The 49757-nt window shown below is 60.1% G+C and carries 36 protein-coding genes, 1 tRNA gene and 1 pseudogene; 14 read left to right on the top strand and 24 right to left on the bottom strand.

What is annotated here, in order from left to right; genetic code table 11:
* Positions 1-207 precede the first annotated feature (207 nt).
* Positions 208-1245 (bottom strand): AraC family transcriptional regulator, encoded by a 1038-nt coding sequence (locus tag B7L09_RS01525; RefSeq protein ID WP_094467463.1) that lies wholly within the window; start codon positions 1243-1245, stop codon positions 208-210.
* Between the two features lie 281 nt (positions 1246-1526).
* Here B7L09_RS01525 and phbB point away from each other — a divergent pair, with 281 nt between their 5' ends.
* The 5 genes from phbB to B7L09_RS01500 all read left to right on the top strand — a co-directional run bounded on the left by phbB (position 1527) and on the right by B7L09_RS01500 (position 7490).
* Entirely contained in the window at positions 1527-2273 is a 747-nt protein-coding gene (gene phbB, locus B7L09_RS01520; protein WP_094467462.1) for an acetoacetyl-CoA reductase, read from the top strand.
* Positions 2274-2330: 57 nt separating this feature from the next.
* Positions 2331-3509: an acetyl-CoA C-acetyltransferase gene (locus B7L09_RS01515; RefSeq protein WP_094467461.1), complete on the top strand. Its 1179-nt coding sequence runs from the start codon at positions 2331-2333 to the stop codon at positions 3507-3509.
* Between the two features lie 101 nt (positions 3510-3610).
* A complete protein-coding gene (gene phaC, locus B7L09_RS01510) occupies positions 3611-5314 on the top strand; it encodes a class I poly(R)-hydroxyalkanoic acid synthase (RefSeq protein WP_094467460.1) in 1704 nt (567 codons plus the stop codon).
* A 144-nt stretch (positions 5315-5458) separates the two neighbouring features.
* Positions 5459-6112: a hydrolase gene (locus tag B7L09_RS01505; protein WP_094467459.1), complete on the top strand. Its 654-nt coding sequence runs from the start codon at positions 5459-5461 to the stop codon at positions 6110-6112.
* Between the two features lie 67 nt (positions 6113-6179).
* On the top strand, positions 6180-7490 hold the full coding sequence (locus tag B7L09_RS01500) for an OprD family porin (RefSeq protein ID WP_094467458.1): 1311 nt from the start codon (positions 6180-6182) through the stop codon (positions 7488-7490).
* Positions 7491-7498: 8 nt separating this feature from the next.
* Here B7L09_RS01500 and B7L09_RS01495 read toward each other — a convergent pair.
* The 7 genes from B7L09_RS01495 to fdnG form a co-directional block, all read right to left on the bottom strand.
* A tRNA-Sec gene (locus tag B7L09_RS01495) sits at positions 7499-7594 on the bottom strand.
* Between the two features lie 6 nt (positions 7595-7600).
* On the bottom strand, positions 7601-9508 hold the full coding sequence (selB, locus tag B7L09_RS01490; protein ID WP_094467457.1) for a selenocysteine-specific translation elongation factor: 1908 nt from the start codon (positions 9506-9508) through the stop codon (positions 7601-7603).
* Positions 9505-10926 carry an L-seryl-tRNA(Sec) selenium transferase gene (gene selA, locus B7L09_RS01485; protein ID WP_094467456.1) on the bottom strand — a complete coding sequence of 474 codons (1422 nt, stop codon included), beginning with the start codon at positions 10924-10926 and terminating at the stop codon, positions 9505-9507. Before selA ends, selB begins: the two co-directional genes overlap by 4 nt.
* 50 nt (positions 10927-10976) lie before the next feature.
* Complete coding sequence (gene fdhE / locus B7L09_RS01480; RefSeq protein ID WP_094467455.1) at positions 10977-11903, bottom strand: formate dehydrogenase accessory protein FdhE; 927 nt, start codon at positions 11901-11903, stop codon at positions 10977-10979.
* 4 nt (positions 11904-11907) lie between these two features.
* Entirely contained in the window at positions 11908-12561 is a 654-nt protein-coding gene (locus tag B7L09_RS01475; protein WP_094467454.1) for a formate dehydrogenase subunit gamma, read from the bottom strand.
* A complete protein-coding gene (gene fdxH, locus B7L09_RS01470) occupies positions 12558-13493 on the bottom strand; it encodes a formate dehydrogenase subunit beta (RefSeq protein ID WP_094467453.1) in 936 nt (311 codons plus the stop codon). Before fdxH ends, B7L09_RS01475 begins: the two co-directional genes overlap by 4 nt.
* Positions 13494-16559: a formate dehydrogenase-N subunit alpha gene (gene fdnG / locus B7L09_RS01465; protein WP_141213415.1), complete on the bottom strand. Its 3066-nt coding sequence runs from the start codon at positions 16557-16559 to the stop codon at positions 13494-13496. It abuts the gene before it with no gap.
* 353 nt (positions 16560-16912) lie between these two features.
* Here fdnG and B7L09_RS01455 point away from each other — a divergent pair, with 353 nt between their 5' ends.
* The 6 genes and pseudogenes from B7L09_RS01455 (at position 16913) to B7L09_RS01430 (ending at position 22660) form a co-directional block, all read left to right on the top strand.
* Positions 16913-18067, top strand: a complete 1155-nt coding sequence (locus B7L09_RS01455) for a MalY/PatB family protein (protein ID WP_094467450.1) — start codon at positions 16913-16915, stop codon at positions 18065-18067.
* Between the two features lie 223 nt (positions 18068-18290).
* Positions 18291-19148 carry an SDR family oxidoreductase gene (locus tag B7L09_RS01450; RefSeq protein ID WP_094467449.1) on the top strand — a complete coding sequence of 286 codons (858 nt, stop codon included), beginning with the start codon at positions 18291-18293 and terminating at the stop codon, positions 19146-19148.
* Positions 19149-19318: 170 nt separating this feature from the next.
* A pseudogene (locus tag B7L09_RS01445) lies at positions 19319-19929 on the top strand (Yip1 family protein).
* A 46-nt stretch (positions 19930-19975) separates the two neighbouring features.
* Positions 19976-21319 carry a cation:proton antiporter gene (locus B7L09_RS01440; protein WP_094467448.1) on the top strand — a complete coding sequence of 448 codons (1344 nt, stop codon included), beginning with the start codon at positions 19976-19978 and terminating at the stop codon, positions 21317-21319.
* Between the two features lie 189 nt (positions 21320-21508).
* Positions 21509-21811: a hypothetical protein gene (locus tag B7L09_RS01435; RefSeq protein ID WP_094467465.1), complete on the top strand. Its 303-nt coding sequence runs from the start codon at positions 21509-21511 to the stop codon at positions 21809-21811.
* Between the two features lie 372 nt (positions 21812-22183).
* Positions 22184-22660, top strand: coding sequence for a PA2171 family ribosome-binding persister protein (locus tag B7L09_RS01430; RefSeq protein ID WP_094467447.1), 477 nt, complete (start codon positions 22184-22186; stop codon positions 22658-22660).
* Positions 22661-22714: 54 nt separating this feature from the next.
* Here the strand turns inward: B7L09_RS01430 and B7L09_RS01425 are convergent, their stop codons facing one another.
* The gene (locus B7L09_RS01425; protein ID WP_094467446.1) at positions 22715-23251 is read right to left on the bottom strand and encodes a hypothetical protein; all 537 of its coding nucleotides are present in this window, start codon (positions 23249-23251) and stop codon (positions 22715-22717) included.
* Positions 23252-23389: 138 nt separating this feature from the next.
* Here B7L09_RS01425 and B7L09_RS01420 point away from each other — a divergent pair, with 138 nt between their 5' ends.
* On the top strand, positions 23390-23623 hold the full coding sequence (locus B7L09_RS01420) for a hypothetical protein (protein ID WP_094467445.1): 234 nt from the start codon (positions 23390-23392) through the stop codon (positions 23621-23623).
* Between the two features lie 12 nt (positions 23624-23635).
* Here B7L09_RS01420 and B7L09_RS01415 read toward each other — a convergent pair whose 3' ends face one another.
* A complete protein-coding gene (locus B7L09_RS01415) occupies positions 23636-25558 on the bottom strand; it encodes a hybrid sensor histidine kinase/response regulator (RefSeq protein ID WP_094467444.1) in 1923 nt (640 codons plus the stop codon).
* A 147-nt stretch (positions 25559-25705) separates the two neighbouring features.
* Here B7L09_RS01415 and B7L09_RS01410 point away from each other — a divergent pair, with 147 nt between their 5' ends.
* The gene (locus B7L09_RS01410; RefSeq protein ID WP_094467443.1) at positions 25706-26461 is read left to right on the top strand and encodes a DJ-1/PfpI family protein; all 756 of its coding nucleotides are present in this window, start codon (positions 25706-25708) and stop codon (positions 26459-26461) included.
* Here the strand turns inward: B7L09_RS01410 and B7L09_RS01405 are convergent.
* From B7L09_RS01405 to B7L09_RS01395, 3 genes are all read right to left on the bottom strand, one after another.
* The gene (locus tag B7L09_RS01405) at positions 26442-27338 is read right to left on the bottom strand and encodes a zeta toxin family protein (protein WP_094467442.1); all 897 of its coding nucleotides are present in this window, start codon (positions 27336-27338) and stop codon (positions 26442-26444) included. The genes B7L09_RS01410 and B7L09_RS01405 overlap by 20 nt on opposite strands.
* A gap of 126 nt (positions 27339-27464) precedes the next feature.
* The gene (locus tag B7L09_RS01400) at positions 27465-29744 is read right to left on the bottom strand and encodes an ATP-dependent DNA helicase (protein WP_094467464.1); all 2280 of its coding nucleotides are present in this window, start codon (positions 29742-29744) and stop codon (positions 27465-27467) included.
* The gene (locus tag B7L09_RS01395; RefSeq protein WP_094467441.1) at positions 29741-31393 is read right to left on the bottom strand and encodes a VRR-NUC domain-containing protein; all 1653 of its coding nucleotides are present in this window, start codon (positions 31391-31393) and stop codon (positions 29741-29743) included. Before B7L09_RS01395 ends, B7L09_RS01400 begins: the two co-directional genes overlap by 4 nt.
* Before the next feature lie 187 nt (positions 31394-31580).
* Between B7L09_RS01395 and B7L09_RS01390 the strand changes: the two genes are divergently transcribed.
* Positions 31581-31805, top strand: a complete 225-nt coding sequence (locus B7L09_RS01390) for a YgdI/YgdR family lipoprotein (RefSeq protein ID WP_010460381.1) — start codon at positions 31581-31583, stop codon at positions 31803-31805.
* A gap of 83 nt (positions 31806-31888) precedes the next feature.
* Here B7L09_RS01390 and B7L09_RS01385 read toward each other — a convergent pair whose 3' ends face one another.
* The 11 genes from B7L09_RS01385 to B7L09_RS01335 form a co-directional block, all read right to left on the bottom strand.
* Positions 31889-32251, bottom strand: a complete 363-nt coding sequence (locus B7L09_RS01385; protein ID WP_094467440.1) for a hypothetical protein — start codon at positions 32249-32251, stop codon at positions 31889-31891.
* 199 nt (positions 32252-32450) lie between these two features.
* Complete coding sequence (locus B7L09_RS01380; RefSeq protein WP_094467439.1) at positions 32451-34304, bottom strand: polyurethane esterase; 1854 nt, start codon at positions 34302-34304, stop codon at positions 32451-32453.
* A 96-nt stretch (positions 34305-34400) separates the two neighbouring features.
* Positions 34401-36089 carry a polyurethane esterase gene (locus tag B7L09_RS01375; protein ID WP_094467438.1) on the bottom strand — a complete coding sequence of 563 codons (1689 nt, stop codon included), beginning with the start codon at positions 36087-36089 and terminating at the stop codon, positions 34401-34403.
* A gap of 24 nt (positions 36090-36113) precedes the next feature.
* Entirely contained in the window at positions 36114-39185 is a 3072-nt protein-coding gene (locus B7L09_RS01370; RefSeq protein WP_094467437.1) for an autotransporter outer membrane beta-barrel domain-containing protein, read from the bottom strand.
* A gap of 199 nt (positions 39186-39384) precedes the next feature.
* On the bottom strand, positions 39385-42342 hold the full coding sequence (gene eprS, locus B7L09_RS01365; protein WP_094467436.1) for an autotransporter serine peptidase EprS: 2958 nt from the start codon (positions 42340-42342) through the stop codon (positions 39385-39387).
* Positions 42343-42414: 72 nt separating this feature from the next.
* On the bottom strand, positions 42415-43782 hold the full coding sequence (locus B7L09_RS01360; RefSeq protein WP_094467435.1) for a TolC family outer membrane protein: 1368 nt from the start codon (positions 43780-43782) through the stop codon (positions 42415-42417).
* Positions 43783-43784: 2 nt separating this feature from the next.
* Positions 43785-45134 carry an HlyD family type I secretion periplasmic adaptor subunit gene (locus B7L09_RS01355; RefSeq protein WP_094467434.1) on the bottom strand — a complete coding sequence of 450 codons (1350 nt, stop codon included), beginning with the start codon at positions 45132-45134 and terminating at the stop codon, positions 43785-43787.
* Entirely contained in the window at positions 45131-46906 is a 1776-nt protein-coding gene (locus tag B7L09_RS01350; protein WP_094467433.1) for a type I secretion system permease/ATPase, read from the bottom strand. Before B7L09_RS01350 ends, B7L09_RS01355 begins: the two co-directional genes overlap by 4 nt.
* A gap of 171 nt (positions 46907-47077) precedes the next feature.
* The gene (locus tag B7L09_RS01345) at positions 47078-47506 is read right to left on the bottom strand and encodes an AprI/Inh family metalloprotease inhibitor (protein WP_094467432.1); all 429 of its coding nucleotides are present in this window, start codon (positions 47504-47506) and stop codon (positions 47078-47080) included.
* 74 nt (positions 47507-47580) lie between these two features.
* A complete protein-coding gene (locus tag B7L09_RS01340) occupies positions 47581-49038 on the bottom strand; it encodes a serralysin family metalloprotease (protein ID WP_094467431.1) in 1458 nt (485 codons plus the stop codon).
* 450 nt (positions 49039-49488) lie between these two features.
* On the bottom strand, positions 49489-49757 hold a 269-nt coding region (locus tag B7L09_RS01335; protein ID WP_255141496.1), incomplete at its 5' end, for a hypothetical protein.

Genomic DNA, 49757 nt, shown 5'->3' with positions numbered 1-49757 from the left:
CACACANCAGNCCGTCCTGGAAGTCGTTAACTAACCACGCGCAAATGTCGGAGCTTTTGTGGCGAGGGCGCTTGCTCCCGCTCGGCTGTGAAGCAGTCGCAATGCTTTTGGGGCCGCTGCGCGACCCAGCGGGAGCAAGCGCCCTCGCCACAAAGCCCGCTCCTACAGGGGATCTCAGTCTGGCTGAGACCGCTGACGAGCACCGCGTCACACCGGCGCGGCTTCCTCGATCTCAAAAGATTCATCGGACCGGTACTGCCCCGGTGTCATGCCAAACCAGCGGCTACAGGCTTTGTTGAAGCTGCTGTGGTCATGAAAACCAAGGAGATAGGCGACATGCTTCATGTTGAAGTGAGAATGGCGCAGGTAGAAATCGGCCAGTTGTCGGCGTACCGCATTCAGCACGTCCTTGAATTGCGTCCCTTCTTTTTCCAGCGCCCGTTGCAGCGTGCGCTTGCTGATGTTCAACGCTGCTGCGATCGACTCCATGTCGCATTGCCCCTGGCCCTGACTCAGGCGCTCGGTAATCAGCGCGCGAATCCGCCCGACAATGCAAAAACCAAACAGCAGGTCCAGTTGCGCTTCGGCAAAACTGTCATGCAGCACCGCCAGCTTTTCGTTGGCCATGCTCAACGGCCGCAACAGCTCCTGTCCGTCGAACAAAATACTGTCGTAAGGCGCGTCGAATTGCAGATTGGGGCCAAACAGGCGCCGATGCTCGGAGATGTCTTCGGGCTCGGGATAGGTGAATTCAACGCTCAAGGGATGCGGTGCGTCGCCACCCAACAACTTGCGGGAGAAACTCAGCAATGACGCCAGAGCGGAATCGGTGTACTGGCGCGGTTTGACCGAACCATGCTGTTGATGGTCGAGGCTGGACAAGCGGTAATGTTGCTGTTCGGCGGTAAAGAAAAGGCTGAACCCGGTGCCAATCAACGGACTGAAACGGACCAGGCGCTCAAGGGCCTTTTTCAGATTCAGGCTGGACATCATGGTGTAGCCGATGATCTGAAAGCTGCCGGGGTGGAAACTGCCATAGGCCCTCAAGCCAATGTCAGGATCGCCCGAGGCCTCGGCGGCCAGCTCCCATAGTCGATAGATGTTCTTTCGCTCGCAAAACGCACCTGGTTGGTCCGCGAGATCAATGTCTAGTCCAGCCTCCCGGCACAGACTGGCAACATCCAGTCCTTGAGCCGAAAGCGTATTTACCAGCACGCTGGCATAGCCTGAACTCATTCTATACATGGCGTCCTCAATGACCTGTGGAACCGGACATCCTGTCCGGAGCCATGACTGATCTGCGATGAATCAAAATACTAACGGGTGGTTCAGTCGCCAATATTGATCCCAGTATAGGTAATCCTCATTTTTCGCCACTGGTCCCGGCCATTCGTCGCCCCGATGCAACTAAACCGGACATGGCACCTTTGGACACCAGCCCGTCACCTCCCAACACTTCCGCATCCCCCGCCAATACCGAACAATCGCCCATCTTGCAGCGCAAAATACAAAAAGGAACGAAGCTTATGAAGTCGCTTGGTCGTATTGCGTTGGTCACGGGTGGTATGGGTGGGATTGGCACGGCGATCAGCCAGCGCCTGTACAAGGAAGGATTCAAAGTCATCGTCGGTTGCAGCGCTGATTCCGCCCGCAAGAACGACTGGATTGCCGGTCAACTGGCGGCGGGTTATCAGTTCGAATGCATCTACGGCGACATCACCGATTGGGAGTCGACGCGCAAGGCTTTCGAAATGGCGCACGAACAATTCGGCCCGGTCGATGTGCTGGTCAACAACGCAGGCATCACTCGTGATGCCTCCTTTCGCAAGCTGACGCCCGAAGACTGGAACGCGGTGATCGGCACCAACCTGACAGGCCTGTTCAACACCACCAAGCAAGTGATTGAAGGCATGTTGGCCAAGGGTTGGGGACGGGTGATCAATATCTCCTCGATCAACGGTCAGCGCGGCCAGTTCGGCCAGACCAACTACAGCGCGGCCAAGGCCGGCATCCATGGCTTCACCATGGCCCTCGCGCGGGAAGTGTCCGGCAAGGGCGTGACCGTCAACACCGTCTCCCCGGGTTATATCCAGACCAGCATGACCGCGGCCATTCGCCCGGACATCCTCGACACCATGATCGCGGCCACCCCCGTCGGGCGCCTCGGCCAACCCGAAGAAATCGCCTCGATCGTCGCCTGGCTGGCCTCCGATGAGTCGGGCTACAGCACCGGCGCCGACTTCTCGGTGAACGGCGGCATGAACATGCAGTAGACCGATCAGGGCAAGGACGCCCTGCTCCCGCTTGCCAGAATCTTAATGAGGTCACGCATGAACGAAGTCGTAATCGTTGCCGCTACTCGTACCGCCATCGGCAGTTTTCAAGGTGCCTTGTCCGCGATTCCAGCCACTGAGCTGGGTGCCACGTTGATCCGCCGTCTGCTGGAAGAAACCGGCCTGGACGGCGCGCAGATTGATGAAGTGATTCTCGGCCAGGTGCTCACCGCAGGCTCGGGGCAAAACCCGGCACGCCAGACGGCAATCAAGGCCGGCCTGCCCTTCACCACCCCTGCCCTGACCCTGAACAAGGTCTGCGGCTCGGGCCTCAAGGCCGTGCAACTGGCGGTCCAGGCGATCCGCTGCGGCGACGCCGAGCTGGTGATTGCCGGCGGTCAGGAAAACATGAGCCTGGCGCCTTATGTGCTGCCCAAGGCGCGCACCGGTTTGCGTCTGGGTCATGCGCAGTTGCAAGACAGCGTGATTCAGGACGGTTTGTGGGACGCCTTCAACGATTACCACATGGGCATCACCGCTGAGAATCTGGCCAAGCAGTACAGCCTCAGCCGCGAAGATCAGGACGTCTTCGCCGCCGCCTCGCAACAGAAAGCCGCCGCCGCCATCGAAGCGGGCTACTTCAAGGGTCAAATCACCCCGATTCTGATCCCTCAGCGCAAGGGCGATCCGCTGGTGTTCGATACGGATGAGCAACCGCGCCCGGGCAGCACGCTGCAAGCGTTGAGCAACCTTAAACCGGCGTTCCAGAAAGACGGCAGCGTGACCGCCGGCAACTCCTCGACCCTCAACGATGGCGCCGCCGTGTTGCTGCTGGCCAGCGCCTCCACTGCCGAAGCCCTCGGCTTGCCGGTGCTGGCGCGCATCAAGGCCTATGCCAGCGCAGGTGTGGACCCATCGATCATGGGCATCGGCCCGGTCCCGGCCACCCGTCTGGTGCTGGAGAAAGCCGGCTGGAGCCTTAACGATCTCGACCTGATCGAAGCCAACGAAGCGTTCGCCGCGCAATCACTGGCGGTCGGCAAGGAACTGGGTTGGGACACCGCCAAGGTCAACGTCAACGGGGGCGCAATTGCGCTGGGGCATCCGATCGGGGCGTCGGGCGCGCGGATTCTGGTGTCGCTGGTGCACGAACTGATTCGCCGTGACGGCAAAAAAGGCCTGGCCACGTTGTGCATCGGTGGCGGCCAAGGCGTCAGCCTGGTCATCGAACGATAAAAATAAGAAACACAGGACTGCTTGCTTGACTGCTGACGCGGTGCCGAATGGCGGCACCGCGGTTTTTTCTGCCCGGTTTACCGATGTGGGCAAGGAGTTCCATGGACAATAACGCGCACACCTTCAACACTTTCTGGTCAGGCCAGGTCCCGTTCATTGCCTCCTTTGCAGTGCAACAATTACGCCTTTGGGTCAGCACCAATCCATGGTTCACCGGCCAGGAATACGAGGAGTGGTTCGACCTGCCGCGCCCCACCCTGGAAAGCCTGCAAGCCGAGTATCAAACCCAATGGGGTGATCTGGGCCAGCGCCTGCTGACCGGCCAACCGTTTTCCTTTGAAGATCGACGTTTTTCCAGTGGCAACTGGAGCACCCCGCTGTTCGGTTCCCTCGCGGCGTTCTACTTGCTCAACGCCGGTTTTCTGCTGAAGCTGCTCGATAAACTGCCGATCAAAGACAAGAAACCCCGCCAGCGTCTGCTGTACCTGGTGGAGCAAGCGATTGCCGCTGGGGCGCCCAGCAACTTTCTGGCGAGCAACCCCGATGCCTTGCAACGCGTCGTCGACACTCAGGGCGGCAGCCTGTTCACCGGCCTGCTGCACCTGGCCAGCGACCTGCAAGAAGGCAAGATGCGCCAGTGCGACAGCGGCGCTTTCAAGGTCGGCGTCGATCTGGCCAACACCCCCGGCGAAGTGGTGTTCGAGAACGAACTGTTCCAGTTGATTCAGTACTACCCGCAAAGCGAAACCCAGTACCGGCGCCCGGTGTTCATCGTCCCGCCGTCGATCAACAAGTACTACATCCTCGACCTGCGACCGGACAACTCGATGGTTCGCCATCTGCTGCAACAAGGCCACCCGGTGTTCCTGATGTCGTGGCGCAACTTTGATCAGGCGCACGCCGGCACCACCTGGGATGATCTGATCGACACCGGCATCATCAAAGGCCTGCAAGTGACTCGCGAGATCAGCGGCGAGCAACGCCCCAATTGCGTGGGTTTCTGCATCGGCGGCACGCTGTTGAGTTCGGCGCTGGCCGTACTGGCAGCGCGCGGCGACAAGGACATCGCCAGCGTGAGCCTGTTGACTACCTTTCTCGATTACCTCGACACCGGCCCCATCGACATCTTCGTCGACGAACAACTGGTGGCCTACCGCGAGCGCACCATCGGCGGCCAGGAGGGCCCCATCGGCCTGTTCAAGGGCGAGGACATGGGCAACACCTTCTCGCTGCTGCGCCCCAATGATTTGTGGTGGAACTACAACGTCGACAAATACCTCAAGGGCCAGAAGCCGATTCCCCTCGACCTGCTGTTCTGGAACAACGACAGCACCAACCTTCCGGGGCCGATGTACTGCTGGTATCTGCGCCACACCTACCTGCAAAACGACCTGAAATCCGGGGATCTGGACTGTTGCGGAGTCAAACTCGACCTGCGCGCCATCGATGCGCCGGCGTACATCCTCGCCACCCATGACGATCACATCGTGCCGTGGCGCAGCGCTTACGCCAGCACCCAATTGCTCTCCGGGACCAAGCGCTTTGTGCTGGGTGCCTCCGGGCACATCGCCGGGGTGATCAACCCGCCAGCCAGGGAAAAACGCCATTACTGGACCAACAATCGGGTTTCGAAGGAGCCTGACACCTGGTTCATGAATGCCCAGGAGCATGCCGGTAGCTGGTGGAATGACTGGTTCGTCTGGTTGGCAGACCAGTCCGGCGAGCGCCAGCCTTCCGTGCTGCACACCGGCAACGCGCAATACCCGGCGTTGGAGTCGGCGCCTGGGCGGTATGTGATGCAATGAACAACGGCCCCGCGCACTGACCGATAGTGCGCGGGGCCGTTCTTCGCGCGGCCCCGCAAAAACCCAAACACAGCACATCGCTTCAATATTCCCGCCTGAAACTGCGCAACCATGGCCTCCTCACTCACCCGTAAGGATCTCGCCATGGCCATCGCCAAAGCTGTTCCCGGCAAAACCCTGCTGACCCCGACCGACCACACCCTGATCATGATCGATCACCAGTCGCAGATGTCCTTTGCAACCAAGTCGATCGACGCCGTCACCCTGCGCAACAACGCCGCCCTCGTGGCCAAGGCCGCGCGCGGCTTCAAGGTCTCGACCATCCTGACCACTGTTGCCGAGAAGAGCTTTTCCGGGCCGATCTTCGACGAAATCAAGTCGGTGTTCCCGGAACACAACGTCATCGACCGCACCAGCATGAACACCTGGGAAGACGAGCGCATCGCGGTTGAAGTCAACGCCTTCGGCAAACAGAAAATCGTCCTCGCCGGCCTGTGGACCTCGGTGTGCATCGTCGGCCCGGCGCTGTCGGCCATCGACCAGGGTTTCGAGGTCTACGTGATTGCCGACGCCTGTGGCGACGTCAGCACCGAAGCCCATGAAATGGCCATGCAGCGCATGATCCAGATCGGCGCCCGTCCAATGACCTCGCTGCAATACCTGCTCGAACTGCAGCGCGACTGGGCACGTACCGAAACCTATGAAGAAACCGTGAAAACCTCGATTGCCAACGGTGGCTCCTACGGTCTCGGCCTGATCTACGCCAAAACCATGTTCGGTGCCTCGGAAGGCCACTAAGCGCTTTTCCTATAAAAAGCGGGCGACTGCGGACCTTCCGCAGTCGCTGCTGCGTGGTGATTGACCAATGAAGTTTCGCAAGCAAGTTCTCCCCTTTTGGTTGTCGATGCTATTCGCCGGAACAGCCCTGGCTGATGAAGCCGCACCAGGGTTTCTGGACGGCGCAAACCTTGAAGTGCTCAGCCGAAACTTCTACCTCAACAGCGACTACCGGTCCCCTTCGCCGACAGGCAAAAGCTATAAAGCCGAGTGGGCTCAAGGCTTTATCAGCGCTTTTGAATCTGGATTCACACCCGGCACGCTCGGCTTTGGCCTCGACGCCCACGCCTTTCTGGGACTGAAGCTGGATGGCGGCAAGGGACATTCCGGGACCGGATTGTTGCCCGTGAATGATGACAGCCGTAGCGAAGGCAACTATTCCAGTGGCGGTGGCGCGCTGAAAATCAGAGCCTCCCGAACCACCTTGGCCTTCGGCGAAATGATGGTGGAAACCCCGGTGTTCGACACCGCGGACAAACGCCTGCAACCGGAATACGCCACAGGTTTTCTGTTGAACAGCCGCGAAATCGATGACGTGAATCTGCTGGCCGGGCATTTCACCGCATTCAAAAACCAGGACAGTTCTTCGAGCAAAGGCAACTTCTACGGCTACGGCGCCAACACCGAAGCCGGCGGCATTACGTTTCTGGGCGCTGACTTGTTCACTCAACGCCCCGTCGGCGGCGCGCTCTATGCCTCAGAACTCACCGACACTTGGCATCAGTACTACGCCAACTTGCACCTGAAGCAGCCCGGGGTGTTCCTCGACGCCAATCTCTACCACACGCAAGACACCGGCAAAGCGCTGGCCGGTCCCATCGACAACACCGCGTTCAGCCTGTCGGGCAAGTACACCGTCGATGCCCACGCCTTCACCCTGGCCTATCAAAAAATTAATGGCGATACGCCGTTCGATTTTGTCGGCGGCGACTCGATCTACCTCGCCAACTCGATCAAGTACGCCGACTTCAACGGTGCCCACGAGCGCTCATGGCAGGCGCGTTACGACCTCGATTTTGGCACCTTCGGGATTCCCGGCCTGAAATTCATGACGCGTTACGTCCTGGGCAGCCAGATCGACGGCACCCATGCACCCAAGGGCGGCGCCTACAATCCGTTTGATGCGTCCGTCGGCGAATATGTGCCACAACAAGGCGATGGCGGCCGGCATTGGGAGCGCGACATCGACCTGCACTACATCGTGCAGTCGGGGGCGGCCAAGGGGTTATCGCTGCAACTGTCCCATGTCTCGCATCGGGCCAATGCGGCGCAGGCCGGCGATGATATTGACCGGGTTTATGTGGTCATCCAGTACCCGCTGAGCTTCGGGCCTCTCTGAAGGGGAAATGGCGGAAGGCAGCCGGAGTCGAACCTGCCCGGGAACGGATGCCGTCCCCAACCGGGTTTGAAGCCCGGCCGCGCCACCGGGCGCGATTGCCTTCCTTGAAGTCAGTTTCCTGATGGCTGGGCCAAGGCATTGTCGAGGCGCAAATGGCGCTTGTCGCCAAAACGTCGGGTCAGGCCCAGCCGGTCGAAGTATTCGAGGATCTGGATGCTGCGCTTGCGCCCCAGGCCCACGGCATCGCGAAACGCCGTGACCTGAATCACCGGGTTCTGCGCGGCCAGTTGCACAAGCATAGCCGCCAATCGGCGGATGACTGCGTCGGTGTAAAACAGGTCGCGGACGACTTGATGCACCAGCCCCAGCCTCGCCATTTTGCGCAGCAACAAGCGCACCGTCGCTTCGTCATGGCCGAGGTCGCGCACCCACGGTGCATTGAATCCGGCCTGTTCGAACAACGGTTGCAGTTGTTGCCACAACGCTTCGTCCTCTTCACTCAAGCGCACCTGATGCTCGGGCAAGTGCAGCCACGGCCCGCTGGCCAGCATGGCGCCGCTGGTGAGTAATTCGTCGACCAGGCTGATGAAAGTCGGCCGATCCAAAGATGTCCCGGCGAAACGCCGCAGGCGATCCCGGTCGGGTCCCATCTGGTCCGGCTCGAGTTGGTGAAAGCGTGCCAGATGCTCCAACAACGACGTTTTCAGGGACTCCCAACGGTCAGCGCTGAACAACAACGGTCCTTGGCGTGTATCGATCAAACGCACATCGGCGGGCAGGACCCAAGTGTCACGCGGCCGGTTGAACTGACGCTCCAGGCGTTGCGGGTCGAGCCCGGTTTCGCTGTTGCGCAATAACGCAGGCAGCACGTCTTCCAGATCATTGCGGGTCCCGAGTGCCTGAAGCTGCGCCAATCGCTCGGGACTGCGACGGTGTCGGGTCGGCGCAAACGGGTCGAGCACCCGGCCACCGCCGAGGGTCCGTTGGGCGCTCTGGTCACGCAGAATCAAAGGATCGCCCTTCACCGCCTGCACCGGCGCATTCAGCAGGATCTGCGCGAACATCCGCTCACCCGGCGCAACACTGGCACCTTCCAGCAGCGCCACTCGCCCCGTGACATCCTGCGTCCCCAAGTGAACATGCACCGCTTGAAAATGCTCGAACGCCTTGGCTTCGCTGGCCAGCAACCGCATGTCGATGTCCAGGCGCTGGGTCGGTGCGTAAAGCCACTCTGACACCAGCCAGTGGCCACGGTGAATCTGCTCCAGTGCCAAGCGCTCGGCACTCAGGTTCAGCGCCACTCGCTGACCCGCCACCCCAATCTCTGCGGCCTGGTTTTGCGCATGCAAGCCGCGCACGCGCACGGGTTTGCCCAACGGACCGAGCATCAGCGTATCGCCCACGGCAACCTGCCCGGACAGCGCCGTGCCGGTCACCACAATGCCGGCGCCGGCCACGCTGAACGCACGATCGATCGCCAAACGAAAACCGCCACGGGTGCTGCGTTGCAGCACATCACGCTGCGCATCCAGCAAGGCCAGACGCAACGTCTCGATACCCTCCCCGGTCACGCTCGACAGCGCAATCTGCGGTGCGCTTGCATACGGCCCGGGCGCGAGCAAGCTTTCGATTTGTTCGCGCGCGGCCTGCACGCGGGCCGGATCGACCCGGTCGCATTTACTGATCACCACCAGGGCCCGAGGGATGCCCAGCAGTTCGACGATTGCCAGATGTTCGCGGGTCTGGGGCATGACGCCGTCATCCGCGGCGACCACCAGCAACACCAGATCGATGCCCTGGGCCCCGGCGAGCATGTTGTGGGTGAAGCGTTCATGACCGGGTACGTCGATAAACCCGGTCAGTGCTGCGCCCGGTTCCAGCGCGGCGTAGAGATAGCCGAGGTCGATGGTCATGCCGCGTTCACGTTCTTCGCGCCGACGGTCGCCGGCCTGGCCGGTCAAGGCCTGGAGCAACGTCGTCTTGCCGTGGTCGATGTGCCCGGCGGTGCCGACGATCACCCCGGCACCTGCAATTGATCGAGTTGCGCCAGCCACGCGGTTTCGTCATCCAGTTGGCGCAAATCCAGCCACAGCGCGTCGTCGTCAATTCGGCCCAGCACTGGAATGGTCAGCTGACGGAGCGCTGCCTCCAGTCCGAGCAATTGCCGGCCACGCAGACGCTTACTGACAAGCGGCCTGAGGCACAACGCCGCGCTTGGCAGGCGCGCCACCGGTTGGCTGCCGCTGCCGATCATCCCCAGCGCCGCCACCGCGCTGACGCTCCAGCCATCGCCCACGGCCTGCGCCAATGACGGTTGCAGGCGTTCGGCTTGCAACAGAATGTCGGCCTGCGGTCGGGTCAGCAGGCGCAGGCTCGGCAGTCGTTCGGCCAGTCGATCGGGATTGCGGTACAGACCCAACACCGCTTCCAACGCCGCCAATGTCAGCTTGTCGACCCGCAACGCCCGCTTGAGCGGGTTCTTTTTGATCTTCGCGATCAACTCTTTACGGCCGACGATCAACCCGGCCTGGGGACCGCCGAGTAACTTGTCGCCGCTGAAAGTGACGATGTCCGCGCCATCGATCAATGCCTGGCGCACCGTGGGTTCGGCGGGCAAACCCCAACGGGTCAGGTCCAGCAAACTGCCGCTGCCAAGGTCTTCGAGCAGTGGCAGCCCGTGCTTGTGCGCCAGCTCAGCCAACTCGGCCGTCGGCACTCGGGCGGTGAAGCCTTCAATGGCGTAATTGCTCGCATGCACCCGCATCAGCAGACCACTGCGCGGGCCAATCGCCGCCTCGTAATCCCGGGCATGGGTGCGGTTGGTGGTGCCGACTTCGTGCAGCCGGACCCCGGCACGGGCCATGATGTCGGGAATGCGAAACGCGCCACCAATTTCGATCAGCTCGCCCCGGGAGATGATCCCTTCCCTGCGCGCGCCCAGGCTGTTGAGCGTCAGCAGCACGGCGGCGGCATTGTTGTTGACCACGGTCACAGCTTCGGCGCCGGTCAGTTCGCGGATCAGGCCTTCGATCAGGTCGTCACGGTCGCCGCGTTTGCCGCTTTGCAGGTCGAATTCAAGATTGAGCGGATAGCGAGCGGCCATTTGCACCGCTTCGATGGCTTCTTCGGGCAACAAGGCGCGGCCGAGATTGGTGTGCAGCACCGTGCCGGTCAGATTGAACACTCGGCGCACATGGCTGCGATGCTGGAGGGCCAGGCGCTCGCCCGCTCTGCCAGCCAAGACTTCGGGGGTGATTTCAACGGCGTCGAGCTGGCTTGACAGTACCGGTTCGCGCAGGTCATCCAGCAACTGCCGCAGGCTGGCCAGCAGCGCGTCACGCCCAAAGCGCTCGGCCAATGGCAGGCACGCCGGATGGCGCAGCAAACTGTCGATGGAAGGCAGCCGCAAGGCTGGGCTGGCGGATCTGGCAGGCATCAGGCGCTCCCGCAAACGTTGACTGTCGTGCCTGAGTGTAGCCGTTGTGCTTAATCGCCTCCCGGAGCGAGCAGAAGATTCGGTGCCGGGCGCAAGTAACCTTCCTGTTCCAGACGCATGTCCAGCATCAGGCTGGTCAGGTCGGTCGAGAGCGCTTCGGCCTCGGCGTCGTTTTCCAGGTACAGCAGTTTCAGGTAGCTGTGGCAGCCGGGGCAGGTTTCGGCGCGCAACGGCGCCTGATTGGCGGCATGGCGGTCGTCATCGAGGCTGACGTATTCCAGGCCTTTGCTTTGTTCGCAATACACGCATTTGACCCGCACCACATGCCATTCGCAGGCGCACAACGAACACACCAGATAACGCAATCCGTTGTGTTTGCCGCGATGGCGAATGACCCCGGCCATGGCCGGTGAACCACAGGCCGGGCATTGGTTGAGGCTGTCGCCAGGTTTCAGCGCAAGGTCCGGGGTGTTCAGCAGCCAGTGACTGAAGGCGGCTTGCAACGCCGCGCCGAGAAACGGCACCAGCGCTGCCGGCAGCATCGAATACTGGCCGCTGACCAAGGCGATCGCCCAGGCTTTGCGTTGCCCGCTATTGGCATTGCGCAAGGTCGCGACCGCTTTGTCGACGGCCGAGTCTGGCGGTGGCGAGTACCGCTGCAACACCGCATCGAGATACGGCAACCAGGCGTCCTCGCGCACCAGGCTGTCGGCGGCGAACGGTGGCAAACCGTGTTGCTGGCACATTCGCAGGCGCTCGGGATCGAGCGGGGCCGTTTCAGGCGGATCGTCCAACAGGTGTTGCTGAACGCGGCACAGGTCGACCACCAGTTTCAGGTAATCGACCAGTGGGTGCCCGTCCGCCAGTTTTTCCAGGCGCAGCGCCCGCAACGCGAACAGGTTGTTCGGTGGCAGGTGCAGGAACGGCGGTGAACCCGCCGCCGCTTCGATCTCTCCAGGCTCAAGAATGGTCGCCAAGGGGTCATCCTTTTTTGCGGATCGGGTGATCAGGGTTTTCGTCCCGGGTCACTTCCCGAAACCAGAGTTCATGGTGCTTCTTCGCCCAGGCGCGGCTGACCCAGCCATGCACCATGGCGCTGACCGAACCCTTGATCCAGAGGCCGGCATAGATGTGAACGATGATGCTCAACACCAGCACAAAACCGGCCAAGGCATGCAGCAGCATCGCCCAGCGAATCGAGGTGATGCCGAAGTACGCGCTGAAATACGCACGCCAGATCACCAGACCGCTGAACAGCAACACCAGCATGCACAACAACAAGGTCCAGAACAGCAGCTTCTGCCCCGGGTTGTACTTGCCGATCGGTGGCACGCCCTCCTCCTCATTGCGGATCACCCGCCCAACGCGCCGGAGCCACAACCGATCATTGCTGATAAAGAAATTCGCCCGAAAGAACTGGATGACCAGGCCGAGGAACAAAACAAACATCACCACGCCCATGAACGGGTGCAGGATGCGCGTCCACGGCCCGCCGCCGAACAGGTGGCTGAGCCAGAACAGCGCCGGATGAAACAGCGCCAAGCCAGACAGGGCGGCCATGAAAAACAGGATCGCCACCAGCCAGTGATTGGTGCGCTGGTTCGCGGTGTAGCGCAGGATCTGTCTGCGGATCATGGTCTGTCCTCCCCGCGCGGATCAAAGGTGTGCACCGACGGATCGACTTCATGCACGGCCGGATCCTTGAGCGGCGGCAATTCATCCTCCTCGACCAACTGCGGTCCGACGCGTACGTAATGGAAGAACCCGGCCAGCACCGCCAGACCCATGGCCAACAATCCCAAGGGCTTGCTCACGCCCTTCCACAGTTCCACCAGCGGGCTGATTGTCGGGCTGCCCGGCAAACCGGCGTAGAGCGTCGGCGTGTCCGCGTGATGCAGCACATACATGACGTGCGTACCGCCCACGCCGTCGGGGTCGTACAGGCCGGCGTGATCGAAGCCACGGCTTTTCAGGTCGACGATGCGTTCGGCGGCGTGTTCCTTCATGTCTTCCTTGCTGCCGAACACAATGGCCCCGGTCGGGCAGGTTTTCACGCAGGCCGGTTCCAGCCCCACTTCCACCCGGTCCGAACACAAGGTGCATTTATAGGCCTTGTGATCCTTTTGCGAGATCCGCGGAATGTTGAACGGGCACCCGGTGATGCAATAGCCGCAACCGATGCAATGGTCCTGATCGAAATCGACGATGCCATTGGCGTGCTTGATGATCGCCCCTGGGCTTGGGCACGCTGCCAGGCAACCGGGCTCGGCGCAGTGCATGCAGCCGTCCTTGCGGATCAGCCATTCCAGGTTGCCGGCATCGGTTTCATGCTCGGTGAAGCGCATCAGGGTCCAGGTGTCTGCGCTGAGGTCTTGAGGGTTGTCGTAGGTGCCGAGGTTGTGGCCGACGTCGTCGCGCAACTCGTTCCATTCCGAGCAGGCGACCTGGCAGGCCTTGCAACCGATGCACTTGGTGGTGTCGATCAGCTTGGCCACTTCCTCCTGGTTGCGCACCGAGGACGGCACGGTGGTGGTGGCCGAACGGGCAATGATGTCTTGGCTGGCCATTTAGACTTTCTCCACGTTGACCAGGAATGACTTGGATTCCGGGGTCTGTGTGTTGCCATCGCCGAGGAACGGCACCAGGGTGTTGGTCAGGTAACCGTGGCGCGTGAGGCCGGTAAAGCCCCAGTGCAACGGGATGCCGATCTGGTGCACCACCTGATTGTTGACCTGCAGCGGACGAATCCGCTTGGTCACCACCGCCACCGCTTCGATGTGCCCGCGCTTGGAACTGACGCGGACCCGGTCGCCGGCGACAATGCCTTTCTCCTTGGCCAGCACTTCACCGATCTCGACGAATTGCTCGGGTTGGGCAATTGCGTTGAGCTTGCAATGCTTGCTCCAGAAGTGGAAATGCTCGGTCAGCCGGTAGCTTGTCGCCGCATACGGATAGTCTTTGGCCACGCCGAGGGAATCCCACACCGAATCGAAGATCCGTGCCGCCGGGTTGCTGGTGGCTTTTTTGTTTTCCGGGTGCAGCGGGTTGATGCCGATCGGGGTCTCGAACGGCTCGTAGTGCTCGGGGAATGGGCCCTCGTTCATCTTGTCGACGGCGAAGAACCGCGCGATGCCTTCGGGGTTCATGATGAACGGGTTCATCCCGGCTTCCGGCGGCGAGTCGGCCTTGAAGTCCGGCACATCGGTGCCGCCCCAGGCTTTACCGTTCCACCATACAAGGCGCTTTTTCTCATCCCAAGGCTTGCCTTGCGGGTCGGCCGAAGCACGGTTGTAAAGAATCCGCCGGTTGGCCGGCCAGGCCCAGGCCCAGCCCTGATGTTGATGCATGCCGTAGGGGTCGCTGTTGTCGCGCCGGGCCATTTGATTGCCCGTCTCGGTCCAGCTGCCGCAGAAAATCCAGCAGCCGGAGGCCGTACTGCCATCGTCCTTGAGTTGGCCAAAACCGGCGAGTTGCGCATTGCCCTTGATCGTCGCGCCAGTGGCGTCGGTAAAATCGGCAATGGCATAGCCGTTGATTTCCCGCGCCAGTTCTTCCGGCGAGGGTTCGTCGGCGATCTTGTACGGCCAGGACAGTTTGAGGATCGGGTCGGGATAAGCCCCGCCCTTGGCTTGATAGCGCTGGCGCAGGCGCAGGAACAGCTCGCTCATGATTTGCACGTCGGTGCGCGCTTCACCCGGTCCGTCGGCGCCTTTCCAGTGCCACTGCAGCCAGCGGCTGCTGTTGACCAGCGAACCGTCTTCCTCGGCGAAACAGGTGGTGGGCAGGCGAATGACTTCGGTCTGGATACCGGCGGTATCCACATCGTTGTACGGCCCGACATGGCGCCAGAACTCCGAGGTTTCGGTGGACAGCGGGTCCATCACCACCAGCCATTTCAATTTCGCCAGTGCCGCCATCACGCGGTTTTTGTCGGGGAGCGCCGCGATGGGGTTGAAGCCCTGGCACAGGTAACCGTTAACCTTGCCCTGGCCCATCAGGTCGAACACTTTGAGGATGTCGTAGTTGGGAATGTCCAGTTTCGGCAAATAATCGTAAGCCCAGTTGTTCTCGAGCGTGGCGTTGTCGCGGTACCAGGCTTTCATCAGGCTGACGTGGAATTTGCTGTAGTTCTGCCAGTAGGACAGCTGCCCGGGACGCAGCGGCATTTGCGTGCGCTTGGTGATGTAGGCGGTGTAATCCTGCTCGGCGTCGCCCGGCAGGGTCAGGTAGCCCGGCAGCGAGTTGGACAGCAAGCCGAGGTCAGTCAGGCCCTGGATGTTGGAGTGCCCGCGCAAGGCATTGACGCCCCCGCCCGGCATGCCGACGTTGCCCAACAGCAGTTGCACCATCGCCGCGCTGCGGATGATTTGCGAGCCGATCGAGTGCTGCGTCCAGCCCAGCGCGTAGAGAATCGTCATGGTCTTGCCCGGTTGCGAGCACGTGGCGATTTCTTCCCAGATCTTCTGCATGGCATCGACCGGCATGCCGCAAATCTGGCTGGCCAGTTCGATGTTGTAGCGGCTGTAATGCTGCTTCATTAACTGGTAGACGCAGTGCGGGTCTTGCAGGCTCGGGTCGGTTTTGACGAAACCGTCCTCGCCCAACTCGTAGCCCCAGCCGGATTTGTCGGTATACGCCCGTTTGGCGGCGTCGTAACCGCTGAAGATGCCGTCCTCGAAGCCATACCCCGCTTTGACGATAAACGACACGTCTGTGTAGTTGCGCACGTATTCGTGCTGGATCTTGTCCTCGGTCAGCAAGTAATTGATCAGCCCGCCCATGAAGGCGATGTCGGTGCCGGTGCGAATCGGCGCGTAATAGTCGGCCACCGAGGCGGTCCGGGTAAAACGCGGATCGACCACGATCAGCCGCGCCTTGTTGTGCGCCTTGGCTTCGGTCACCCATTTGAAACCGCACGGGTGCGCCTCTGCTGCGTTGCCGCCCATCACCAGGATCAGATTCGCGTTGGCGATATCGGTCCAGTGATTGGTCATGGCACCACGGCCGTACGTCGGGGCAAGACTTGCCACCGTCGGGCCGTGTCAGACACGCGCCTGGTTATCAAACCCCAGCATGCCGAGACTGCGAACGACCTTGTGGGTGATGTAACCCGCTTCATTGGACGCCGCCGAGGCCGCGAGGAAACCGGTGGTCAGCCAGCGGTTCACCGTTTGGCCCTTTTCATTCTTCTCGATGAAGTTGGCATCGCGGTCGGCCTTCATCAGGTCGGCGACGCGGTCCAGCGCTTCATCCCAGGAGATGCGCGTCCATTCGGTGCTGCCGGGCTTGCGCACCTGCGGGTATTGCAGGCGCCCGGGGCTGTGAATGAAGTCCAGCAGGCCCGCGCCTTTGGGGCACAGGGTGCCGCGGTTCACCGGGTGGTCGGCATCGCCTTCGATGTGAATAATGCTTTGCGCGACGTTCTTGGCGGTATCACCCTGACTGTACATGATCAACCCGCAGCCGACCGAACAATACGGGCAGGTGTTGCGGGTTTCATGGGTGTGGGCGAGTTTGAAATGGCGTACCTGCTCGGCGAAGGCAGGCGCAGGGAGCATGCCCAGCGCGCCGAGGCTCGAGCCCGCAAGGCCGATACCGGCGACCTTGAAGAACTGACGACGGTTGAGGTCCATCGTGCACTCCTGATCAGGTGGAGACCCGGTACTTTTGCCGGGTTTTTCTGGACGATCACGGTGGCGGCAGCGTGGCTACCGACACCTGAAACTCTAGACAATGGGAGAACTGACTGCCTGAAAACCGACCATCGGGCAGTGCCGGCGTATTGGACATCACACGGAACCTGTGGGAGCGGGCTTGCCCGCGATAGCGTCGGCACAGCCGGCATCAATGTTGACGGACCCGCCGCCATCGCGGGCAAGCCCGCTCCCACAGGGATTTGTGGTGGTCGGACTATTACCGTCTCGCTCCCGCAAGGCTTGGCGATTATCATGGGCGCCATATTCAACCGGCCTTTATGAGACTGAGCATGACCTTCGATTTTGATCAGGTGTTCGACCGCCACGACACCGGCAGTACCAAGTGGAGCCGCTACCCGGCCGACGTGTTGCCGATGTGGGTTGCCGACATGGACTTCGCCGCACCGCCGGTCATCCTTGAAGCCCTGCGTAAACGCCTGGAACACCCGATGGTCGGCTACAGCGTGCCTCAGGATGATCTGCGCGCCGCCATCGTGGCCGACCTCTGGAACAAATACGCCTGGCGCGTATTGCCGGAGGAACTGATCTTCCTGCCGGGCGTGGAGTCGGGTTTCAACATGGCGCTGAAAGCGCTGGTCGAGCCGCAACAGAACGTCGTGGTTCAGGTGCCGAACTACCCGCCGCTGCGTCATGCGCCAGGTCATTGGGGCTTGAACAAGGTTGAGCTGGAGTTCGACGCGTTGGCTGACGGCACGTATGACACGCCGCTCACAGCCTTGAGCCAGGCGCTGACCGGCGGCGGCGCGCTGTTGCTGAGCAATCCGCATAACCCGTTGGGCAAGGTTTTCCCACGGGAAGAACTGCAAGCGCTGGCCGACATTTGCCTGGAACACAACGCGTGGATCATCTCCGACGAAATCCACGCTGAGCTGTGCTTTGACGGCCGCGTGCACATTCCAACGGCGTCGCTCAGCCCGCAGATCGCCAAGCGCACCATCACCCTGATGTCGGCGAGCAAGGCTTACAACATCGCGGGTCTGAAAACTTCCTTCATGATTATTCAAGACTCGGCGGTGCGTGCGCGGGTCAATCATGCCCGTTGCGGCATGGTCGACAGCGTCAACCCGCTGGGCATGGAAGCGACGCGTGTGGCCTACAGCGAAGGCGGCCCATGGCTGGCCGGGTTAAAGGCGTACCTGCAAGGTAATCGGGATTATCTGGTGGAAGCGGTTCGCACGCGCTTGCCGGGTGTCACGATGAACATCCCGCAGGGGACGTATCTGGCATGGCTCGATTGCTCGGCGCTGGGGCTGGACAATCCGCAACAGTTCTTCCTCGACCAGGCCAAGGTCGGCCTCAGCCCCGGCCTCGATTTCGGCGACAACAACCGCCAGTTCGTGCGCCTGAACTTCGGCTGCCCACGGGCATTGCTCGAAGAAGGTTTGGCGCGCATGGAGCGCAGCTTGCTCAACCTCAAGGCCTGACAACACAACAAATCCCCCTGTAGGAGCAAGCTTCGCTCCTACAAGGGATNNNCAACCTCAAGGCCTGACAACACAACAAATCCCCCTGTAGGAGCAAGCTTCGCTCCTACAAGGGATTTGCGTGGATTCGGGGTTTTGTGCACCCACCTGAATCCAACCGAACTCAAGGCAAAACACCAGGGTCAACCCTTTGAATCCTGTGCCCCGAGATCGGAGATTTGCCATGACTGACTATCCAAGACCACCCTTCCCCACACAAGGCCAGCCCGTCCCCGGTTCCCAACAGAAAATGGACCCGTACCCTGACTGTGGCGAACAAAGCTACAAAGGCTCGGGCCGGCTCGACGGCAAGATCGCCCTGATCACCGGGGCCGACAGCGGCATCGGCCGTGCGGTCGCCATCGCCTTCGCCCGTGAAGGGGCCGACGTTGCGATCGCCTACCTCAATGAACATGAAGACGCGCAGGAAACCGCACGCTGGGTCGAACAGGCCGGACGCCAATGCGTGCTGCTGCCCGGCGACATCGCGCAGAAAGCGCAATGCCAGGCCCTGGTGGACAAGACCGTCGAACGCTTCGGGCGGATTGATATTCTGGTCAACAACGCGGCCTTCCAGATGACGCACGAAAACTTCGAAGACATCCCGGACGAAGAATGGGTGATGACCTTCGACGTGAACATCACGGCGATGTTCAGGATCTGCCAGGCCGCGCTGAAGCACATGAAGGCCGGCAGTTCGATCATCAACACCAGTTCGGTCAACTCGGACATGCCCAAACCCACCCTCCTCGCCTACGCCACGACCAAGGGCGCGATCGCCAACTTCACCGGCGGCCTGGCGCAGTTGCTCGGGCCGAAAAACATTCGGGTGAACAGCGTGGCACCGGGGCCGATCTGGACGCCGCTGATTGTCTCGACCATGCCCGATGAAGAGGTGCAGAACTTCGGGGCGCAAACTCCGCTCGGCCGGCCCGGACAACCGGTGGAAGTGGCGCCGATTTACGTGCTGCTGGCGTCGGACGAAGCCAGTTACATCACGGGCCAGCGCTATGGCGTGACCGGCGGTAAACCGATGTTATGACCACTCCCCTGTAGCGGCTGCCCTGTGGCGAGGGGGGGCTTGCCCGCAGCCTCGCGTTGCTCGGCAGCTGCTACATGTCCCTCGGTGGACTCGCGAAAAAATGAACGCCCGGCAAATCTCCCCCCTCAATACATTTAGGCCCCCCATCACGGGCCGTTCGAGGAGGTCTCATGTCCGCACCTCTCGTCAAACGATTCTGGGGCGTCGGGCTTCTGGTATTGGTGACTATTCTGGTAGAGGAAGCACATCCGCGCCATTACCTCGCGCATTTGCTGCTGCTCGCCTTGATCCCCGCCGTCTGCCTGTTCATCGGCACCACCTATGTCGGCTGGAGCCTGGCCGAGAACGAAACCGTCAAACTCAGTACTCAAAGTGCGTTGCAACTTTGCGTGCTGCTGTACGTCACCATCATCGCCGGCGTGGCGTTGATGGGGGGATTCATCCGCTGGATGTCGCGCACCTTCGACGCGCGTCCGACCATCAATCAATGCATCGGTTTTGCGGCGTATACCGCGACGCCGTTTTTCCTGGCAGGGATTGCCGGGCTGTACCCGAGTCGCTGGCTGGCAATCATTGTGTTGATGGCTGCTTCGGCTTATTCGACGTTTTTGCTGTTCGTCGGCTTGCATCACGGGCCGTTCGAGGAGGTCTCATGTCCGCACCTCTCGTCAAACGATTCTGGGGCGTCGGGCTTCTGGTATTGGTGACTATTCTGGTAGAGATGATTCTGCTGTGGTTCAACGTACTGACGCCTGAATACCTGCGCGCGACGGTCGGTTGATCCAAATAGACCAACAAACGCGGTCCACCCCCAGCGAGAACCGAGCATGAGTTTCATTTTATGGGTGGCCGTATTGGGTGCCGTACTCCTGACCCTGGCGCTGACGTCGTCCTACCTGCGATGGATGCCGGTAACCACGTCGGCGGTGTGCCTGGTGCTGGGTGCCGTCATCGGGCCGGCAGGATTCGGGCTGTTGAAACTGGACACCGCTGACGCTTCGATCTGGATGGAGCACCTGACGGAAGTCGCGGTGCTCTTTTCGCTGTTTGTCTGCGGCCTGAAATTGCGCTCGCCGCTCAAGCATAAAAACTGGCGGATTGCGGTCGGTCTGGCTGGCCCGGTGATGCTGCTGACCATTGTCGGCGTCTGCTTGTTGCTGCATTACGCATTGCAATTGTCATGGGGCGCGTCAGTGCTGATCGCATCGATCCTGGCGCCTACCGATCCGGTGCTCGCCGCCCTGGTCCAGGTCAACGACGCGCGGGATGACGACAGCGTGCGGTTCGGCCTTTCCGGTGAAGCCGGGCTCAATGACGGGATCGCGTTTCCGTTCGTGATCCTTGGCTTGCTCCTGCTGCAACACGAGGGCAATCCCGGCTGGTTGGGCGACTGGGTGCTGCGCAGTCTGATCTGGGCGGTTCCAGCCGGTTTGTTGACGGGTTACTGGATGGGACGCGGCATCGGCCGCCTGACCTTGGCGCTGCGGATCAAGAACGATGACAGCACGCTGTCTCCGAACGATTACCTGGCGCTCGCCTTGATTGCCCTGGCGTATGTCGGGGCCGAGTCTATCCACGCCTATGGGTTTTTGTCGGTGTTCGCCGCGGGCCTGGGGTTACGCCAGGAAGAAGTCAACTCAACGGGCAACGACGAGCTCCCTGCCGAGCATTTGGTCCAGCCCGTTGTCGGTCACCAGAACGTCGAACCGCAACACGCGGTGCATGGCGATACCGACAACCTTGAAGACACCCAGGTCGCCGCCGGCATCATGATGGGAGACATGCTTGCCTTTGGCAGCCTCGTGGAGCGGGCCATGGAAGTGTTTCTGGTGACACTGCTCGGCGTCGTGCTGATCGCTCACTGGGACTGGCGCGCTCTGCTGGTTGGTGGGGTGTTGTTTTGCCTGATTCGCCCTTTGAGTGTCGCCGTGATGCCGTGGGGACGGCTGCTCGATTGGCGCCAACGAATGTTGATCGGCTGGTTCGGCATACGTGGCATCGGCAGTCTGTATTACTTGTTCTACGCCTTGAATCACGGGCTGGGTCAGTCGGTGTCGGCGCTGTGTATGGACCTGACCTTGTCCGTGGTCGCCTTGAGCATTCTGATCCACGGCATCAGCACGCAACCCACCCTCGCCCGCTATGAACGGCGTAAGAAACAGGTTATTTGATTTTTTGCCTGCGTGTTTACGGGTGGATCGAACGAGTTTTCGCTTTTAAAAATTTGAAATCCCTGTGCAACCCGATAGTCACAACCTTAATTCCGCCTGTTTTTCTGCACGGCGGGACCCGACAGGTTCGGTTCCACTGTGGCAACGATGCCGTTTAAAAGGGACCTCAAGCAAATTAAGGTGCCGGTCATGATTCACTGTTCAACCCCCGATCAAATCAAAGCCTGCCGGGCGTTCGCCCTGGAATGTAATCGCCAGATGTTCGAAGAAGCCCAGTCGCTGAGCCGCTGTGCCTATGAAATGCTCGAGGTCGGCGATATGGACCTGGAACGATTTGACCGCTATCAGGCGATGCGCAGGAAGGCTGATCTGAAGTTTCAGGAGGCGATTGAGCATCTGCGCTTGCTCAATGCGGATTTCCCGCCGATCCCGATGTCCGTGAACAACTCCCATAGGTTGCGCCAGCAGCTTGAAGACCGGGCTTGCCCCTGAAAAACCCTGCTATCAGCCTTAACGCAATCTGTGTAGCAGCTGGCTTCGCGAGCTGCTACACAAATCGAATCTGATGCAATCTGTGTAGCAGCTGGCTTCGCGAGCTGCTACACAAATCGAATCTGATCGACGGTAACACACCGAAAATTCACATTTCACGACGGAAAACTTCGTGCCGCGAACTGCATGAGTCAATTTCCAGACTCATGCAGCCTGCACGACCTCACTTCGCCATCAGCGATCTCAACGTGTTGTTTTATATAGCGTTACCGAAAGCGTCAAAGTAGGCACGACAAATGCTCCAGGTCCATGAGCGACCTACGGCCATGAGACCGTTTGCGCCCACCCCGTGACTATTTGAGAGATTCGACCATGAACGCCATCGACCTGTTGAAAGCCGACCATGAACGCGTAAAAGGCATCCTGACCCAGTTGAGCGAGTCCACCGAGCGCGGTGTCAAAAAACGCACCGAGCTGCTGGCCAAACTTGAAATGGAGATTGCCATCCATACCCGACTTGAAGAGGAAGTCTTGTACCCAGCGTACAAAAAGGCCGGAGGCAAGGAACAGGACGTCATGTACTACGAAGCCAAGGAAGAACACCGCACCGTGGATTCTCTGGTGCTGCCGGACCTGAAAGTCACCGACCCTTCCACCCCGGAATTCGCGGGTCGGGTGAAAGTGGTCAAGGAGCTGCTGGAACACCACATTGAAGAAGAGGAAACGGAAATGTTCCCTCAGGCGAAAAAGCTGCTCGGCAAAGCCACCCTGGAAGAGTTGGGTGCGCAGATGGAAACGCTTAAGGCTCAGTACAAGAAAGAAATGAGCGCGTCCAATCTGGCGGCTTGATTTGGATGCTGATGCAAGAAAGCCCGGCGTTTGCAGGGCTTTTCAGTCTGCGATTCAACCGCCGGGGTTGGTCACCTGGATGAAAACCGCATAACTGCCCAGCAACACCCAGAACGTCGCGAAGATCCACGGCGTGCGCACGGAAAACAGCAGCGATTTGCGGTACCCCTTGTGGGACGATTCCATCTCACTGAACAGCGGTGATTCATCGTAAGCCAGCCCCATCAATGGCTCGCTGCGCAATAGCTCACTCTGCTTGAAGTGCCAATGATCGATGATGTCGTAGGCCGCACGAATACCCGGCCAGGCGTTCAACGAACTGAGCAGCCCCAACAGCGCGAGGAACGGCGGCACCACCAGGGTGAAGAGTTTTCCGCATTCGGGATTGAGGTTGGACATGCCGGAGACAAAGGCGATGACCAGGAACGACTGCGCGGTGAGGTAGGCGTCGGTGCGNTTGGCGAGGATGCTGGTTTCGTACTGGATTTCCCGACGATAGAAATCCAGGCGCTCCTTGGGCGAGCCGAACATCTTGGCGTTGTGTTCGGACAAGGCTTCTTCGGCGGTAGGTTCGGTCAGTATTCTGGGCACGGGAATGACATGTAGGCTGGGAAAGCGTTATGACGAAACCTGCCCCGACAAAGTTCAGACGGATTTAATGCACCTCGCTCGAACGCCACTTCGCCGACGTGGTCCTTCAAATACACAGGCTGATTTAGAGGACGGCGGATGGACGCTCTCGATTGGGTGCAATGGCCGGCGATGCTGATCACGGTGCTGGCGGCGTGGTTGATCGGCTCACAAACCTCATCGCGCAGGGTGTGGGGCTTCAGCTGCTTTATCATCAGCAACCTCTTGTGGGTGATCTGGGGTTACCACACCCACGCCTATGCGTTGATCGTGTTGCAGTTTTGCCTGTGTGCAATGAACTTGCGCGGCTTCAAGAAGAACGCCAATGGCTGAGCGTAACGCGGGTCACTTCATGGCCTGGGCAATGACCTCCACCAGATTGAGTTGGGTATACGGTTTGGACAAGCGCGGGAGTGCGGTCGCGAAGCCTTCAAGGCGCTCGGCATAACCGGTGGCGAGAATGATCGGCACGTCCGGCTTCAACGTCCGAATGGCCTGCGCCAATTGCGCGCCATTCATTTGCGGCATGGCCATGTCGGTAATGACCAGGTCAATGTTCTGCTCGTGTTCGAACAGCTCAAGCGCTTGTGCACCGGACACCGCACTGATCACCCGGTGTCCGAGGTCCTCAAGCAACAGGCCGGTACTGGTCAACACCAGGCTGTCATCGTCCACCACCATTACGCACAATTGATCCACTGGCGGTGCTTCCACTTCTGCTGCAGCGGGTTGGTTGAGTGCAGCCGTCGTGGCAGCGGGTATCCACAATTCGGCGACCGTGCCGATGTCTTTCTGGCTCTTGAGAACGAATCGCCCGCCCAATTGTTCGATAAAGCCATGGATCATCGACAACCCCAGCCCTGTGCCTTTGCCTACGCCTTTTGTGGTGAAGAACGGGTCCATGGCCGAGGCCAGGGTGGCCTCATCCATGCCCTCTCCCGTATCGGCGACGCTCAGGCACACATAGCGGCCGGGTTCCAGCAATAACGTTGATTGATCGGGGATTTCTTCTGCCCGGGTGCCGATGACGATTTTGCCGCCGTTGGGCATGGCATCCCGGGCATTGGTGGCGAGGTTCAGCACGGCCAGTTCGAGTTGATTGACATCGGCCATGACCGGAACGAGGTCGGGGGAAAAGCGTGTTTCGAGCTGCACGGAAGGCCCGAGGGAGCTGCGCAACAGGCCGCTGATCCCTTCCACCAACGCAGGAATCTCGACGGATTCGGACTTGAGTTCCTGACGTCTGGCGAACGCCAGCATGCGCTGAGTCAGGGACACACCACGCAGGGCACCTTGGGTGGCGTTGTCCACCAATCGAGTGACTTTCGGGTTGTCTCCCACGCGTTTGCGCACGATTTCCAGGTTGCCAAGGATAACGGTCAGAAGATTATTGAAATCGTGGGCGATCCCGCCACTGAGTTGACCGATGGCCTGCATCTTCTGCGCCTGGAACAACGCTTCACGGGTTTGCTCCAGAACCTTCTGTGCTTGTGTGGCCTCGGTGATGTCCCGGGTGATTTTGGCAAAGCCCAGCAACGTGCCCGTCTCCCCCCAGATCGGATCGACCACGACATGGGCAAAGAACCGCGTACCGTCCTTGCGCACGCGCCAGGCCTTGTTTTCGAAGCGTCCCTCTCGTGTCGCCGTCTCCAACGCGCGCTGCGGTTCCCCGGCTTCACGGTCTTCGGGGGTGTAGAAGATCGAAAAGTGCTGGCCAATGACCTCTTCGGGCCGGTAGCCCTTGATGCGCTGGGCGCCTTGATTCCAGTTGGTCAGGCGTCCGTCCGGGGCGAGCATATAGATGGCGTAGTCAGTGACGCTTTGAACCAGTAGCCGAAACTGCTGCTCGCTTTGCTTGAGGGTCTCTTCGGCCATTTTGCGGTCGGTGAGGTCCCGGGTGATCTTGGCGAAGCCCAGCAGCTTGCCGGTCGGATCGATAATCGGATCGATCACCACATGACACCAGAAGTGCGTGCCGTCCTTGCGAACCCGCCAGCCTTCGCCCTCGAAACGACCTTCGCGGATCGCCGTGTCCAGTGCACGCTGGGGCAGACCGATAGAGCGATCTTCTTCGGTATAAAAACGCGAAAAATGCTGACCGAGGATCTCCGCCTCCTCATACCCCTTGAAACGTTTGGCGCCAGCGTTCCAGCTGGAGATGATGCCATCGGGGTCAATCATGTAGATCGCATAGTCCACCACGGCATCAATCAGCAGGCGAAAGCGCATTTCCTCGATGGAGTTGGTTTTGGACTGGTTATCACTCATCGATCACACCCGTGATTATTGTTTTGTGGAGTATGCGACAAACCGTGGCTTTGGTGAGCCAGAAAACAATCATGTACTGGAGCATAACGTTGTGACCGCCTATTCTCGACGCCAAACGCCATTCCTGGCGGGTTCAAGGCGTCCCCGATGATCCTGATTCTGTTACCCACGTCTGACTACGATCCCACAGAGAGCAGCGTTCCATGGCAAGCCATGCGCCAGGCCGGTATTGAAGTGCGCTTTGCGTCGCCCGAGGGATTGCCGGCCTACGCCGATTCGCGCCTGGTGGACATCGGTTTTGGCCCGTTGAACCCGTTGCTGATGACGCGCAAGGCCGACCTTGCCAGCTACGCCCGGATGATCGAAGCCCCGTCATTTCGCCAACCGCTGTCCTATGACGATGTCGACCCCAGCGAGTTCCAAGGGCTGCTGATTCCCGGCGGGCATGCCAAGGGCATGCGCAGCCTGCTGGATTCCGAGCAGGCCCGACGGATCGCCCTGCACTTTTTCAAGGCAGACAAACCGGTGGCAGCGGTCTGTCACGGCGTGCTGGTGCTTGCCCGCACCCTCGACCCTGACAGCGGACTTTCGGTGTTGCGGGGTCGCAAGGTCACCGCCCTGGTAGCCAACACCATGGAGCTGCCTGCCTGGGCAATCACCGCGGCCTGGCTCGGACGTTATTACCGGACCTATCCTCAAACCGTCGAAGCGGAAGTCACAGCCGCCCTGTCCAGCCCGATGGATTTCCTGCGCGGGCCATTCCTGGCGGTGCGTGATTCGGCGGTCCAGCCACAAAGAGGTTTCGTCGTCCGCGATGGCCAGTTGCTGACCGCTCGCTGGCCGGGAGACTGTCATCGCTTCGCCGCCGAATGGGTTCGCCTGGTTATCGGTTCACGTATTTGACGATGCAGGCGTACAGATCGTTGTAGACAAAATCAGGGACAACCTCGGCGTATGTCTGGGTTTTGAGTAACGCCAGGTGGCATTCTTTTACCACCTCGTCACGCTCACTCAGGGTGTGGACATGATTATTGATGATGCTGTCATAGGCGCTGTACACCGTTGGCGTCGTAGAGGGCGTCACGCCAGCGGTTGTGGTGTAGGTGATATGAGCACGCGAGACGCGTTCTTTCAGCGCCCCGAACCCGCGTTCATACACCGTGATTTGTGAGCGATCGACCGCCTTCGAGGCGGTTTCGAAGGCCAGGATGATCGCTTGCTCATTCCTCATGGAGCTCTCCAGCGTCGATCGTGTGACAAACCTTTCCAGCTCGCGGTTTTCCAGGCTTTGAAAAGCTCTTTTGATGCTCGACACGTGGGCGAACTCCAGCGTGCAGCCAACGATATGGGTTTCGAACTGATAGCCGGCCGCCGTCGCCAGTGGTGGAAATGCCGCGAAATCGACGCTGTCGAACGCACACTCCATGATGATGTTGTATTTGAGTGTGAAGGCTTCGGTGAAGATTTTGGCGCAGAGCTCTCGGACGAAAACTTCGGTATGTTCATACGCATGCAGCACGCCACGCTTGATCATCTCCGCGTATTGAGGATGTTTCTGCCGGTATTCGGGCAGGTAGAGACGAACATATTTGTCGTAACGCCGGGTCGGCAGGAGTGTGTTTTCCAGCAGGAAGGTTTTACCCGAGCCTTGAAGCCCGGCAACCACCAGGATCTTCGGCGTTTCCTCGGCCGTGATACCGCGAAACAGTGTGGTTTTTATGACATTGAACGCGGCAGTGACCTGCTCAGGGGTATAGATGTAGTTCGGTGCGGAGCACATACCTTGATTTCCTTATCAAAGAGCGGCTGAAATTGATGCCTGCCCTTTGAATAAAGCGCTGATTCCGCATTTGTTCAAATGTGTGTGTCTTTCAAGATATGTATTTGTTTTAAAAGGTAAATAATCCTACACACCAGACGCCAGATGCGCCTGCTCGACCGACCACCAACGCGGCAGCAAGTGTTTGACCTTGCTGTCGCCGAACCGGTCATCAATCAACATCACCACCCCTTGATCCTGTTGAGTACGGATCACCCTTCCTGCCGCCTGCACCACTTTCTGCACGCCGGGATACAAGTAGGTGTAGTCATAACCGGCGCCGAAAATCGCCGCCATTCGATGCTTCATCTGTTCGTTGACCGGATTGAGTTGCGCCAGCCCCAGGGTGGCAATGAATGCACCGATCAGGCGTGCGCCGGGCAAGTCGATGCCTTCACCGAACGCTCCCCCCAACACCGCAAAACCAACGCCCTGGCTGTGCGTCGTGAACTGATCGAGAAAGGCCTGACGCTGCCCTTCCGCCATGCCCCGGGACTGCGACCACAGAGTGATCTGCGGGTGTCGCTCGGCCAGTAACTGCGCGACTTGCTGCAAATAATCAAAGCTGCTGAAAAATGCCAGGTAGTTACCGGGGCGTTGGCTGAATTGCCGTGCGATCAGTTCGACAATCGGTTCGAGGGACGCTTGGCGGTGGACGAATCGGGTCGATATCTGGCTGACAATTTGCACTTTCAACTGGTCGGCATGGAACGGGGATTCGACATCGATGCACACCGTGTCCGGCGGCGTACCCAGAAGGTCCGCGTAATAATGCCGAGGGCTCAGCGTCGCGGAAAACAGCACGGTGCTGCGCGCAGCGGTCAGGCGCGGACGGATGAAACCGGCCGGCACCACGTTGCGCAGGCACAGTTGCGACAGGTTGTGTTTGCGCTCCAGGTCACGCTTGCTGATGTCGAACAGAAACTGTTCATCGAAGAGTTCGGCCACCCGGCAAAACTGCAGCATGTCGAAGTAAAAATTCTGTAGGGCGCTGTCCAGGCCCTGGGGATGATCGTTGAGATAATCGCCGATGCTCGCGCTGCACGACGACAGCGCCTGGAGGAGCTTTTCCGGTGCCTTGTCGTAGGCCTGATACGGCGCCAATTGCAGATTATGCAGGGCATTCCACTCACGATTGACCCGCTGCAACGGTTTTTTCAGGGCGTCCGGCGCGGTTTTTCGTACCCCGTTTAGGGTCGACTGATCGAGCGTGGCGCTGTACATCTGCCGGCCGCGTTCCACCAGGTTGTGCGCCTCATCCACCAACACCGCGACTGTCCAGTTATTGGCCTGGGCCAAGCCGAACAACAACGCACTGAAATCGAAATAGTAGTTGTAGTCGGCGACCACTACATCGGCCCAGCGGGCCATTTCCTGGCTCAGGTAATAAGGACAGACCTCATGCGCCAATGCTACTTGGCGCAAGGCGTCCTGATTCAACAGGCTGAGTTCACTGGCGGCCTGGCGGGCGGCCGGCAAACGGTCGTAAAAGCCCTGGGCCAAAGGGCAGGATTCACCGTGACAGGCTTTGTCCGGGTGCTCGCAGGCCTTGTCCCGGGCGATCATCTCCAGCACCCGCAACGGCGGCGCATCGGCGCTCTCCAGGATGACGTGCGCGGCATCGAGCGCCAGTTTGCGCCCCGGCGTTTTCGCCGTCAGAAAGAACACCTTGTCCAACTGCTGCGGCGCCAGGGCCTTGAGCATCGGGAAGAGCGTGCCGACGGTCTTGCCGATGCCGGTGGGCGCCTGGGCCATCAGGCAACGGCCGGTGCTGACCGCCTTGTANACGGATTCCGCCAGGTGCCGTTGCCCCGGACGAAAGTCGGCATGGGGAAACGCCAATTGCTGCGCCGCGTGATTGCGCGCGTCGCGATGGGCCATTTCCTGCTCGGCCCATTGCAGGAACAGCCCGCAATGATGCTCGAAGAACGACTGCAACTCCCCGGCGCTGAAGGCCTCGACCAGACAGGTTTCCTTTTCGCTGACGATGTCGAAGTACACCAGCGCCAGATTGATCTGCGCCAGTTCCAGCTTCTGGCACATCAGCCATCCGTAGACCTTCGCTTGCGCCCAGTGCAATTGCCGATGGTTGGCCGGTTGCTTGCTCAGGTCGCCGCGATAGGTTTTGACTTCTTCCAGGCAGTTTTGCGCCGGGTCGTAGCCGTCCGCCCTGCCCTTGACCTTCAAGGTTTTGTACAGGCCTTCGAGGGCCACTTCACTTTGATAGCCCTCGCTTCGACGCGAGGCCACGGTGCGGTGCCCGACGATGCCTTCCAGCGCGGTGGGCGACGGCGTGAAGCGCAGGTCGAGGTCGCCGACCTTGGCCGTGAACTCACACAGCGCCCGCACCGCAATGCTGTAGCTCAAGCGCTCTGCTCCGCCCATTGCACGTAGCAGACGGCGATCGGCATCTGATGTTCGTGACAGAACTCCAGCCAGCGCAATTGGTTGTCTTGCAGGCGATCGCCGGGACCTTTGACCTCGATCATGCGGTAGGTCTTGCGTTGCGGCCAGAACTGGATCAGGTCGGGCATGCCGGCCCGGTTGGCCTTGATGTCCAGCAACAGGCGATTGAACCAGTGCTTGAGGTGTTCGGCGGGCAGGCAGTCAAGCGCCTGATCCAGCAGTTCTTCGCTCAGCGCGCCCCAGAACACAAACGGTGACTGCACGCCCCACTTGGCGACGTAACGTTCACGGATAGTCTGGATATAACGCCCGTCATCGAGTTCGGCGAGACAGGCCTGAAACTCATCCGCCCGACGTGCATGGAAGTCTTCGTTGAGCAGGTCCACCGGCCCGCGCTGGAACGGGTGGAAAAACGCCCCCGGCAACGGCGTAAAGATCGCCGGCCAGCACAGCAGGCCGAACAGCGAGTTGATCAGACTGTTCTCGACGTAATGCACCGGGGCCGAATCCTCCGCCAGGTGCGCCTGCACATGAAATTCGACCGACAGCGCAGGATCGGTCCTGGGCAACTGAAGGTCCAGGCGCAGCATTTCCCGGGGAGATTGCCGTTTCATTGCCGGGCCACCCAGTTTGCGCCGCAGCCTGGGCAGCACACGCAGCACATGCTGATGCTCGGTGGCGCTTTCCGGCGATTGCTCCGCGTGCATGGCCAGGTGCAGGGCCAACTGATATTCGCCACAACGCTCCAGCACACGGATAAGGCGCACCCGAGCGCCGGGGTAGGCGCAATCGCGGTAAATCGACAGCGCCGTGGAGAAATCCGTCATGCGTTCACAATGCTGACCAATCTGGAACAGCAACTTGCCCCGGCGTCGTTGCAGCCAAGGGTTGTCGAGTAGCACCTCGTTGATCTGCTCGACAATGTCCGCCACCTCTTCACCGGCCTCGAAACGTTGCTGGCAGTGGTGCAGGAACAGGCAGGCGTCCACGTCTTCACGGCTGCGCAGGCCCCGGGATTCTGTACAGAATTCGACTTTCTCGTAGGTGTAGATGCCCAGGTCAGCCAGCACGAACTCCGACCAGTCCTGATACAGATTGCCGAAGAACATCAGGCGCAGGCGATCGCACAGGTCCATGATGGTCAGCGTGAACAGTCGGTCGCTCAGTTGCGGGCACCATTGCGCGAAGCTTTGCGCCTCGCAGAACTGCTCGCTCAGGGACGCCAGCCATTCGGTCTTCTTGCCTTTGGGTTGACAGAGGGTGGCACCGAAGCAGTGAAGAATCTCGGCCTTGAGCAGAACGTCGAAAAGCTCCTCGAGCTGTAGCGGCGATTGCGCAGAGATCCAGCCTGCCGCCAGCAATGGCTCGGCAGCACTGGCAATGTCGCCAATTTCGACATAACTCAATTTGCCGGCCCTAAAATGCAGTCCCTTGCGCATCACCATCCTGACCAGCAGCGCCCGGGACTCGCGGGGCTGCCGACTGAAATCGCGGATGAAGGCCTGCTCCTCGACGCTCAGCACATCGGCATAACGATGCTCAAGCCAATCAAGCACTTGCATGAAGTTGTTCAGGTAATAGAACGGGTCGTCGAGAGGATTTGCGGTCACAGGGAAAAAGGGCCATGGCGAGCGAGTACTGGTTATTCGTACAGATACCAGCTCCGGTGTATCCGGTGCAAACGGAAAAGGATAAGCGGCGGCGCTATTTGGCTATTTTCGGGTGACCATCGAACTTTCTGCCGATCTATGGCACCAACCGGCATAGCGGCTTTTTTTATGCAGTTGAGAGGTGGGTATGAATATCAAGACTCTGGGTTTGCCCTTGGCAGCAGCGGCCTTCCTGGCCCTGGCCGGTTGCTCCACGCCAACGGTCGTGACGTTGCAGAACGGCACCCAGTATTTGACCGAAGACATGCCGAAAACCAAGACCAAGGACGGATTTTACGAGTTTGAGGATATTTCCGGCGCGAAGGTGAAGGTCAATGCCAAAGATGTAGCCACGGTTCGCGAGGAAGACTGAAAACCGCGTTATCGTTCTTCGCGGTCAAGCCTCGCGCCTACAAGGAATCGCACAACGAAGAGGCCCTCACAGACGCCGAAAATCTAAGGCATCCACGGCGTACTGTTATCGCAGGAGACGAACTTCCCTCCTCGCCTCCTCAGTTCTTCATGAATCTTCTGGCAGCGCTCGTAATCCTGCTGCATTGCGTGGTCGATGCTGATGTTGCCGGTGATCTCCGTCTGCTTTTCCTCCGAGCGAAAGGTCACAAAAGGCTCTTCCGGCTGGAGCTCGAAACGGCTTTTCTCTTCCAGGGGGCCGACAGTTTCCGGCGATGCCGGTGTCGGCAGTTGATCTGGCGTCATGCCATAACGGCTCAAAATCGAGCTATGAGGCAACTCTGCAGCGGCACTCCCTGATAACAGGGCCAGCGCCAACCCGATGAGGTGCTTCTTGCTGTTACTCACGTTGCTTAATCTCCTGATCCAGTACTCAATCCTGTTGTTGCAAGGTATTGGAGTCCATCGGTGACTATCGGGTCACGTGAGCAGGCAGGTTTACCGCGCTATCGTTCATCGCGAGCAGGCTCGCTCCCACATTGGATCGCGGTCTAATGTGGGAGCGAGGCGTGCCCGCGAAGAGGCCCTTACCGGCGCCACATCAACGTCAGGCGATTACGATCCCGGAACCAGACAAACTGTCCAGCCCAACCCCCACCAACGTCACCGAATCCCCGCCAAACGTCAGCACCGTATCCTGCCCCACCACCGAGGCATGAGCCCGATAGTCATCATTCGGCACGACCCCCTGAACCCCGAGAAATACCAGCTTGTCGTTCGTCTGATACCCCACCACCCGGTCCTGCCCAAACGCACCGCTGAACAGGAACGTATCACTCCCGCCCCCCGATTCCATCAGGTCATTCCCCGCCCCGCCCACCAACACATCGTTGCCCTGGCCGCCGATCAAATGATCGTTGCCGTCCAGACCGAACAACCAGTCGCCCGTCGCATGTGCCTTAAGCGTATCGGCCCCCGCACCGCCCTTCATCGATGACGCGTACTGAGTCAGGTTGTTGCCGACAGCAAGACCATTGGCCGTCACGCTGTGCGTCACGTCATCCTTGAACAGCCCCCACAAGAACCCCGGTTCCTTGGTGACAATGCTGCCGATGTCCCGGGTGATGCTGATGCCGCCATTGGCATCACGGACGTAGAGGTTGCCGGCGCCATCGTTGGCAAAGTTGAAATTTTTCACCGACTGCTGCAAGTCCAGCACGTTGCTGCCCTTGCCACCCAATACGATGTTGTAGCCGCCACCGTCACGGAAGGTGTCGTTACCGTCACGCCCCTCCAGGTAGTCGTTGCCCTTGCCACCCTGAATCAGGTCATTGCCGTCGCTGCCGATGATGAAGGTGCTGCCCTTGTGGGTTTCGGCGTTGCGATTCAGATCCTGAACCCAGGTATTGGCGCGCGCCGGGTCCGAAAGGTTGGCGACGATGATCGTCGAGTCTTTGCTGGTAAGGTCGTAGAACTTTGATTCGATCACCCGGTTCATGCCCTCGCCATAGGCGGTCGGCAAGTGCGAGATCCAGGTCGGGATGTTGANGATGGAAAACGGCAGCACATTCCACAGCGTCGAGGCGTAGTAGTCGTTGAAGCTGACGATGTTATCGGTCGCTGAGGCCTTGGCGGCATCGTGCACGCCCACCGACGACAGGTTGAATGATGAACCGTCCAGCGCGCGAAACACCGGGTCGTTTTCATAGCCGATGTTGAGCACCTTGTCGCCGGCGCTTTGGGTCGGGGACGCGTAGGCGATGTAGTTGGAATCCTTGTAGAACCCGGACCACTTGTCTGTGCTCAAGTCCGCCAGGCTGTTGACCGCCAGCCCGCCGAGGCTGTGGCCGCTGACCAGCACGTTCTTGCCTGACAGGCCATTGGCCTGGGCAAATGCCATGACGTCGCCGAGCAGATTGCCGAAGGCTTCGCCCACATAGTTTTTCGCATAATCCTTGGGACCGAAGGCCGCCAGCAGATCGTTGATCACGTCGCCGATGGAGTCGCCAATCAAGGTTTCCCGCGGGCCGCTGGTGCCGCGAAAGGCAATGCCGATTTCGCTGAGATGGCCTTGAGCATCGTACTTGCCGAGGATCTCGACCTGCGCGCTGGTGTACCCGGCCTTCTCGCCGAAGAACGTTCCGCGAGCGTCCACCTTGCCGTCATAACCCAGTTGCGAGGCCGTGATGGGCGTCCAGCCGGCTTTTTGCACGGCCTCCAGCGCTGCTTTTTCCGAATCGGGGTTCCAGGGAATACCGGGGATCACGCCTTGGGAATCGGTGCCGCCCAGCAGCGCGGTGATCAGGGTCGCCGGCAAGCCCAGGCCGAAGCCGTTGTGCTGGTAACCGGTGGCAAAGCCGTTGTCGAGGTTGTGATAGGAATACAGCGTGATCGCCATAGCGTCGGTGAATAACGCTTTGGAATCGGCTGTGCCTAAGTTTTTGTAGTCATACACACCCATTGGTATTGCCTCTCTTTTGTTGGAATTGTCAGAGATAGCTCACAACCAGGACGCCTCATTCACGAGGCGCCCCGGAGCATTTAGTGCATGCAGCCTTTACGCAAACGTGATGCCTGAAGCCGACAGGCTGTCCAGTCCTACCCCCACCAGGGTCACGGCAAAATCACCCACTTTCAGCACCGTGTCATGGCCCGACTGCGAAGCGTGTTGCTTGTAGTCATAACCCTGCCCCGCGCCCTGAACGCCGAGGAACACCAGCTTGTCGTTGCCTTGGTAGCCATTGATCGCGTCAAAACCGAAGGCGCCGCTGAACAGGAAGGTGTTGTTGCCACCCGAACCCTGCATCACGTCGTTGCCCGCGCCACCGACGAAGGTCACCTGGCTTTTGTCGCTGCGCAGCAGGTCGTCGCCGGCATGACCGAACAACCAGTCGCCGTCGACGCTGGCCGCCAGTGTGTTGCCGTAGGCGTCACCGTTGAGCGAGTGGCTGTAGTGGGTCAGCTCGCTGCCGTTGAGCAAGCCATTGGCGGTGACGCTGTAAGTCACCTCCTTGCTCCCCCACCATGAATCCGACTCCTTGCTCACCAGCGCGCCGATATCGCGGGTCATACTGATGCCGCCATAGGCGTCACGCACATACAGGGTGCCATCGCCATCGTTGGCAAAGCTGAAGTTCTGCAACGGCTTCTGCAACTCGAAGGTGTTGCTGCCCTTGCCGCCCAGCAGGAGGTTGTAGCCACCGTCATCGCGGAAGCGGTCATTGCCGTCGCGGCCTTCGATGAAGTCATTGCCGGCACCGCCCTTGAGCAAGTCGTCGCTGTCGGTGCCGATGATGAAGGTGCTGCCGGTGTGGGGTTCGCCGCTGCGACCGAGGTCCTCGACCCAGGTTTTACCCCGGGACGATTCCGCCAGATTGGAGACGATCAGCGTCGAGTCCTTGTCGGTCAGGTCGTAGAACCGCGAGTCAATCACCCGGTTCAAACCGTCGGCATAGCCCAACGAGCCATGGGCCGACCAGTTCAGCGGATTGAGGATGCTGAACGGCACCAGGTTCTGTGCGGTGGACGCGTACTGGTCATTGAAGTTGACGATGTTGTTGGTCGCCGAATCCTGATGGCCGTCGTGCTTGCCCAGCGAACCTGTGCTGAACGTGGTGCCGTCTAGCACCCGGAACACCGGGTCGTTCTCGTAGCCGATGTTCAACACATTGTTACCGGTGGCGCTCTGGGTCGGTGAGGCGAACGCGATGTAATTGGCGTCCTTGTAGAAGCCGCCCCAGTTGTTGCTGCTCAGTTCAGCGAGGCTGTTGACCCCCAAACCGCCGAGGCTATGGCCGCTGACCATGACGTCCTTGGCGCTCAGGCCATGGGCAATGGAAAACGCGGCAACGTCCTTGAGCAAGGTGTCGAAGGCGTTTTTCGCGTAGTTCGTCGCGTAATCCACCGGGCCGACGGCGGCCAGCAGGTTGTTTTTCATGTCGCCGAAGGTGTCGCTGTACCCCAGGCCTCCGGTGCCCCGGAAGGCAATGCCGATACCGATCAGCTTGCCCGCCGTGTCGTACTTGCCGAGCACTTCGGCTTCGGCGCTGGTGAAGCCGTCCTTCTCACCAAAGAAGGTGCCCTGGGCGCCGACCTTGCCTTGATAACCCAGCTGCGCAGCGCCAATCGGCGCCCAAGCGGTGGCCGGCAGCGGCTGACCGGTTGGCGTGTACGCATACAGCGTCAGGGCCATGGCGTCGCTGTACAACGCCTTGCCGTCAGCATTTTTGTAATCAAACAGTCCCATGTTGTTTGCTTCCTTTGCGTGAACTCAGAACTGCCAGTCGAGTGTCAGACCTACACCGTGGTCTTTCTCGTTGGAGCCCAGCAGTCCGTTGTAATCCAGGCTCACACGCACATCCTTAGCCACCACCAGACCGGCACGCGCACCAATGACGGCGGCGTTACGATCCAGTGACACGCTCTGCACGCTGAACCCTGTGTTGCCGTTGGCGAAAGCCAGGTGGTCTTCGGAACGGGTGTTGCTCAGGTTGTGCTGCCAACCCAGGGTGCCGGACAGTTCCAGCTGCTGTTTGTCCGACAGTGCAATGGCTTTGCTCGCCCGTACACCGAGGGTCGACAGCACGGCGTCGCGGTTGTCTTCGCCACCCTTGAGGGCTGCGGCATCACCTTTCTCGGTGAAGCTGTCGCTGTTGAGGTGCACGTAAGCCAGGTTGGCGAACGGCTCCAGAGCCAGCGGTTGCAGGTCCAGGCGATACGCCACTTCGGTAAACAGTTGGGCGGTGGTCGCATCGCGCTTGGATTTCTGTTTGCCGCTGACGTCGCCGAATTGCAGGTCGCGTTTCACATCGATGCGATGCCAGCTGTAAGCGCCGCCGACGCTCAAGCGCAGTGCATCGATTTCATGGCCCAGGTAGGCGCCCAAGTGGTAGCTGTCGACCGAGGCTGATGAATGCGTGCCATCGCCCATGCTCAACGAGCTGTCGCTATAACCTGTGACGAAACCGAGCCGCGTATCTTCAGTGATCAGACCGTCGACACCGGCCAGCAAGCCACCGATGGAGCTGGTGGAACTGGCGTTGTCATGCCCGCCGTCGCTCTTGCCCCAGGCGCCGAGGACTTTGACCCAGGCGTTGCTGCGGTCATCGGTCGGTGCCGCAGCATCGAACAGATCACGCTCACGCAGGCGTTCGCCGACGGCATCGCGCAGGTAACGGCTGTCGTTGATCAGCAACGTGCCGATCGCCGGATGAATCTCACCAGACAGTTGCTGGAAGGCTTGTTGCGCGACCGCTGCCGTCGGCGACAGCAGCAGGGTTTCATAGAGCGGATTGCCGGCGCCCAGTTGCTCGGCAGCGGCAGCGACGGCGCGTTGGTTCGGGGTCTGGCCGACGCTGGCGAAGGATGCTGCGTTGCGCTCTACCGCCAACTGGATGCCAGTGGCCGAATAGTCGAGTGCGCCGCCGATGAACAGATAGTTCGGCAAGACTGCGCCAAACCGCCCTTCGATCCCGCCGGCCGCTTGCAGGATGTTGTATTGATTGCCGAGAAGGGATTGCACCTCGCTGGTGGTCAGCAAGGTCGGGCTGTTTTCCAGGGACAGGCTGACGGTCGCGCCGTCGATCACGGCTTTACCGCCCGCGATGATCTGGTCGCTGCTGGTGGACGACAATTCCACGGCGTAGGTCGAGCCAGGCTCGAAGGTTACGTCACCCGCCACCTGCAAAGTGCCGATGGAATTGCCGGGGGCCACGGTGCCGCCGCTTTTCGCGGTCAATGCGCCGATGCGGCCGTTACCGCCGAGGATCCCGCTGTCGTTGACGGTGACCGCCGAGAGCAGCGAGCCGTTGATCGCCAACCGACCCTGATTGACCAGCGTCGGGCCGCTGTAGGTGTTAGCGCCGGTCAGCACCAGGGTGCCGATGCCCTGCTTGGTCAGGCCGCCATGGCCNGAAATGTCGTTACGCCAGACGTCCCGCCCGCACTGCACGTCGTTGCACACCCTTTCGGTCGGTTTGCCCGCGTCGATAATCGCGCCAATGCCCGGCAAGTCCGCGACAAACTGGCTGGAGCCGTAGGCGCCCTGGATGCGGAACTCCTCGGGAATGTCTTGCTCGGTGACCAACATCGCCGGGCCATCGATGCCTTTGCGCAGGTTGATCATGCCCCAGCCGTACAGCGCGTCCACACCGGGTGCGCCCATGTCGGTGGCGGTGGTTTTGAGCACGGTGGAGACCTGCTCGCCGCTCATGTACGGGAAGCGCTCCATCAGCACCGCCGCGGCGCCCGCNACGTGCGGCGCCGCCATGGAAGTGCCGTTTTTGTTGGCGTAGCCCACGGTCAGGTTATCGGCATTGGTGCCGCCGATGACTGCGCTGAAGATTTTGCTGCCCGGTGCCGACACGCAGAAACTCGCGGTGTAGCCGCAGCGCGACGAGAAGGTGCTGATGTTGTAGAGGTCCGGGCTGTTGAGGTCCGGGTTCTTCTGCAAGGCCGCGACGGTCATCCAGTTCGGTGCGATTTCAGGGACGAAATAACCGAGGCCGGCAATGGCGTCCGGGTTATTGAGGTTGTAGTCGTTGCCGGCGGCGAAGATCGTCACGATGCCGCTGCGAGCAGCCGCGATCGCACCGTCATAAGCGCCGCCCTGGCGCGTGCCGAGGATGGGCTGGATCTCATTGAACTGCAGTCGCGCGTCCTGCACGGTGAAGTGCGGATACGCCGGGTCGCGGCCACCCAGGTCGAAGCGATCAGTNATGCCGATGCCCCAGCTGTTGTTGATGATCCGGGCGCCGCTGGCGACCAGCCCATCCCAGCCTGCCTTGTACACCGCGCCGTCGTTGCCGAGGATGATCCCGTCTTCCGGCCCCGGGTCGCCGTTTTCCGCGCTGATGATTTGCGCGTTGTACGCCACGCCGTGCATCGGGTTGCCGTCACGGCTGCCCGCGGCGATCCCGCCGACGTGAGTGCCGTGGGAGCCGAGCTTGCCGTCGTAGCCAACCGTGGGCGAGCCGTCATACCGAAACGCATCGCCGGCTTTGACCGGGATGTACGGGTCGGTGTACTCGCGGATACCGCTGGTGACCAGAGTGACGACCTTGTTGGCACCGGAAAACTCCGGATGCTGGGCGTAAACCGGCTGATCGAAGATCCCCAGTTTCACGCCTTTGCCGCTGTAACCGGCAGCGTAGGCTTCCTGGGCATTGATGGCGCCCAGACCCCAGTCAGCGTTGAACTCAGCGCTGCGCCAGCTGTTGGGATCGCCTGCACGACCGTTTTCCACGTAGGGCGCGGCTTGCGCGGTGCCTATCGAGGCCAGCGCACAAAGCAGGGCTCGGTTGAGTGCTTTCAAGGCGAATAGGTTGTTGTTCTTAACTTTCATCCAGCGACCATCCTTAGTTGTCTTGCCAAAATCCCTGTGGCGAGGGAGCTTTCTCCCGCTCGGCTGCGCAGCAGTCGCAAATCGGCTGGTGCGTTATCCTTGAAGAATCACCGTTGCTGGTGTTGGGGCGGCTTCGCCACCCAGCGGGAGCAAGCTCCCTCGCCACATTTAATGTTTGCCGCATTTGTTGTTTACAGCGTCAGAACTGCCAATTGAGGCTCACCCCTACGCCATGGCTCTTCTCGCGGCTGGCCAGTTGGCCGGTGTAATCGAGGTTCACGCGAATGTCCCGGCTCAGGGCCAGGCTGGCGTGAGCGCCTACCAGCGCCGCGTCACGCACCATTGGCGACCCTTCCACCGAGAACGCCGTGCTGCCGCTGGCAAATGCCAGATGTTCTTCAGCATCGGTATTGCTCAGGTTGTGCTGCCAGCCGAGGCTGCCGCTCAGGTCTAGTTGTTGCTGGCCGGACAAGTTCACCGTTTTCAACGCGCGCACGCCCAACGTGCTGAGCATCGCCTCACGCGTGTCGCCACGGCTTTTCAGTGCAGCGCCATCACCTTTCTCGGTAAAACCTTCGGTGTCGAGGTGGACGTAGGCCAGATTGGCAAAAGGTTCGAGCGCCAGCGGTTGCAGGTTCAGTCGGTACGCCGCTTCGCCAAACACCTGAGTGGTGCCGGCATCGACCTTGGCTTTNTGCTTGCCGCTGACGTCGCCGTATTGCAGGTCACGCTTCACGTCGGCGCGATGCCAGCTGTAGGCACCGCCGACGCTNANGCGCCAGGCACCCANTTCACGCCCGGCATACGCGCCGAAGTGGTAGCTGTCGACCTTGGCCGATGAATGAGTGCCCGAGCCCATGCTCACCGAGCTATCGCTATAACCCGTGACCAGACCGATCCGGGTTTGCTCGTCGATCGCACCATCGACACCGGCGAGCAAGCCGCCAATCGAGGTGGTGTAACCGGCGGTGTCATGGCGATCATCGGTCTTGCCCCAGGCCCCGAGCGCCTTGATCCAGCCATTGCTTTGCGCGCCTTTGGCGTCAACCAGTCGCTCACCGATTGCATCGCGCAGGTAACGACTGTCATTGATCAGCACCGAGCCCAACGCCGGATAGATTTCCCCCGACAACTGCTGGAACGCCTGCTGTGCGGATGTCGCGGTGGGCGACAGCAACAGGCTTTCGTACACCGCATTCCCCGCCCCAAGCCCTTCCACGGCGGAGGCGACGGCGTGTTGGTTCGGCGTCTGGCCGACGCTGGCGAACGTCGTGCCGTTACGCTCCACACTCAGTTGAATACCGGTGGCGGCGTAATCGAGACTGCCGCCGATGAACAGATAGTTGGGCAACACCGCGCCGAACTGCCCCTGGATACCACCGGCCGCCTGCAGAATGTTGTATTGCTGACCGAGCAGGCTTTGCACTTGTTGAGTGCTGAGCAAGGTCGGGCTGTTTTCCAATGACAGGCTGACTGTCGCGCCGCTGACCGTGGCCGTACCGCCTGCGACGATCCGGTCGCTGTCGGTCGGCGACAACTCCACCGCGTAGGTCGAGCCGGGCGCAAACGTGACATCGCCGGCGACCTGCAAGGTGCCGATGGAATTGCCCGGCGCAACGATAGCGCCGCGGTTGGCCGTCAGTGCGCCGACTCGTCCTGAACCGCCCAGGGTGCCGCTGTCATTGACGGTCACGGCAGAAGTCAGCGAACCGTTGACCGACAGTAAGCCGCCGTTGACCATGGTCGGTCCGCGATAGCTGTTGTCACCGATCAGCATCAAGCGTCCGGCCCCTGACTTGATCAGGCTGCCTTCGTACACACGGTTGACGGCGGCTGAATCGCGAGCCATGCCGACGGCGTAATCCGTCTGGTCCTGCTGGCTGGCACCGGCCGGCACGCCATTCTCCCAGCCCTTGGTCTTCAACGTCTGTTGCCAGGCACTGCGTTCGGCCGCGTCCTCACTCTGCCGCTGGATCAGCGCGTTGTCGGAGATGTCGTTGCTCCAGACATCGCTCTGCCCTGCCCCCAGATTGGCGTCGAAGCGCCCGAGCAATTGCCCCGGCCCGCGCATCGCCCGTTCGAGGTTGGCCACGCCCCAACCGACGCGGGTATTGGGCGCCTGGGTGACGGAACCGTCGAGTTGGGTGGCGGTGGTCAACAGGGTTTCCAGCGCCTGCTGGTTGGTCATGTACGGATAGCGTTCCATCACCAATGCCAGGGCGCCAGTGGCATGCGGTGCGGACATGGAGGTGCCGGACTTAATCGCATAACCGGCGTCGGGGATGGTGCTGTCGATCTTCGCGCCGGGGGTGGTGATGCACCAATACTTGGCGATCCCGCACTGGTTGTACTTCTGCTGATTGCTTTGATCCAGCCCCGACACCGCCAGCCAGTGGCCTTCCAGTTCCGGCTGGAAATACGGCAAGGCCGAACGCACGCTCGCGTTCGCGTAACCGCTGTTACCGGCACTGAACACGTTGATAACGCCGGCACGGGAAACATCAGCCGCCGCATCTAGCCAGGTGCCTTTGTTCCAGTGCTGGGCGTAGGCGGCGTGCAAATCCTCGAGGGTGCGATAGCTGACGTCCGGTGGCTGGCTGCCCCAACTGTTATTGATCGCCCGCACACCGGCGTCGGCCAAGGCGTTATAGACCGCTTTGAAGTAGCGCGGATCAGGATTGGGGCCGAACAGAAAACTGTCGTTCTTGTTGGTATTGCCCACATAGATTTGCGCGTTGTAGGCCACGCCGTGCATGCCGGTGCCATCACGGGCGGCGCCCATGGTGCCGGTGACATGGGTGCCGTGGGAGTCGTTGTTGGCGTTAAGGGTGCCGTCGACATTGAACAGTGAGCCGTCGACGTAGCTGCCGCTGGCCAGCACCGCGTGGTAGCGGTCGGTGGCGAATTCGGGATGAGCGGCATCGAAGCCTGAATCAAGCTCGCCGATTTTCACACCCTTGCCGGTGATGCCGGCGGCGTAGGCCTGGTCGGCCTGCATGCGGGCCAGTCCCCAGTCACGCTGAAATTCCACCGAGCGCCAACTGGCCGCATCGCCCAGGGTGCCGTTTTCCTGATAAAGCGCCTGGGCCGAGCCTGGCGCTACTGAAATCCAGAGCAATAACGTGCCGACCGACATCGGCTTGTTCTGTACGTCCATGTCAACTTCTCGCTTTTTTGGCGTTTTTAGAATTCTGGTTGCCCACTAGGGGCTGCAACGCAACAGGTCAAATCATTGAGATCCCGGGCCTTGACCGAATGCCTCGTCCACCTTGGCCAGATCCTGCTCATTCAAGGTCCCGGCGTAGTAATGCAACTTGGTCCAGGCCATCAAGTAGTCGTACCTTGCCTGAGCCAAATCCCGGCGGGTGGTAAATAGTTGTTGCTCGGCGTTCAACGCGTCGAGGTTGACCCGCTCGCCGCCGAGGATGCTTTGCTTGGTCGACACCACCAGCGCCTCGGCCGACGTCAGGGCCTTTTGATAGGCGCGCAATTTGCTCACCCCCGACAGGCAGGCGCTGAACTGGCGACGCAGCTCNATCAGGGTTTCCCGGGTCTTGCCATCGAGTTCGTACTCGGCCTGTTCCATGGTCCGGCTGGCCTGACGGGTCGACGCCGACACCCCGCCGCCGGCGTACAACGGCACGCTGACTTCAATGCCGATGGTGTTGGTGTCGTAACGCTGGTTGTAGGTGTTGCCGCTTTCCGATTCGTTCTGGCGCACCGAAGCGTAGGCACTGACTTTCGGCAGGTGTCCGGCGCGGTTGCGTTCGACTTCATACCGCGCGACTTCCACCGCCTGACGCTGGGAGGCCAGGTTCGGGTTGTTGGCCACGGCCATCTCGTGCCAGGTGTCGTAGTTGGCGGGCAATAGGCTGAAGGTCTGGAAGTTCTGGTCCAGTGGCGCCAGGTCCGTGATGTCGACGGCCGGCACGCCAATCAGCGCACCCAGTTCGCGCAAGGACGCGTCCTGCTCGTTGCGTGCCTCGATTTCCTCGGCGGTCGCCAGTTCGTAACGAGACTCGGCCTCAAGAATATCGGTGCGCGTGCCCTCGCCTTGCNGGAACAGGTGCTGGTTCTGCTGGAACTGCTGCTCGAAGGCCTTCTTTTTGGCGCGNGCNATGTCGATCTGATCCTGAGCGAACAACGCGTGGGTGTAGTTTTCCAGCACACGAACCAGCAATTCCTGGCTCTTGCCGCGGAAGGCTTCGTCGGCAAACAGCGATTGCGCCACGCCTTTTCGATACGCCGCATAGGCTTCGTAATCGAGTAATGGTTGTTGCAGGGTCAGGTTCGAGCCGAAGCTGCTGTAGTTGCGGTCCTCAGTGAAGTCCGGCCGACCTTCATTGATTTGGGTGACCTTGGAGGTGTTGCGCCCCTTGTTGTAGGTGTAACCGATCCTGGGCAACAGCCCGGCACGGCCGATAATGCGGTTTTCAAGGCCTGCATCGCGTTCCTTCATGGCGCCAAGGAACACCGGGTCATTGCGCAACGCTTGTTCGTAGATATCGAACGGCCCCATGGCGGCCATCGCACTTTTGCACGTCAGCAACGCCAGGGTGGCTGCCAGCATTGAAAGCTTATTCATACAGCCGAACATCCTTATTCCTCGGTCAACGCGGAGCCTGCCCGGTCGAGCAGCGGTTTGAACAAATAGTTGAGGAGTGAACGTTCACCGGTACGCACGAACATTTCCGCCGGCATGCCGGGCTTGATCACCAGACCGTTGAGTTTTTCCATGGCCTGATCGCTGACGCTGCTGCGCAGCACGTAGTAAGGCGCGCCGGTTTTCTCGTCGACCATCTGGTCGGCGGAAATCAGGCTGACTTCGCCGGGTACGCGCGGCGTTCGGCTCTGGTTGAACGCGGTGAACAGAATGTCCACCGGCAAGTGGGTGCCAACCTTGTCGATCAGGTTGATCGGCAAGTGCCCTTCCACTTCCAGGCGGGTGCCTTGCGGCACGATCTCCAGCAAGGTTTCGCCCTGGCGGACCACCGCACCTTCGGTGTGAACCCCAAGGTTGACCGCGATGCCGTCGGCGGTAGCGATGATCTCGCTGTGTTGCAGATCAAACCCGGCGGAAGTCAGTTGCTCTTCCAGGGTCACGCTTTTGAGTTGCGCGTCGGCCAGTTGCGTGCGGACTTCTTTCTGATATTCCTCGATGTGCTGTTGCAGCTTCAGGCGCGATTCGAGGATGCCCTGCTCGACCCGGCCGCTTTCACCGCTGTTTTCCGCCAATTGCTGCTGCACCTGCGACAGCTGCCGCTGGAATTCCATCAAGCGGTTGCGCGGGATGTAGCCGTTGTCTGCCAGGGGCTGGAGATTACTCAGTTGTTGTTGCAACGAATTGGCCTGAGCCATCAGGTCCGTGCGCGCGCGGCGCATGCCGGCCAATTGCGCGCTGGCACCTTCAATGCTGGCGCGCAAACCCGCCTGCTCACGGGAAAACGCTTCGCGGCGGCTGCTGAACAATTGCCGCTGGCCTTCGAGGACCAGGGCCAGGCGCGGGTCGGGATCGTTGCTCAGTTCAGCGGGGAAACTCACTTGCTTGAGGTTGTCCCGCTCACTCTGCCAACGCGCCAGGCTGGCCCAGGCCATTCGGTATTGCGCTTGCAGCGATTGCACGTCGGCCGCGACCTGGGTCTGGTCGAGCTGGAACAGCGGCTGGCCCTGCTTTACCACCTGGCCCTCGCGCACCAGAATCCGGCTGACCACACCATTGCTCATCGACTGCACGGCTTTACGCTTGCCCGAGACCACGACTGTGCCTTGTACCGGAATGCCCTGGTCCAGCGGCGCCAGGCTGGCCCAGGNGAAGAAACTGCCGGCGCCGACGATCGCCAGAATCCAACCCATGCGGGCGAAGAAACGCGCGTCACGCTCAGGGCGTTCGGCGATGTAATCGTGTTCCATCGTCGCTTCGTTTTCAGTGTTCATGCGAGCGCTGGTCATACACCCGAATTCCTTGTCGTAGGCTGATACTGGCGACTCATGCTGAGCCCGCCCGGTGCTTGCGCCGGTTTTTCACGTTGCTGTTCCTGGGCACCGGAGAGTGCCTTGAGCACTTCCTGGCTGGGGCCAAAGGCCTGCAAACGACCGTCGTTGAGCACCAGCAATTTGTCGGCCTGAGCCAGCGCCGAGGAGCGATGGGTCACCAGAATCACGCTGGTGCCCTGGGCCTTCATCTGCGCGATGGCGCCGGCCAGCGCCGCTTCGCCCACGGTGTCGAGGTTGGAATTGGGTTCATCGAGCACCACCAGGCTTGGCTTGCCGTACAGCGCGCGGGCCAATGCCACCCGTTGCTTCTGGCCGCCAGACAAGCCGCTGCCGTCCTCTCCCAGCACTGTGTCGTAGCCTTGCGGCATGCGCAGGATCAGCTCATGGACGCCCGCCTGTTGCGCCGCTTCGACGACTTTTTGCGGATCGGCGTCGCGAAACCGGGCAATGTTTTCCGCGATGTTGCCGCTGAACAGTTCGATGTCCTGGGGCAAGTAACCGATATGCGGGCCAAGGTCGTCGCGGTCCCAGCGATGAATATCCGCGCCGTCCAGGCGCACGGTGCCGGCCAGGGTTGGCCACACGCCGACCAGCACCCGGGCCAGGGTCGACTTGCCGGAGCCGGAGGCGCCGAGTACGCCCAACACTTCGCCGGCACCCAGGCTGAAATTGACCATGTGCAGGGTCGCCGCACGTTGCCCTGGAGGACCGGCGCTGACTTGTTCGAAGGTGATCTGCCCCTTCGGCGCCGGCAGCGCCATGGCTTCGTCACTCGGTGGAAACGCTTGCAACAGCGAATCAAGACGACGGTAAGCGAGCTTGGCACCGCTCCACTGTTTCCACACCGCGATCAGTTGATCGATGGGGCTCAGGACGCGGCCCATGAGGATGGAGCCGGCGATCATCATCCCGGCGGTCATCTCGCCCTTGATCACCAGTAACGCGCCGAGGCCCAGGACCAGGGATTGCAGGCACAGCCGCAAGGTTTTGCTCAGGGAGCTGATGATGGCGCCGGTGTCGCTGGCCTGATTCTGCAGGCCGAGGAAACGCGAGTGCACCTGGAACCAGCGCTTGCGCAACACGCCAAGCATGCCCATCGCCTGAATGGTTTCGGCATTGTGCAGGTGGCTGGTGGCCAGTTGGCTGGACTTCTGGGAAAACCCGGCAGCTTCGCCCAAGGGCTTTTTGGTCATTGCCTCGTTCAGGCAAGCGAGGCCGATCAGCACCACCGCGCCCACGGTCGCGAACACACCGAGCCATACGTTGAACAGGTAGATCACGAAGAGGTAGACCGGAAACCACGGCGCGTCGAAGAAGGCAAACAACGCAGGACCGGTGACAAATTGGCGAATGTGGGTCAGATCGCCAAGGGATTGGCCGGCGTTGCCCTCGCCCTTGAGCAGGTTGCGCTCGAACGCGGCCTGATACACCCGCAGGTTGAAACGGCGTTCCAATTGGCTGCCGATGCGGATGACGATGAAACTGCGCACGATCTCGAGCAAACCGATGAAGGCGAAAAATCCGACCACCATCAGCGACAACATGGCCAGGGTGGTTTCGTTTTGCGAAGACAACACGCGGTCATAGACCTGGAGCATGTAAATCGACGGGACCAGCATCAGCACGTTAATTAACGCGGTGAAACAACCGACACTGATCAGGATGCTTTTATAGTCGCCCAGTGCTTTGAATAACGGTGCGGTGGCCGGGCTCTTTGCCATCTTCATGGGTTCTTCCTGAGGTGTTATTCCTCGTCATGCCTGACGAAGTTTCCAATAACTGTCCGCTAATAGGCGCAGATAGGTTTGGCGCACTAGCGCTTACAAACCAATAACAATTTTTAATTTGGTTTGGTGCTTATAACGATAATGACCGCTACTCTTTTCGCCGCAGCCTGTTCATTGCTGCGCCTGACGCACAAGTGTTATGACCAGCCCGGATCTCAATGTGGTTTTATAAGCGCCATCACGTTGACGGCTGAGAAATAGAATCTTTGAACCTTCGTTGCCGGTGATCGCAATACCGTCCGGTTCAGGGAACCAACCGATAGCGGTTTTGCCGTCCAGCCACGCGCTGAGGCAACTGGCGCCCTCACCCAGTGTTTGGTTTTTTTGGAAATTGATGACGCAGACATTGGACGGTTTGTCCTGCAACGCCTGGGTCTCGGGCGAGTCATCTTTGGCATTCAGGGTGGCCTGCCATTGACCGGCCAGTTCCGAGGGATCTGCTAATTTCAGGCTGCTCGACATGGCTGTCTCTCCAAAAAAAATCATCAACGTCGCCAAGAGCCACGCGGTTGTTCGGTGGGTGAAGGCTTTATGAGCCATAGGTTGTTGTACTCCGGCTGCGGCCTTGGGCACAGAGGGCGGCGCATCGGCGCCACCCTCCTTATCGCGTTACATCACGCGGCGATGTCCGAGAACGCCGCCTGGCCAACGGTGCTGACCAGGAAATCAGCCACGCCGTGCCCGGAGAAGTCCACCGCCAACTGGCTGTTACCGCCCGAAGAGGTCAACACGGCATCGCCCGCCGCACCGGTGAACGAATTCACGAAGTGCAGGCCCGCGCCTTTGGTGATGGCGGTCAGGTCGATCTTGTCCAGGCCGCTGACAAAATCGAGGATCTGATCGGCTACACCCGGCTTGGAATCGCTGCTCGCTGCGAACACAAAAGTGTCCGAGCCGGTACCGCCCCACAGCTTGTCCGCACCGCCCGCGCCGAAGAGGATGTCGTTGCCGGCACCGCCCTTCAGCTCGTTGGACACGCCATTACCAATCAACAGGTCGTTACCCGAACCGCCAATCGCGTTCTCGACGGTAACGCCCTTGGCGATGGACACGTTGCCCACCAGGCCGCCAACGTCGGAGAACGAGGCCTCATTGAGGTTGATCTTCTGGTTCTGGGTGAAACCGGAGAAGTCCAGGGTGTCGTTGCCGCCACCGTCCCACACCGAAAACACGACCTTGTCCGACGACGAAGACGCGCTCAGGAAATCGCGACCGGCATTGGAGTTGAAACCGTAGGTGGTGTCGCCGGCGCGGGTGCTGTAGTTGGCACCGTAGAGCTTCTGGATCGCGGCAATGTCGTCGATCAGCGGGCCCGAAGAATAGGCTTCGACGCCGCCCTTGCTGAAGTTCTGGTCGGTATTGCTTTCACTCCAGTAGCTCATGAGGCTGTAACCGCGGGTGTCTTCGGCATAGGTCGCGTCGTTGTAGGTCGGCGCACCTTCACCGGCGTTGTAGTCGCCAGGGTGAGCCAGGCCCAGGGTGTGGCCGATTTCGTGGGTCAGGGTCTGCCGGCCATAGTTATTCAGGTCCGGCGTCTTGTTCGGCGTGTAGCTATTGTTGGTCAGGTACCACGAGGTGCCGTCGTAGCCTGCGCCGGTGCCGGGCAGGTAAGCGAACGCCGCCGCGCCGTCCTGGCCACCGCTGTAGTTGCCGAAGGTCATGTGTGCGTCACCGCCCGAGGCCTTTTCGCTAAAAGTGACTTTGGCCACATCGGCCCAGGATTGCATGGCGAGCGCGGCCTGGGCTTTCTGTTGAGCGCTGAACTGACTGAAGCCGGTAATCCCGTGCTTGTTCATGGTGCTCGACGACGCCGAGGTCAGGAACGTGTAGGTCAGTTCGATTTTTCCGCTGCCGTCCTTGTCCTGGTAGGCAGCGCCATCGCGCAGCAATTGGGTCGCTGCCTCGTCGACGGAGTAGGAAGGTTTGCCATTGACCGTGAGATTGCCACCCCGGTCATACTGATGGCTGAAGCTGTCGATCTGGTTGTACGCGGAACTGGGCGCAGCCAATGCTTGCAATGGCGAAAAGGCCTGTTCGGCAAGATCAATAGCGTTGTTTTTAACTTTCGACATAAACACACTTCCTTGTTTAGCAATGGAACAGTTTTTGTCAGATAGCGACAATCTCTGGCGAGATCGTCCTATCACTCGCCCAATGAAGGCGAAAGAAAACTGACACAATTCGAAATCAAACGTCTACATTTTTTTTGACGTCAAATTGTTCTGCCCCGGCAAGTACCCGGAAACAATGCCTGTGCTGTCGAAATATAGTTTGAAGTTGAGGGTTTCGGACTAATTGTCTGACAATTGCGTATTTAAATATTAAATATAGGTAAGTTGTTTTTTGCCGAAGGCGTCTCACTTTTTCGGACTTATCAATATGAGTGCCAGTGGATTGATATCAGACGGAGTTATATTGGATATGACATTTTGGCGACTGCTTCGCAGTCGTCAGGCACTGATAACCAACACGCATCCACAGCGGATAATCATGTACCCGCGTCCCACCGCCATCACTGCTTTCTAAACCTCATCAACAACGGACAAGACCGTTTCTCGACTGTCCAGGATCCCCAGTTGCTGGAGGATGTCATTGATGCCCCCCCATAGGCCGAGATCCTCAGGTGTCGGGGCTTCGACCAAGATACGACGCAAGCTCAGGTTGGCCTTCAACCTGCCATAGGCGATTTCATCGGACTGGGCGCCTTTATCGATGATTCGCTTGGCAGCGAGGTTAATCTCTCCTTCAACGTAAGCTTGCAAAGCTGATTTGTTCATCGCGATTCTCCTTT

The organism is Pseudomonas mandelii (assembly GCF_002251635.1).
GTDB lineage: Bacteria > Pseudomonadota > Gammaproteobacteria > Pseudomonadales > Pseudomonadaceae > Aquipseudomonas > Aquipseudomonas mandelii_B.
The sequence above is the reverse complement of the archived record's forward strand: the minus strand, read 5'-3'. Positions and strand labels throughout refer to the sequence as shown.

Excerpts from the sequence above, each read along its gene's own strand:
- B7L09_RS01525 (WP_094467463.1), bottom strand. The coding sequence starts at position 1,245 with ATGTATAGAATGAGTTCAGGCTATGCCAGCGTGCTGGTAAATACGCTT.
- phbB (WP_094467462.1), top strand. The coding sequence starts at position 1,527 with ATGAAGTCGCTTGGTCGTATTGCGTTGGTCACGGGTGGTATGGGTGGG.
- B7L09_RS01515 (WP_094467461.1), top strand. The coding sequence starts at position 2,331 with ATGAACGAAGTCGTAATCGTTGCCGCTACTCGTACCGCCATCGGCAGT.
- phaC (WP_094467460.1), top strand. The coding sequence starts at position 3,611 with ATGGACAATAACGCGCACACCTTCAACACTTTCTGGTCAGGCCAGGTC.
- B7L09_RS01505 (WP_094467459.1), top strand. The coding sequence starts at position 5,459 with ATGGCCATCGCCAAAGCTGTTCCCGGCAAAACCCTGCTGACCCCGACC.
- B7L09_RS01500 (WP_094467458.1), top strand. The coding sequence starts at position 6,180 with ATGAAGTTTCGCAAGCAAGTTCTCCCCTTTTGGTTGTCGATGCTATTC.
- selA (WP_094467456.1), bottom strand. The coding sequence starts at position 10,926 with ATGCCTGCCAGATCCGCCAGCCCAGCCTTGCGGCTGCCTTCCATCGAC.
- B7L09_RS01475 (WP_094467454.1), bottom strand. The coding sequence starts at position 12,561 with ATGATCCGCAGACAGATCCTGCGCTACACCGCGAACCAGCGCACCAAT.
- fdxH (WP_094467453.1), bottom strand. The coding sequence starts at position 13,493 with ATGGCCAGCCAAGACATCATTGCCCGTTCGGCCACCACCACCGTGCCG.
- B7L09_RS01455 (WP_094467450.1), top strand. The coding sequence starts at position 16,913 with ATGACCTTCGATTTTGATCAGGTGTTCGACCGCCACGACACCGGCAGT.
- B7L09_RS01450 (WP_094467449.1), top strand. The coding sequence starts at position 18,291 with ATGACTGACTATCCAAGACCACCCTTCCCCACACAAGGCCAGCCCGTC.
- B7L09_RS01440 (WP_094467448.1), top strand. The coding sequence starts at position 19,976 with ATGAGTTTCATTTTATGGGTGGCCGTATTGGGTGCCGTACTCCTGACC.
- B7L09_RS01435 (WP_094467465.1), top strand. The coding sequence starts at position 21,509 with ATGATTCACTGTTCAACCCCCGATCAAATCAAAGCCTGCCGGGCGTTC.
- B7L09_RS01430 (WP_094467447.1), top strand. The coding sequence starts at position 22,184 with ATGAACGCCATCGACCTGTTGAAAGCCGACCATGAACGCGTAAAAGGC.
- B7L09_RS01420 (WP_094467445.1), top strand. The coding sequence starts at position 23,390 with ATGGACGCTCTCGATTGGGTGCAATGGCCGGCGATGCTGATCACGGTG.
- B7L09_RS01415 (WP_094467444.1), bottom strand. The coding sequence starts at position 25,558 with ATGAGTGATAACCAGTCCAAAACCAACTCCATCGAGGAAATGCGCTTT.
- B7L09_RS01410 (WP_094467443.1), top strand. The coding sequence starts at position 25,706 with ATGATCCTGATTCTGTTACCCACGTCTGACTACGATCCCACAGAGAGC.
- B7L09_RS01405 (WP_094467442.1), bottom strand. The coding sequence starts at position 27,338 with ATGTGCTCCGCACCGAACTACATCTATACCCCTGAGCAGGTCACTGCC.
- B7L09_RS01390 (WP_010460381.1), top strand. The coding sequence starts at position 31,581 with ATGAATATCAAGACTCTGGGTTTGCCCTTGGCAGCAGCGGCCTTCCTG.
- B7L09_RS01375 (WP_094467438.1), bottom strand. The coding sequence starts at position 36,089 with ATGGGACTGTTTGATTACAAAAATGCTGACGGCAAGGCGTTGTACAGC.
- B7L09_RS01350 (WP_094467433.1), bottom strand. The coding sequence starts at position 46,906 with ATGAAGATGGCAAAGAGCCCGGCCACCGCACCGTTATTCAAAGCACTG.
- B7L09_RS01345 (WP_094467432.1), bottom strand. The coding sequence starts at position 47,506 with ATGGCTCATAAAGCCTTCACCCACCGAACAACCGCGTGGCTCTTGGCG.
- B7L09_RS01340 (WP_094467431.1), bottom strand. The coding sequence starts at position 49,038 with ATGTCGAAAGTTAAAAACAACGCTATTGATCTTGCCGAACAGGCCTTT.